58 protein-coding genes, 2 tRNA genes, 1 other RNA gene and 1 pseudogene are annotated in these 54401 nt (G+C 69.1%); 29 read left to right on the forward strand and 33 right to left on the reverse strand.

What is annotated here, in order from left to right; all coding sequences use genetic code 11:
• Positions 1 to 118: 118 nt before the first annotated feature.
• Positions 119 to 1021 carry a dihydropteroate synthase gene (gene folP / locus AB0B91_RS51405; protein ID WP_358337834.1) on the reverse strand — a complete coding sequence of 301 codons (903 nt, stop codon included), beginning with the start codon at positions 1019 to 1021 and terminating at the stop codon, positions 119 to 121.
• A 244-nt stretch (positions 1022 to 1265) separates the two neighbouring features.
• On the reverse strand, positions 1266 to 1619 hold the full coding sequence (locus AB0B91_RS51410) for a hypothetical protein (protein WP_358337837.1): 354 nt from the start codon (positions 1617 to 1619) through the stop codon (positions 1266 to 1268).
• Positions 1620 to 1855: 236 nt separating this feature from the next.
• On the opposite strand from AB0B91_RS51410, the pseudogene AB0B91_RS51415 reads away from it, so the two are divergent.
• A pseudogene (locus AB0B91_RS51415) lies at positions 1856 to 2323 on the forward strand (DUF5753 domain-containing protein); the annotation flags it as partial.
• A gap of 19 nt (positions 2324 to 2342) precedes the next feature.
• Entirely contained in the window at positions 2343 to 2573 is a 231-nt protein-coding gene (locus tag AB0B91_RS51420; protein WP_358337840.1) for a DUF397 domain-containing protein, read from the forward strand.
• A gap of 290 nt (positions 2574 to 2863) precedes the next feature.
• Here AB0B91_RS51420 and AB0B91_RS51425 read toward each other — a convergent pair whose 3' ends face one another.
• Complete coding sequence (locus AB0B91_RS51425) at positions 2864 to 3463, reverse strand: TetR family transcriptional regulator C-terminal domain-containing protein (RefSeq protein ID WP_358337843.1); 600 nt, start codon at positions 3461 to 3463, stop codon at positions 2864 to 2866.
• A gap of 48 nt (positions 3464 to 3511) precedes the next feature.
• On the opposite strand from AB0B91_RS51425, the gene AB0B91_RS51430 reads away from it, so the two are divergent.
• On the forward strand, positions 3512 to 4483 hold the full coding sequence (locus AB0B91_RS51430) for a GNAT family protein (RefSeq protein WP_358337846.1): 972 nt from the start codon (positions 3512 to 3514) through the stop codon (positions 4481 to 4483).
• A gap of 94 nt (positions 4484 to 4577) precedes the next feature.
• On the opposite strand, the gene AB0B91_RS51435 is transcribed toward AB0B91_RS51430, so the two are convergent.
• From AB0B91_RS51435 to AB0B91_RS51450, 4 genes are all read right to left on the reverse strand, one after another.
• On the reverse strand, positions 4578 to 5558 hold the full coding sequence (locus AB0B91_RS51435; protein WP_358337849.1) for an LLM class flavin-dependent oxidoreductase: 981 nt from the start codon (positions 5556 to 5558) through the stop codon (positions 4578 to 4580).
• 144 nt (positions 5559 to 5702) lie between these two features.
• The gene (locus tag AB0B91_RS51440) at positions 5703 to 6239 is read right to left on the reverse strand and encodes a hypothetical protein (RefSeq protein ID WP_358337852.1); all 537 of its coding nucleotides are present in this window, start codon (positions 6237 to 6239) and stop codon (positions 5703 to 5705) included.
• Positions 6236 to 11275, reverse strand: coding sequence for an amidoligase family protein (locus AB0B91_RS51445; protein WP_358337855.1), 5040 nt, complete (start codon positions 11273 to 11275; stop codon positions 6236 to 6238). Before AB0B91_RS51445 ends, AB0B91_RS51440 begins: the two co-directional genes overlap by 4 nt.
• Positions 11276 to 11294: 19 nt before the next feature.
• On the reverse strand, positions 11295 to 11681 hold the full coding sequence (locus tag AB0B91_RS51450; protein ID WP_358337858.1) for a YbaB/EbfC family nucleoid-associated protein: 387 nt from the start codon (positions 11679 to 11681) through the stop codon (positions 11295 to 11297).
• A gap of 79 nt (positions 11682 to 11760) precedes the next feature.
• On the opposite strand from AB0B91_RS51450, the gene AB0B91_RS51455 reads away from it, so the two are divergent.
• Entirely contained in the window at positions 11761 to 12066 is a 306-nt protein-coding gene (locus AB0B91_RS51455; protein WP_358337861.1) for a hypothetical protein, read from the forward strand.
• A gap of 20 nt (positions 12067 to 12086) precedes the next feature.
• Here AB0B91_RS51455 and AB0B91_RS51460 read toward each other — a convergent pair whose 3' ends face one another.
• Positions 12087 to 12758 carry a ribonuclease HII gene (locus tag AB0B91_RS51460; protein WP_358337864.1) on the reverse strand — a complete coding sequence of 224 codons (672 nt, stop codon included), beginning with the start codon at positions 12756 to 12758 and terminating at the stop codon, positions 12087 to 12089.
• A 12-nt stretch (positions 12759 to 12770) separates the two neighbouring features.
• Positions 12771 to 13706, reverse strand: a complete 936-nt coding sequence (locus AB0B91_RS51465; protein ID WP_358337867.1) for a LysR family transcriptional regulator — start codon at positions 13704 to 13706, stop codon at positions 12771 to 12773.
• 79 nt (positions 13707 to 13785) lie between these two features.
• Between AB0B91_RS51465 and AB0B91_RS51470 the strand changes: the two genes are divergently transcribed.
• The 3 genes from AB0B91_RS51470 (at position 13786) to AB0B91_RS51480 (ending at position 19122) form a co-directional block, all read left to right on the forward strand.
• Positions 13786 to 15072: a pyridoxal phosphate-dependent aminotransferase gene (locus AB0B91_RS51470; protein ID WP_358337870.1), complete on the forward strand. Its 1287-nt coding sequence runs from the start codon at positions 13786 to 13788 to the stop codon at positions 15070 to 15072.
• A 141-nt stretch (positions 15073 to 15213) separates the two neighbouring features.
• Positions 15214 to 15858 (forward strand): GNAT family protein, encoded by a 645-nt coding sequence (locus AB0B91_RS51475; protein ID WP_358337873.1) that lies wholly within the window; start codon positions 15214 to 15216, stop codon positions 15856 to 15858.
• A 246-nt stretch (positions 15859 to 16104) separates the two neighbouring features.
• Positions 16105 to 19122, forward strand: a complete 3018-nt coding sequence (locus AB0B91_RS51480; RefSeq protein ID WP_358337876.1) for a BTAD domain-containing putative transcriptional regulator — start codon at positions 16105 to 16107, stop codon at positions 19120 to 19122.
• A 283-nt stretch (positions 19123 to 19405) separates the two neighbouring features.
• On the opposite strand, the gene AB0B91_RS51485 is transcribed toward AB0B91_RS51480, so the two are convergent.
• Positions 19406 to 20815, reverse strand: coding sequence for a class I SAM-dependent methyltransferase (locus AB0B91_RS51485; RefSeq protein ID WP_358337879.1), 1410 nt, complete (start codon positions 20813 to 20815; stop codon positions 19406 to 19408).
• A 137-nt stretch (positions 20816 to 20952) separates the two neighbouring features.
• Between AB0B91_RS51485 and AB0B91_RS51490 the strand changes: the two genes are divergently transcribed.
• Positions 20953 to 21297 carry a hypothetical protein gene (locus AB0B91_RS51490; protein WP_358337882.1) on the forward strand — a complete coding sequence of 115 codons (345 nt, stop codon included), beginning with the start codon at positions 20953 to 20955 and terminating at the stop codon, positions 21295 to 21297.
• On the opposite strand, the gene AB0B91_RS51495 is transcribed toward AB0B91_RS51490, so the two are convergent.
• Together AB0B91_RS51495 and AB0B91_RS51500 are read right to left on the reverse strand one after the other, a co-directional pair.
• Positions 21251 to 21841 carry a TetR/AcrR family transcriptional regulator gene (locus tag AB0B91_RS51495; protein WP_358337885.1) on the reverse strand — a complete coding sequence of 197 codons (591 nt, stop codon included), beginning with the start codon at positions 21839 to 21841 and terminating at the stop codon, positions 21251 to 21253. The two genes, AB0B91_RS51490 and AB0B91_RS51495, sit on opposite strands and share 47 nt — an antisense overlap.
• A complete protein-coding gene (locus tag AB0B91_RS51500) occupies positions 21838 to 22350 on the reverse strand; it encodes a GNAT family N-acetyltransferase (protein WP_358337888.1) in 513 nt (170 codons plus the stop codon). The genes AB0B91_RS51495 and AB0B91_RS51500 overlap by 4 nt, the downstream gene beginning before the upstream one ends.
• 60 nt (positions 22351 to 22410) lie before the next feature.
• Between AB0B91_RS51500 and AB0B91_RS51505 the strand changes: the two genes are divergently transcribed.
• Entirely contained in the window at positions 22411 to 22875 is a 465-nt protein-coding gene (locus AB0B91_RS51505; protein WP_358337890.1) for a helix-turn-helix domain-containing protein, read from the forward strand.
• Between the two features lie 4 nt (positions 22876 to 22879).
• Here AB0B91_RS51505 and AB0B91_RS51510 read toward each other — a convergent pair whose 3' ends face one another.
• Positions 22880 to 23527 carry a VC0807 family protein gene (locus AB0B91_RS51510; RefSeq protein WP_358337893.1) on the reverse strand — a complete coding sequence of 216 codons (648 nt, stop codon included), beginning with the start codon at positions 23525 to 23527 and terminating at the stop codon, positions 22880 to 22882.
• 165 nt (positions 23528 to 23692) lie between these two features.
• On the opposite strand from AB0B91_RS51510, the gene AB0B91_RS51515 reads away from it, so the two are divergent.
• The 3 genes from AB0B91_RS51515 (at position 23693) to AB0B91_RS51525 (ending at position 26597) form a co-directional block, all read left to right on the forward strand.
• The gene (locus AB0B91_RS51515; protein WP_358337896.1) at positions 23693 to 24478 is read left to right on the forward strand and encodes an SURF1 family protein; all 786 of its coding nucleotides are present in this window, start codon (positions 23693 to 23695) and stop codon (positions 24476 to 24478) included.
• Between the two features lie 10 nt (positions 24479 to 24488).
• Complete coding sequence (locus AB0B91_RS51520; protein ID WP_358337899.1) at positions 24489 to 25238, forward strand: tyrosine-protein phosphatase; 750 nt, start codon at positions 24489 to 24491, stop codon at positions 25236 to 25238.
• A gap of 162 nt (positions 25239 to 25400) precedes the next feature.
• Positions 25401 to 26597, forward strand: coding sequence for an amidohydrolase family protein (locus tag AB0B91_RS51525; RefSeq protein WP_358337901.1), 1197 nt, complete (start codon positions 25401 to 25403; stop codon positions 26595 to 26597).
• On the opposite strand, the gene AB0B91_RS51530 is transcribed toward AB0B91_RS51525, so the two are convergent.
• The 4 genes from AB0B91_RS51530 to AB0B91_RS51545 form a co-directional block, all read right to left on the reverse strand.
• A complete protein-coding gene (locus tag AB0B91_RS51530) occupies positions 26594 to 26950 on the reverse strand; it encodes a YkvA family protein (RefSeq protein ID WP_358337904.1) in 357 nt (118 codons plus the stop codon). The genes AB0B91_RS51525 and AB0B91_RS51530 overlap by 4 nt on opposite strands.
• A 65-nt stretch (positions 26951 to 27015) precedes the next feature.
• Positions 27016 to 28434 carry an amidase gene (locus AB0B91_RS51535; RefSeq protein ID WP_358337906.1) on the reverse strand — a complete coding sequence of 473 codons (1419 nt, stop codon included), beginning with the start codon at positions 28432 to 28434 and terminating at the stop codon, positions 27016 to 27018.
• A 14-nt stretch (positions 28435 to 28448) separates the two neighbouring features.
• A complete protein-coding gene (locus AB0B91_RS51540) occupies positions 28449 to 29405 on the reverse strand; it encodes an LLM class F420-dependent oxidoreductase (protein WP_358338337.1) in 957 nt (318 codons plus the stop codon).
• A gap of 100 nt (positions 29406 to 29505) precedes the next feature.
• Positions 29506 to 30174 carry a TetR family transcriptional regulator gene (locus AB0B91_RS51545; RefSeq protein ID WP_358337908.1) on the reverse strand — a complete coding sequence of 223 codons (669 nt, stop codon included), beginning with the start codon at positions 30172 to 30174 and terminating at the stop codon, positions 29506 to 29508.
• A 500-nt stretch (positions 30175 to 30674) separates the two neighbouring features.
• Here AB0B91_RS51545 and AB0B91_RS51550 point away from each other — a divergent pair, with 500 nt between their 5' ends.
• Positions 30675 to 31559 carry a hypothetical protein gene (locus tag AB0B91_RS51550; protein WP_358337911.1) on the forward strand — a complete coding sequence of 295 codons (885 nt, stop codon included), beginning with the start codon at positions 30675 to 30677 and terminating at the stop codon, positions 31557 to 31559.
• Between the two features lie 283 nt (positions 31560 to 31842).
• On the opposite strand, the gene AB0B91_RS51555 is transcribed toward AB0B91_RS51550, so the two are convergent.
• The 5 genes from AB0B91_RS51555 to AB0B91_RS51575 all read right to left on the reverse strand — a co-directional run bounded on the left by AB0B91_RS51555 (position 31843) and on the right by AB0B91_RS51575 (position 35733).
• Positions 31843 to 32901, reverse strand: a complete 1059-nt coding sequence (locus AB0B91_RS51555) for an aspartate-semialdehyde dehydrogenase (protein ID WP_358337914.1) — start codon at positions 32899 to 32901, stop codon at positions 31843 to 31845.
• A complete protein-coding gene (locus tag AB0B91_RS51560; protein WP_358337917.1) occupies positions 32898 to 34172 on the reverse strand; it encodes an aspartate kinase in 1275 nt (424 codons plus the stop codon). Before AB0B91_RS51560 ends, AB0B91_RS51555 begins: the two co-directional genes overlap by 4 nt.
• An 84-nt stretch (positions 34173 to 34256) precedes the next feature.
• Positions 34257 to 34787: a DUF5063 domain-containing protein gene (locus AB0B91_RS51565; RefSeq protein ID WP_219535007.1), complete on the reverse strand. Its 531-nt coding sequence runs from the start codon at positions 34785 to 34787 to the stop codon at positions 34257 to 34259.
• The gene (gene recR, locus AB0B91_RS51570; RefSeq protein ID WP_358337920.1) at positions 34780 to 35379 is read right to left on the reverse strand and encodes a recombination mediator RecR; all 600 of its coding nucleotides are present in this window, start codon (positions 35377 to 35379) and stop codon (positions 34780 to 34782) included. Before recR ends, AB0B91_RS51565 begins: the two co-directional genes overlap by 8 nt.
• Positions 35380 to 35382: 3 nt before the next feature.
• Positions 35383 to 35733, reverse strand: coding sequence for a YbaB/EbfC family nucleoid-associated protein (locus AB0B91_RS51575; RefSeq protein WP_214635096.1), 351 nt, complete (start codon positions 35731 to 35733; stop codon positions 35383 to 35385).
• A gap of 573 nt (positions 35734 to 36306) precedes the next feature.
• Between AB0B91_RS51575 and AB0B91_RS51580 the strand changes: the two genes are divergently transcribed.
• Complete coding sequence (locus tag AB0B91_RS51580) at positions 36307 to 37446, forward strand: GAF domain-containing protein (protein WP_358337923.1); 1140 nt, start codon at positions 36307 to 36309, stop codon at positions 37444 to 37446.
• 284 nt (positions 37447 to 37730) lie between these two features.
• Here the strand turns inward: AB0B91_RS51580 and AB0B91_RS51585 are convergent, their stop codons facing one another.
• Both AB0B91_RS51585 and ffs read right to left on the reverse strand, forming a co-directional pair.
• Complete coding sequence (locus AB0B91_RS51585; RefSeq protein WP_358337926.1) at positions 37731 to 40505, reverse strand: DNA polymerase III subunit gamma and tau; 2775 nt, start codon at positions 40503 to 40505, stop codon at positions 37731 to 37733.
• A 31-nt stretch (positions 40506 to 40536) separates the two neighbouring features.
• An RNA gene (gene ffs, locus AB0B91_RS51590) (signal recognition particle sRNA small type) lies at positions 40537 to 40632 on the reverse strand.
• A 105-nt stretch (positions 40633 to 40737) separates the two neighbouring features.
• Between ffs and AB0B91_RS51595 the strand changes: the two genes are divergently transcribed.
• The 3 genes from AB0B91_RS51595 (at position 40738) to AB0B91_RS51605 (ending at position 41989) form a co-directional block, all read left to right on the forward strand.
• A tRNA-Ser gene (locus AB0B91_RS51595) sits at positions 40738 to 40825 on the forward strand.
• Between the two features lie 610 nt (positions 40826 to 41435).
• Positions 41436 to 41669, forward strand: coding sequence for a DUF6289 family protein (locus AB0B91_RS51600; RefSeq protein WP_358337929.1), 234 nt, complete (start codon positions 41436 to 41438; stop codon positions 41667 to 41669).
• Positions 41670 to 41743: 74 nt separating this feature from the next.
• A complete protein-coding gene (locus tag AB0B91_RS51605; protein ID WP_358337932.1) occupies positions 41744 to 41989 on the forward strand; it encodes a DUF6289 family protein in 246 nt (81 codons plus the stop codon).
• A gap of 45 nt (positions 41990 to 42034) precedes the next feature.
• Here AB0B91_RS51605 and AB0B91_RS51610 read toward each other — a convergent pair whose 3' ends face one another.
• Together AB0B91_RS51610 and AB0B91_RS51615 are read right to left on the reverse strand one after the other, a co-directional pair.
• Positions 42035 to 42286, reverse strand: a complete 252-nt coding sequence (locus tag AB0B91_RS51610) for a hypothetical protein (protein WP_358337935.1) — start codon at positions 42284 to 42286, stop codon at positions 42035 to 42037.
• A 256-nt stretch (positions 42287 to 42542) separates the two neighbouring features.
• On the reverse strand, positions 42543 to 42707 hold the full coding sequence (locus tag AB0B91_RS51615; protein ID WP_358337938.1) for a hypothetical protein: 165 nt from the start codon (positions 42705 to 42707) through the stop codon (positions 42543 to 42545).
• Between the two features lie 28 nt (positions 42708 to 42735).
• On the opposite strand from AB0B91_RS51615, the gene AB0B91_RS51620 reads away from it, so the two are divergent.
• From AB0B91_RS51620 to AB0B91_RS51640, 5 genes are all read left to right on the forward strand, one after another.
• The gene (locus AB0B91_RS51620; RefSeq protein ID WP_358337941.1) at positions 42736 to 43269 is read left to right on the forward strand and encodes a hypothetical protein; all 534 of its coding nucleotides are present in this window, start codon (positions 42736 to 42738) and stop codon (positions 43267 to 43269) included.
• 18 nt (positions 43270 to 43287) lie between these two features.
• Complete coding sequence (locus AB0B91_RS51625; RefSeq protein ID WP_358337944.1) at positions 43288 to 43953, forward strand: hypothetical protein; 666 nt, start codon at positions 43288 to 43290, stop codon at positions 43951 to 43953.
• Positions 43954 to 44118: 165 nt separating this feature from the next.
• Positions 44119 to 44571 carry a hypothetical protein gene (locus tag AB0B91_RS51630; RefSeq protein ID WP_358337947.1) on the forward strand — a complete coding sequence of 151 codons (453 nt, stop codon included), beginning with the start codon at positions 44119 to 44121 and terminating at the stop codon, positions 44569 to 44571.
• 10 nt (positions 44572 to 44581) lie between these two features.
• Positions 44582 to 45181 (forward strand): cell wall protein, encoded by a 600-nt coding sequence (locus tag AB0B91_RS51635; RefSeq protein WP_358337950.1) that lies wholly within the window; start codon positions 44582 to 44584, stop codon positions 45179 to 45181.
• Positions 45182 to 45190: 9 nt separating this feature from the next.
• A complete protein-coding gene (locus AB0B91_RS51640) occupies positions 45191 to 45949 on the forward strand; it encodes a MauE/DoxX family redox-associated membrane protein (protein ID WP_358337953.1) in 759 nt (252 codons plus the stop codon).
• Here AB0B91_RS51640 and AB0B91_RS51645 read toward each other — a convergent pair whose 3' ends face one another.
• From AB0B91_RS51645 to AB0B91_RS51655, 3 genes are all read right to left on the reverse strand, one after another.
• Positions 45950 to 46855 carry a CU044_5270 family protein gene (locus tag AB0B91_RS51645; RefSeq protein WP_358337956.1) on the reverse strand — a complete coding sequence of 302 codons (906 nt, stop codon included), beginning with the start codon at positions 46853 to 46855 and terminating at the stop codon, positions 45950 to 45952. It lies immediately after the preceding gene.
• Positions 46852 to 47475, reverse strand: coding sequence for an RNA polymerase sigma factor (locus AB0B91_RS51650; RefSeq protein WP_358337959.1), 624 nt, complete (start codon positions 47473 to 47475; stop codon positions 46852 to 46854). The genes AB0B91_RS51645 and AB0B91_RS51650 overlap by 4 nt, the downstream gene beginning before the upstream one ends.
• Before the next feature lie 98 nt (positions 47476 to 47573).
• A complete protein-coding gene (locus AB0B91_RS51655) occupies positions 47574 to 48203 on the reverse strand; it encodes a LysE family translocator (protein ID WP_358337962.1) in 630 nt (209 codons plus the stop codon).
• A gap of 142 nt (positions 48204 to 48345) precedes the next feature.
• On the opposite strand from AB0B91_RS51655, the gene AB0B91_RS51660 reads away from it, so the two are divergent.
• From AB0B91_RS51660 to AB0B91_RS51680, 5 genes are read left to right on the forward strand one after another with little or no spacing between them, the layout of a single operon-like run.
• On the forward strand, positions 48346 to 49188 hold the full coding sequence (locus AB0B91_RS51660) for a neutral zinc metallopeptidase (protein ID WP_358337965.1): 843 nt from the start codon (positions 48346 to 48348) through the stop codon (positions 49186 to 49188).
• A 48-nt stretch (positions 49189 to 49236) separates the two neighbouring features.
• The gene (locus AB0B91_RS51665; RefSeq protein WP_219535026.1) at positions 49237 to 49533 is read left to right on the forward strand and encodes a type II toxin-antitoxin system VapB family antitoxin; all 297 of its coding nucleotides are present in this window, start codon (positions 49237 to 49239) and stop codon (positions 49531 to 49533) included.
• A gap of 36 nt (positions 49534 to 49569) precedes the next feature.
• Positions 49570 to 50019 (forward strand): VOC family protein, encoded by a 450-nt coding sequence (locus AB0B91_RS51670; RefSeq protein WP_358337969.1) that lies wholly within the window; start codon positions 49570 to 49572, stop codon positions 50017 to 50019.
• A gap of 11 nt (positions 50020 to 50030) precedes the next feature.
• On the forward strand, positions 50031 to 50444 hold the full coding sequence (locus AB0B91_RS51675) for a TIGR03668 family PPOX class F420-dependent oxidoreductase (RefSeq protein ID WP_358337972.1): 414 nt from the start codon (positions 50031 to 50033) through the stop codon (positions 50442 to 50444).
• A 13-nt stretch (positions 50445 to 50457) separates the two neighbouring features.
• The gene (locus AB0B91_RS51680; protein WP_358337975.1) at positions 50458 to 51483 is read left to right on the forward strand and encodes an ABC transporter substrate-binding protein; all 1026 of its coding nucleotides are present in this window, start codon (positions 50458 to 50460) and stop codon (positions 51481 to 51483) included.
• Positions 51484 to 51514: 31 nt separating this feature from the next.
• Here AB0B91_RS51680 and AB0B91_RS51685 read toward each other — a convergent pair.
• From AB0B91_RS51685 to AB0B91_RS51700, 4 genes are all read right to left on the reverse strand, one after another.
• Positions 51515 to 51604: transfer RNA gene (locus AB0B91_RS51685), tRNA-Ser, on the reverse strand.
• A 10-nt stretch (positions 51605 to 51614) separates the two neighbouring features.
• Positions 51615 to 52070, reverse strand: coding sequence for a tRNA adenosine(34) deaminase TadA (gene tadA / locus AB0B91_RS51690; RefSeq protein WP_358337978.1), 456 nt, complete (start codon positions 52068 to 52070; stop codon positions 51615 to 51617).
• Positions 52067 to 52543, reverse strand: coding sequence for a tRNA adenosine deaminase-associated protein (locus AB0B91_RS51695; protein ID WP_214635192.1), 477 nt, complete (start codon positions 52541 to 52543; stop codon positions 52067 to 52069). Before AB0B91_RS51695 ends, tadA begins: the two co-directional genes overlap by 4 nt.
• A 16-nt stretch (positions 52544 to 52559) precedes the next feature.
• Complete coding sequence (locus AB0B91_RS51700; protein ID WP_358337981.1) at positions 52560 to 53069, reverse strand: tRNA adenosine deaminase-associated protein; 510 nt, start codon at positions 53067 to 53069, stop codon at positions 52560 to 52562.
• Positions 53070 to 53209: 140 nt separating this feature from the next.
• On the opposite strand from AB0B91_RS51700, the gene upp reads away from it, so the two are divergent.
• A complete protein-coding gene (gene upp / locus AB0B91_RS51705) occupies positions 53210 to 53848 on the forward strand; it encodes a uracil phosphoribosyltransferase (RefSeq protein WP_219535038.1) in 639 nt (212 codons plus the stop codon).
• Positions 53849 to 53975: 127 nt separating this feature from the next.
• Positions 53976 to 54200, forward strand: a complete 225-nt coding sequence (locus tag AB0B91_RS51710) for a hypothetical protein (protein ID WP_358337984.1) — start codon at positions 53976 to 53978, stop codon at positions 54198 to 54200.
• The last annotated feature ends 201 nt before the right edge of the window (positions 54201 to 54401 follow it).

The raw sequence follows: 54401 nt of genomic DNA on the forward strand, positions 1-54401 counted from the left end.
CCCCGCCCGTTTCCAGACGAAGCCGCCAGCCTGCTACCGGGCCTCCTGGCAGCTACCCGGACCGGACTCCCACCGGCAAGCGACGACGAGCTTACGAACAACAAGATCAGCCGCTACGTCACGGCTTCACCTCCGTTCTGCTGGGCGCACGAAAGATCGAAGTTAGCAGCGCTTCTACGTTTCTCATCGCGGCAACGTTTGCTTCCACGTCATGTACGCGCACAATGCGCGCACCCTGATATACGCACATCGTGTTAGCCGCGATTGTGCCCTCTTTTAGCTCCGCTGCTCCCCGCTCAACGTTCAGCGACTCTCTGATGAAATGCTTGTTGCTCACCGCCACCACGGTGGGAAACCCTATTGCCGTTATTTCTGCGAGTTTCCTGGTCAGCTCCAGCGAGTCGCTGGTGTTCTTGTTCAAGTCGTGACCAGGGTCGATGAAAATCTTTTCCGGCTGCACGCCGCAGTCCAACGCGTACGCCACGCGCTCACGCAGAAACGCCGCCACTTCCGCCGTCACATCCTCATAGCTAGGACGGGACACCGCACTATGCGGCCCCGCCAAGCTATGCGAGATCACCACACTCATGCCCGACTCAGCCACGAACTCCGCTATTCCCGGACTCCGCAACCCGTTGGTGTCATTCAGTACATCTGCCCCCGCTGTCCGTGCCGCACGTGCGACCTCGACCAAGTGCGTGTCTACCGAGATCACCGCATCCGTGATCTCACGAATACTGCTGATCACAGGTGTGATCCGCTCTATCTCCTCTTGTGCCGTAAGAGGCGGTTGATCAGCGCGGAAAGACCTACCTCCGATGTCAATCCACTCCGCTCCCTCTCCTAAAGCACGCTCCGCCGTCGCCACCGCATCGCCAAGTTCGATCGATGTCCGCGGATCCAAACCTGAATTGGGCGTACGATTCACGATCGCCATGACCACTACATGCTTGGAAAAATCAAACTCCCGCCTGCCGACCATCCGCTGCGGTGCGATCAATTCCGGGTAATACACTTTCACGGCTTTCCTTCTTTATTTTCTCTGGTCTCGATCTTTGCAAAGGCTAGCCCGCTGCCGCCAATGAAGACAACGAGTCAGCCGCCTGGAGGCCTTCTATCTCGGCTACGACTCCGCTGCGTGGCACACGTGGCAGCAGGAAGACGGCACGTGGAAACCCGAGACCTGGAAGTCCGGCTCGCCGAGCCGACATCAGGCTTACCAGGACAACCTTCGCGTCGTGGACGGGAGGAGGAACACCCACTGGCTAGACGTCGTCCGAGTGGATGAGCCTCCCCGAAGCGAACAGCGCATTTTCTGGCCTCCATCCCTGGCAGTAGTTCGGGTCGTCGACGAACTGCAGCGTCAGGGACCGAACATGCAGGCACGGCCATGCTTCGACGTTGATATCGCTGCCGAACCCTCCTTGGGGCATCTGCGAGCAGGCGCAGCACCCCGTGAACCACAGTCCTCGCTGCTCCACACGGCCGCCGCCCGAGAAGATATATGGGGCGCACATTCGCCGGGGCTCATGGACGACGAGTCGCTCAAACCCCGCCTCATCCAGCCGCTTCAGCAGAAAATCTAGCAGTTCCTCCACGAACGACTCAAAGCGCGCCACTTCGGCATCATCCCATCAGATCCACGGTGGCGGCCAACGATCTTGACCCGCGCCTAACAGCAGTTCAGCGCTTCGGCAAGGAGCTCGCCCGCGTTCGCAAAGAGGTTGCCATGACACAAGTCCGGCTGGGCAAACGCCTATGCCGCAATATCACCTCTCCCACCGGTCCCGACTGGTACATCCGTTGGACAGAGGAAATCGAGCCCTACGCACGTGTGCTATGAAGTTGGGACCCTCTCCAGATTCCCGGCATCCTCCAGACAGAGGCATACGCGCGAGCCGTCTTTCGCGGTGGCCTATTCGTTTCTGAGCAAGACATACAAGACAAGGTTGATGCCCGTATGCGGCGTAGGGGCATCCTCCTACGAGACAAGTCGCCCACCTTGCTCGTGATCCTGGACGAGTGGGTGCTTCGTCGCCCCATCGATGGCGCCAGGGTTATGGAGGAGCAGCTTGATTACCTGCTCACCGCTGCGGAACTCCCCAACGTGACGATACAGATCGTCCCCTATGACACCACTTGCACGACAGGCCTGATGTCCGCATTCATGATTGCCGAGCTTTCCGACACCCCGACCACTGTCTCAGTAGACTCCGCGGCAAAGGCGGAAGTCTCTGCAGATCATAAACTCGTTACTCTGACCTGGGACATCTATGACAAACTACGCACAGAGGCGCTCCGCCCCGGTCCGTCTCTAAAATAATCAAGAAAGCGCGGCACCAATGGAAGCAGCAGACCTGAGCGACATTGACTTGTCCGGGGCCGTCTGGCGGAAGAGTTCCCGGTCCGGCTCAAACGGCGGCCAGTGCGTCGAGGTCGCAAGCAACATCCCCGGAATCGTCGCTGTCCGCGACAGCAAGGACCGTGGTGGCCCCGCACTCACCTTCACACCCGGTGAATGGAGAGCCTTCTTTTGCGGCGTCAAAGACGGCGAATTCGACCAGCTGGGCTGACTGCCCCCGGTAGCGCGCCTCTCATCTTCCGCTCCCGATTGGCTGGCCCGCTACCGCGCGACCCGGCCCAGAGCCGAACGCAAGCGCGCATCTGATGGAGCGACGGCACGGCGGACGCCGCGCCGTGTCCGGGGCACGATCAAAATCGACGCTGGCTTCTCCCTGCCGGCAGCTGCTCTGCCCGTGCCGGCCCGTTGTGCGCGGTCGAGGCCGGCTACGTACAGGTCCTGGTCGCAAGTTGCCCATCTGTCCGTGAACATGAGGCCGAAGTGATCCGCGACACATGCGGCTTACAGATCCCCCGCTGTGGTGGCGAGCGTGGCCAGGTAGCCGTCGAGGAGGCGGATCTGCCGCTGAGGCGGGAATTCCTCCGCGTCGAACAGCGCCTGCACGATGAGGCCGAGCGCGAAGGACTGGATCGCCACCGCGAGATCGTCCGGATCCGACGGCGGCAGCTCCCCCAGGCGCTGCGCCGCCTCCACATGGTGGCGGATCCGTTCGCGTGATCGCGCATAGCGGGCCGCGTGCCCGGCCGCGAGGTCCGGGTCCGCCATCGCGGCGTCCCACGAGCCGACCCAGATCCGATTGTCCGCGGCTGTCTGCCTCGTCAGCGGAAGGATATCCATCAGCACCGCGCGCAGGGCGGCGAGCCCTTCGGGCGCGGTACGTCTCGGCCGTGCCGCACGGTGCTCGTCCAGCAACGTCAACGCATGCGCGACCAGGTCCTTCTTGCTCGGAAAGTAGTGCGTGAGCAGTCCGGTCGTCGCGCCCATCTCGGCGGCGACCGCGCGCAGGGTCAGGCCGCCGAACCCGTACGTGGCCAGCACATGCCACACGGCCGCTGACACGTCGCGGCGGCGGGCGTCGTGATCTCCCTTGTGGCGTGGCATGCCGACAGGATACGTTCGCAAAACATCCGTTATGTGAATGGGGGTTCCATGTTCGCCACCCCGCTGCGTGGCAAAGCCGAGCTGCGTGCGCTCGAGCCGCATCATGCCCAAGAGTTCTTCGCCCACCTGGACCGTGCCCGCACGCACATCGCCCCCTGGGTGGGCACGAGCTTCGTCGCGGGCGATCTCGACGCCGCGCGGGTGGTGCTCCAGCGCTACGCCGACGGCCAGGCCGCCGACCGGCAGCGCCTGTACGGCATCTGGCTCGACGGCACCCTCGTCGGCGGCACCATGTTCGTCACCTTCGACCCCGCCCTCGGGGTATGCGAGATCGGCTGCTGGCTCGAGCCCGCAGCGGAGGGGCACGGTCTGATCACCCAGGCGGTCCGTACGATGATCGACTGGGCTTTCGGGGTACGTGGGTTGAGCCGCGCCGAGTGGCGCACCTTGTCCGGCAACGTGCGCAGCATCAACGTGGCCAAGAGACTGGGTATGAGCCTCGACGGCACGTTGCGGCAATCCGTCCCGGGCGCCGACGGGCTCCGGCACGACAAGCAGGTCTGGTCCGTGCTCGCCACCGAATGGCCGCAATCCGTCCAACCGGATAGAAGGGGCACCAACGTCGAGCCCGAGCTCGACCAGCTGATGCGCGCCTTCCTCAGCGCGTTCACCAACACCGGCGGGCGTCGGCCGAACCTCGACGTCATCCGTGAGGTGTTCATTCCAGAAGGAACGATCATCAAGAACGTCGGGGCCGAGCCCGTGATCTACGACCTCGAGGCGTTCATCGAGCCTCGGGAGAAGATGCTGACCGACGGGACGTTGACCGAGTTCTCCGAATGGGAGGTGGCCGAGCGGACCGAGATCTTCGGGGCGATCGCGCACCGGTTCAGCGAGTACGGCAAGTCCGGTTTCCTCAACGGAGAGTGGTTCGAGGGCTTCGGCCGCAAGACCACCCAGTTCGTACGGATGCCCTCCGGCTGGAGGATGAGCTCGATGGCCTGGGATGACGTGCCATGACCTGCTGCGTTTATGACGGACGCGACAGCGGCCTGCCGCCATCCACCCAGAACGGCCATCGGCTCGCCTTTGACCGGCCCCGGCCATCTTCCGCTCAGCCGGTGATCTGCGGCAACACCTCTGCCCCCAGGCGATGGATGTTCTCCAAGGTGCGCCGGTGGTCGCCCATCCCCTCGACCATCAGGATGAGGTGCTGAATTCCCGTCGCTTCAGAGGTGCGCATGATGGACTCCACGCATCGATCCGGCGAGCCGACCGGGTGGACGCGTGTCAGGAAATCTACGTATGCCGAAATATCCCGTGATGGCGGTTCTCTGTTGTCTATCGGTACATAGCCGGCAAGGCCGGGCCGTAGCCAGCGAGGCAGGGACTCCGTTAAATCGCTTCTGGCTTGGGCGGTGGAGTTCGCCACATGGGCGACGGCCGCCGCCATGTGAGTTTGGGTGGCGCCCCCGTAAGACTCGTACATGGCGATCATCGACTTCTTCTGCTCGTCGTCGATGTGCATCCCGAGCAGCATCGGCAGGTCACGTTTCGCGGCCAGTGCCACGGTCGGCGGTGAGGTGCAGGCCAGGACCGGGCGTAGCCGGGCCGGTGGGACCAGCGGGACTTCGCGGAAGCTGAAGAACTCCCCCGCCGCCGACACCCGCTCCCCCGAGAGCGCGGCCAACAGCACGTCCAGCGACTCCTCGAAGCCTCGCTCGAAGCGCGCCAACCCGGTGCCGAACACCTCCAGGTCCACCCACGGGCCGCCCCTCCCGATGCCCAGCGTGAACCGGCCACCCGACAGGTGGTGCAGCATGGCCGCCTGCTCGGCCAGCGCGACCGGATGCTGGGTGGACAGGACGCTGACGGCGGTGCCGAGACCGATGTGAGTGGTCCGGCCTACCGCCACGGCCGCCAGTGTGGTGGCCGAAGGGCAGACGCCGTACGACATGAAATGGTGCTCGGCGATCCAGGCATCGGCGAACCCGGCCGCCTCGGCCGCCACGATGAGGTCGAGGGCGTTCTCCAGCACCTGCTCTGATCTCTGGTCCGGAAATCGGGCCACGATAAGAAATATCCCGATTCGCACCCCACCGATGATGACTCACCAAGCGGGACTAATCGAAGAGGCTCGCCTGACCCTCGCCCACCGCCGGATCCCGGTGCCGTTTGAGGTGCCGCCAGCAAGCCCAGAGCGCAGGCGAATCCCTCTGATCTCAACTCCGTACAGGCGCTAGGGGGAGTCCTGGAGCATCGCGACCCGGATCGTCCCGGCGGCGTGCAGGCTGGTCAGGAGCGTCCAGTCGTCCGCCGGGTCCAGCCATACCTGAAGCCCCTCGGGGCCGCGCGGCCGGGGCAGCGACCCGGCCGGCTCGTAGAACGACGTGACCAGCACCAGCGGCACGGGCGCGGCCCACTCCTCCGGAGCCGGCGGCACGTGCCTGCCGCTCAGCAGCACGGCCCGCTCCTCGGGCGTGCACTCCTCCAGCGGCCCGGCCGCGGCCAGCTCCGCCTGCGCCCTGACCTGGGCGTCCAGCGCGATCCGCGCGCGCGCCTCGCGTCGCTCCTCCGGAGTGCCGAGCGCGTCGTAGCCGGGCCTGAGCGCGCCGACCAGCGCGTCCGGCTCGTCCGCGTACGCCCGCGAGCCGCCGCCGGAGAAGATCATCTCGTACCGGTACAACGAGCCGTCGCCCTTGACAGGCATGGCGGGCGGCCGGTCCGCCGCCGAGGTGTTGCGGATGACGACCGCCGCGCGGTTCGCTTCACTCATCGCCACCAGGGATCTTTCGGCTTCTCGTTCCATCGGGTGATCGCGAACAGGGCCGTGAGCTGCGCCTTGTCGGCCGCCCGGTGGTAGAGGTGGTCGGCCAGCTCCAGATAGGACGAGTAGTCCAGGCGCCTGCGGTGCTCAGTATGGTTGCCGGCGACATCCTTGACGTCGTGGTTGAGCGGGAACTGGTCGTCGCCGAGCCGCAGCGCCAGCCCCACCGTTCCCAGCGCCAGTTTGATCTGCGTCTGGATGACGCCGGGGTCCAACGAGCCGTCGGGGAGGCGGACCTCCGTGTGGTCCGTCCGGCCGCCCTCGACCGATTGCACGTTGATCACGGATTCGCGCTCGAATTGCGAGCTCACCAGCTCGTCCAGTGTGACGTACCCGGCGGAGTCCAACATGTTGGGCTTACAGTAGACGAGCCCCCGGTGGTGGCCCTGCTCTGGGTTCGTCATCAGCCGTAGGAACGTGTCGAAGTAGTTTCTGTTCACCAGCCTCAGCAGCCGCTGGTAGAAGGCGGGGATATGGTCGAACACGGAAGTGTCCACGTGGATGTGGCCCCCCGTGCTCCCCGTCGCCACGCCGCCGTGCGACTTGATGATCTCGCACACGAGCTGGATGCTTTCCCACGTGCGCGGCGTGTCGTACAGCGGCGGTGAGACGAGCTCTCCGGCGACCGATACGTCCTGTTCCAGCCGCCAGCCGTTGTCGCCCTCGTAGTAGCCGCCGTCGTGGCCGGTGTGGTAGGGGTGTGTCCACGGATCCCGAGTCAGCCCCGCGTCGTACAGGTCGCGGGCGATGGCCTGGTTGATCGCGTCCTGGTGCGGCTTGAGCGACTCGGGCAGGTCGTACTCGATCTCCCGGCCGAACTTGAGCCCGGTCCCGGGCGCGGCCAGTCCGCCGGTGGCGTCCTCGGTCAGGTAGGGCACGACCGGCTCGCCGCGCTCCGCCCGCGCGAACGCCTCCGCGAGGTCGCGGTCGAACGCCTCGGGGTTCCACCGATAGGAGACCTCCGGCTCGCGGGGCCGGCCGTCCCAGGCGCGGGCGCGGGCCTCCAGCGCACGAGCGTGCTCCGCCTCCAGGTCGGAGACGAGGTCGCGGGCCCTCACCGTCGACGCGCCGGATGCGGCAGCGTCACGGGCGGCCGCCTGGCGGAGCTGGTCTGTGAGCGCCTCCTCCGCCAGGCGCATCAAGGTCGGCGTGCAGTGGTACGGCTCCGCCGCCGGCGCCCGGTAATAGGAGTTCAGCCGGTGGGCGAGGTCGGCCCGGTCGGCGGCGCCGGCCGGGTCCAGCCCGCGCTCCTCTGCCCCCCTGAACACGTGGGCCAGCCGCTCGACCGAGTGCTCCAGGCCGAGGTCGCCCGCCAGCTTCCGCAGGGGATCGAGGACCCACGCCGGGGCGTCGCCCTGCGAGCCCACGATCCGGTCCATGCACGCCAGTGCATTCGTTGCGGGCTCGCCGAGCCTGGTCCCGTACCGGTCGGACACCCGCAGCCTTGCCCAGGTGTCCGGAGTGGTGTCCATGTATCCCCGCAGCGCCTCCACCAGCGCCGCCCGGTCAGGAGCGCCTACCGGGTCGAAGCCGAGCCGCTGCGCGCGCTCGGCCACGTGAACGAGACGACCGATCCGGTCACCGAGGCCCAGTTCGCGCGACAGTCCGAGCAGAGGGTCCAACGGGGGACGCGGCGCACCGTCGCCGACGATGACGCGGTCCATCCGGCCCAGGAGCGCGGCCTTCGCCGGGTCCAGGCACGCGGCGGGGAATCGCTCGTCCATGACACGCACGTCCCAGCCGTCCATGTCGCGTTCGCGGTGCCGCGTGAGGCTCTCCACGAGCTCCGCGTGGGTCGCCGGCCGTTCCGGGAGGGCACCGTGCGTGTCCACCTCCACGAGCATCTCGGAGAACGTCCGGAGCGCGTGCGAGAATCCCGCCTCGGCCGCCAGGTTACGCAGCCGACCATCGGGCCCGACCGAGCGGAGCGCCCGGTCGGTACGGCTCATCGCCCGCGCGGCCGGGTCGCCGAGCCCGGCGATGGCGTACTCGTCCGCGATCCGCAGCCCGTCCCACAGCTCGGAGTCGATCTCCCGGGCCCGCTCCAGCTCGCGCACCAGGTCGTGCCGCCCTGCCACGCCCTGGACGTCCACGCCCCTCGCCTCGGCGTCCAGGAACAGGCGCCCTACGTGATCAAGCGAGTGGAGCCCGAGGTCCAGCTCGAACGTGAGGCTGCGAAGCTGGTTGACCCTGATCTCGCGGGTGGTGCCGTTGGTGGTGCCGATCGCCAGGTCCATCCGGCCGAACGCCCGCGCGATCGGGAGAGAGGGGCGCGCGAGCTCCCCGTTGGCGAGCCACAGGCCGGGAAAAAGCATGGGGTCCGTCTGCCGGTACAGCTCCAGCCGATCGACCAGGTCCGACCTGTCCGTTGCCCCTGCGGGATCGAACCCTTGCCGCTGCGCCTCGTCGAAGACGCGTACCAGCCCGTCGAAGGCGCCAGGCAGGCCCACGGTACGCGACAGCTTGTGGACGCTGGTGACCATGTCTCTCATGGTGGGGTCATGCATGGTGGCGGTCACGGTGTGGGCCATCGTCCCCAAGGTATGGGCGAACGCCTCGTCCGGCACCTCGATCCGCAGCCTGCCCGCGACGCGGCGGCCCAAGGAGGTCACGTCGGGATCCAGGGGCGGCGGGGGTGTGCCGTCCCGGTTGATGAGCTGGTCGATGCGGCCCCTGCCCGTGCCGTCGCCGTCTGCGTGGTGAGCTCCGGCGGGCGCGCCCTCGCGCGGTGCGGGGGCCCCGTCATGGGCGTCGGAGGCGCGGGCCGGAGGCGTGGTGCGCTGGCCGCCCGCAGCGGAGTGGGGCTCGGTGTGCCGGTCACCGGCTGGCGGCGTGGTGCGCTGGTCGCCGGTGCGGGCGGGTGGGGCCTCGCGGACGCCTCCGGGCGGGGTGTCGCGGGCGCCGCCTCCGGGAGCGGTCTCCCCGCTGGCACCGGGGCGGGGAGCGGGCGGTGCCGTGCCGATGGGGACGACAGGCCCGTCCTGGGCCTGGCCGGTCCGGGGGCCGACCGCGCCGTGCCTGTCACCGGTACGTCCGGGGACGCCCTCCTGCCCGTCGCCCACCCGTCCGGCGGCGCGGTCGGCGTTTTCGGGCTGCGCCCTGTGGCCGGCGTCCTGGGGCTGCGTCCTGTGGTGGGCGTCCGGGGATTGCGCCCTGTGGTCGGCGTCCTGCTGTGAGTCCGCCTGGTAGGGGAGGCCGTCCTGCGCGTCCGGGCCAGGCGGTGGCGGGGTGGGCGGCACGTACGGCGTGCGGAGCGGGAGGTCGTAGAGGGGCAGCGGGTGCCCTGGCGTGGCGTTCGACGCGCCGGATACGTGGCCCAGCACGCCCGCCTGGCCGTGCGTCACCGCCGCGGGCGCCGCACGGCCGCCGTTCACGACCGCGCCCTCGGCCGAGCCGTCCCCCGCATGGACTATGTGGCCGCTCACCGGACCGGGGAGCAGGTGACCCGCCCCGTCCGCCACACCGGACACCTGGTGGACCGCCTGGCCAGGCGCCGGGTGTGCCGTCTGGCCCGTTGCCGCACCGGACACCTGGTGGACCGCCAGTCCGTCTGCTGGACCGAGCGCCGGGCGAGCGACCCGGCCGATCGCCTGGGCGTCCCCGGCCGGACGCGCGTCCCTCGGGCCGATCCGCTGCTCCGGCCCGCCCGGAGCCTGGGGTCTCTCACCGCTCAGCACCACCTGGGTCGGCTCGACGACCCGCCGCGGCTCGGAGCCGTCCGCGGTTCTGACCCCTGCGGCCTCTCCGCCCGGGCCGCGCCCCTGACTGTGCGTCAGATCGTGCTCCGGGCCGGCGGGGTGCCCGCCGGGGAGCGGGTCCGGACCGGCGGGGTGCCGGGCGGAGGACAGGTCCGTGCCGGTGGACCGCCCGCCCGCGACCGGCTCGGCGCCGTGCACCAGGTCCGGCGTGTCGCCGGCCCCCAGTAATGCGATGTGGCCCGACGGAGGAGGGGCGGGCGGGGGATGACCGGACAGGGAAGGAGCAGACGGGGAATGGCCCGACGGGACCGGCCCGGCCGTGAGCTCGCCGGCTGGCATGGGCATGTAGTGGGTCCGGGCGCTCTGCGGGATGTCGAGGCCTCCGGCCGCGCCCGCCACGAAGGAGTAGAACAGGTGCGCCGGGTCGAGCTGGTCGCTGAGGGCCAGCCCGGGTATCGATCCCACGGTGCCCGACACGCCGCCGACCAGCGCCCGCCCGTAGACGCTCTGCGCCATGGCCGCGATCTGGTCGCGCACCCCCAGCTCGGCCCGCGACACGATGAACACCAGCTCCCGGGTGGCCAGGCGCGACAGCCCGAAGTCGACCCCGGTGAACACCAGGCCGGTCAGCGCCCCGTTGCCCAGGGACAGCAGCAACGAGTCGAGGTCGAGCTTGTCCCGGTTGCCGAAGAGGAGCTGCGCCGTCTGCACGGCCAGGTCCAGGCCGCCCATCACCGCGGCGAAGCCCAGCATGTTCATCAGCAGCCGCCACTTGAGCGCCTGGATCGACATCCGGGTCATCAGCGTGCGCACCTGGATCAGCTTCAGCACCGACGGCCCGTACAGGTACACCCACACCAGCAGCCGGGCGATGGCCAGCGCGAGCAGCGCCAGCGCCGCGTACTGCATCCATTGGGTGTGCTCCATGTCCTCCGCGTGGTCGCGCAGCCGCCGGGCCTCCTGGCGGATGGCCTCTTCCACCCACTTCAGCAGCGCGTCACCCTCCAGGTTCGCCAGCTGAGGCGCCGTCTGCCCGTCACCGGCGAGCAGCTTCAGGACCCGCTGGAACGCGTCCTTGGCGGCGCCGTCCCACTCCGAGCCCTTCAGGTAGCGCAGCACCGGCTCGGCGTCCTCGACGCGGATGGCGGCCAGCTCGTCGGCCAGCGCCTCCAGCGCCTCGGCCTCCCGCACCAGCGCGTCCGGAACGGCCTCCGGGAACGCGCCGGCCGTCAGCGGCAACGCCAGATGCCTGACCAGCTCGGGGACCAACCCCAGATCCAACCCCATCAGCCGGCTTCCCGGACCGTCACGCGCCCGGCCCGCGCCGGTCGGCGCCTGGTAGGAACGACTCGAAGCTCGTGCCCTCGCCGAACAGATCCTCGAACGGGACGTCCTCGGCGACCATCGGCCCGGCCAGGGTCCTGAGCTCCGCGGAGACCTTGTGAGTGGCGATGGCGGCCTGCTCGACGACGCACGCTGCCAGCTCGGTGGGCGTCCGCTCGCGGTACACGCGGGGATCGAGGTCGACGGCCCGCAGCTCACCCCGGGGTCCGACGGTGACGGTGACCATCCCGTCGTCGGACTGCGCGGAGCCCGTCAGGTCGCGCACCTTGCGGTGCATCTCCTTGACCTGTTCGGTCTGCCGATCGACTTCCTGGACGAGTTGTCGGAGCAAATCCCATGAATCACTCATCGTCGCATCAACCCCACGAAGCCATCAGGACGCTCGCATACTATCGATCAAGTCGGTGAGTCAGGGAGGGTGCGGCCGGATGGAACTCGACGGCGCCAGCTACAGCGCTAGCCGGATCAAAGGGCTGGCGGGGGCGATGAGCGATCTCGCGGACAGACTGCGGGGCGTGGAAGACCGGTACGAGACGCACAAGGAGGCGGCCCGCAAGGCGCTCGGCGACGACGACTACGCGCGCGCGTACTGGCAGGCGAACGGGCAGCGGCTGGAAGCGATCGGCACCGCCCTCAAGCTCCTCACCCAGGCCGCCCAGCGTGAGGAGGAGCGCCTCGGCAGCGCCGCCGCCACCTACCGCTCCACCAACGACGCCAACGACGCCAACGGCTGAGCGTCCCGGCCGATCGCCGGCTAACCGAAGAGGGTCGCCTGGCCCTCACCCACCGCCGGATCCCGGTGCCGTTTGAGGTGCCGCCAGCGCGGCAGGTCGTCCAGGTAGGACCACGACAACCGATGGTGCTCCGTGGGCCCCAGGCGGGCCAGCGCCTCCTGGTGGACCGGTGACGGATAGCCGGCGTTGTCCGCGAAGCCGTACTCCGCGCAGCCGATCGTCCCCATGTAGGCGTCGCGCCGTACCTTGGCCAGGACCGAGGCGGCCGCCACCGAGATGCTGGCCGAGTCGCCCTTGACCTCAAGGCGTACCGGCCACGGAGCGCCGATGTAGTCGTGCGAGCCGTCGAGGATCAGCGCGTCGGGCCGCAGCGGGAGGGCGGCCAGGGCGCGGCGGGCGGCGCGGCGCAGGGCCTCCGTCATGCCGAGCTCGTCGACCTCGGTGTGGGTGGCGTCGCCGAAGCCGATGCCGACCGCCCACGACTCCAGCGCGGCGGCCACCGTCCCGCGCTTGACGGCCGACAGCTGCTTGGAGTCCGTCAGGCCGGCCGGCGGATCCGACAGGTCGGTGATGACGGCGCACACCGTCACGGGGCCGGCCCAGGCGCCCCGGCCCACTTCGTCGAGGCCCGCGACCGTGGTCGTGCTGCGCTGGGCGAGCAGCAGGTGCTCGATGTCGTACGAGGGCGCCATGGGCACCAGACGTTATCGCTCCGCGAGGCGTACCGGATCCAGATCGGCGGCGAGATAGCGCGCCGCGACGTGGATGGCCCGCAGGGTCACCGACACCGAAGGGCGATGGACGCTGGAGCCACGCGCGACGGCCAGCACCTCGCGGCCCACCGGGTTGCCGGCGAACTGGCGGACCGCGATGCCGCGGACGCCGGCGGCCAGCGCGAGCGCGGGCACGGCGGCGATCCCGATGCCCTTGGCGACCAGGGACAGGATCGTGCCCAGCCCCTCGAACTCCCACGGCGTCGGCCTGGTGCCGCCCACGTCCACGAAGAGCCGGTCGACCGCGAGGCGCGACGGCTCACCGTCCGGGGTGGCCATCCACGGCTCGTCACGCAGCTCGCGCAGGTCCAGGGGCACCTCGGGGTCGGCCAACCGGTGCTTGCGCGGCACCACCAGCACCAGCGGGTCGTACAGCAGCGGGAACACCCGCAGGCTGTCGTTGTCGCCGACCCGCCCGTACCAGTCGTCCACGAGCGCGATGTCGACCTCGCCCGACTGCACCTCCCGCATGCCCCGACCCGAACGGCTCTGCCCGAGCCTGAGCGTCAGCTCGGTGTAACGACGCAGCGAGCGGGCGAGCGCGGGCGCGAACGCGACCGCGGCCGTGGGGAAGGCGGTCAGCACCACCCGGCCGGACGGCGAGGCCGCGTGGGCCGAAAGGTCGGATTCGGCCTCCTCGACCATGGACAGGATGCGCTCGGCGTGGGTCACCAGGCGGCGGCCCGCGTCGGTCAGCTCGGCGCTGCGCGCGGTCCGGTCGATCAGCGCGGTTCCGGTCTCACGTTCGAGGGCGACCAACTGCTGGGACACGGCCGAGGGACTGTACCCGAGCGACTCGGCGGTCGCCGCAATGCTGCCCCGACGGGCAAACTCGCAGATCAACACCAAACGCCGTAATTCGAGCATCGGACTTCCTTACGCCTACCCACAAAAAGCCTCGCTTGTGCTGATGCCTTCATCAAACCACGCTGGGAACGTGACAACCATGACGGTTACCCTCTCCGCCACGCTGGCGGCCAACGAAGAGATCGACCGAAGACGACGCGCCGGGCAACGGGTGCTGCACCTCGCCTTCGGTGAGGCCGGCCTGCCCGTCCACCCGGCGCTGCGCGACAAGCTGGTCGCCGCATCCGAACGCAACGGCTACGGGCCGGTCGCGGGAGCGGCCGACCTGCGGAGCGCGGCGGCGGGCTACTGGACACGACGGGGACTTCCCACCGACCCCGAACTGATCGTCTGCGGACCCGGCAGCAAGTCCCTGCTGTACGGCGTGCTGCTGGCCATCGGCGGCGACATCGTCCTGCCCATGCCCAGCTGGGTCAGCTACGCCGCGCAGGCCGACCTGGTCGGCGCCCGCCCGATCCTGGTTCCGCCCCCGGCGGGACAGGGCGGCGTACCTGATCCGGAGCTGGTGACCTCGGCCGTGCTGCACGCTCGCGCCCAGGGCAGGACCGTCAGCTCGGTGCTCGTGACGCTGCCCGACAACCCGACCGGGCGCCTCGCCTCGTCGGAGACCATCCAGCGACTGGTGGAGGTCGCCCGCGAGCTCGACCTGTACATCATCTCCGACGAGATCTACCGGGACCTGCTGCACGACCCGCTGCTCCCGTTCACCTCGCCCGCCGACCTGGCGCCCGAGCGCACGGTCGTCACCACCGGGCTCAGCAAGAGCCTGGCGCTGGGCGGCTGGCGGATCGGCGTGGCCAGGCTGCCCGACGAGGCGTACGGCATGCGCGCCCGGCTGCTCGCGGTGGCGAGCGAGATCTGGTCCGCCCCGGCCGCCCCCGTGCAGGAGGCCGCCGCCTACGCCTTCACCGACCCGCCCGAGCTGGTCGAGCGCATCGTGCGGAGCCGGAGGCTGCACGGAACGCTCGCCCACGCGGTGCGGGACAGGTTCGTGGGGATCGGCGCCTCGGTGCCCACTCCCCAGGGCGGGTTCTATCTCTATCCGGACCTGAGCCACCTGCGGCTCGGCGGTTCGGCCGAGATCACCCGCGTCCTGCTCGACGACCACGGCATCGGCGTGCTGCCCGGCCACGCGTTCGGCGACGATCCCAGCGCCGCGCGGGTGCGGGTCGCGGTGAGCCTGCTCTACGGCGACACGTCGGAGGAGCGCCTGGCCGCGCTGAACAGCCAAGATCCACTCCAACTCCCGTGGATCGCGGCCAATCTCGACCTGCTGTCGATGGGCTTGACGGAGCTCTCGCTGCGACGGCTGAGCCCGGTGCGTGAACTGCACCCGGCGCTCGTGCCGACGCCATGTCACAGTTAGGCGAAACTTTGTCCACGGGCCGGTGCGGTGACCCCGCAATCGGCCCGCTGAGCTGCATAAACACCCGGGTTGCAACAAGCTGCAAAGAATGCTGGACGAGAGCTGTTCTCCGGCATACCAAGCAGCCTCCATCATGTGCTCATGCCCGCTCTTGTCACCCTGTCCGGGCGCCTCGTGCGCCTGGAACCTCTCAGCCTCGCGGTGATCGACGACCTCGTCGCCGCGGCGAGTGAAGACCGCTCCACGTATGCCTTCACCCGTGTCCCGGCCAGCCGGGACGAGATGGTCTCCTATGTGGAGGCCGCGCTGGCTGAGCAGGCGGAGGGCCGCACGCTGCCCTTCGCCGTCCGGTGGCTACACACCGACCGAGTCGTCGGTGCCACCCGTCTTATGCACCTGGAGTACTGGCAGGGCCCCATGCCCTGGCCGCCGGGTACGCGGGGCGCGGTGGGCGAGGTCCCGTCCGTGGCCGACATCGGATACACCTGGCTGGGCGCGTCCGCCCAGGGCACGGGTGCGAACCGGGAGAGCAAGTTCCTGATGCTCTCGCACGCCTTCGAGACGTGGAACGTCCACCGCATCACGCTCAAGTCAGACGTCCGCAACAACAGGTCGCTGGCCGCCATAGCCGCCTTGGGCGCGCATTTCGACGGGATACGCCGGGCGGAATGCAGGGGCGCCGATGACACCGTCCGAGATACGGCGTTCTACTCGATCCTGAACTCTGAATGGCCCGGGATTCGAGAACGTCTGGCCCAGAGGCTCGGCCTCGCCGAAGCAGCATAAGCACCGTCCGCCAAGGCCCCGCCGTACGGCGGGGCCTGTGTCTTGCGTATATATGCCAGGGTCATGGCCGCCCCCGTGTAATTGGGGCCATGTCGCTGCTGACTCTCAGGATCCATCGCCCGACTCAACACTCGATTAACGACCGATCAACGCTTCGGTTAACGAATGGGCGGATGCCTATGTGTTGGGCAAGGATGGACCTATCATTTGGTAACAAATCTTTCCATTGCGTTGGAGACAGGCGACATGGCTGGTCAGAGCTTCGAAGGCGAGCTGAGGTTCGCCGTGCTCGGTCCCGTCCGCGCGTGGCGCGATGGCAAGGAAGTCGACCTGGGCACTCCACTGCAGCGTTCCATTCTCGCCATGCTGCTCCTGCGGGAGGGTCGTGCGGTGACTCCGACCGAGATGATCGACGCGGTCTGGGGTGAGGAAGCGCCGCCGCGCGCCCTCGGCGCCCTGCGTACGTACGTCTCCCGGCTGCGCACCGTCCTGGAGCCCGGCAGGGCCGCCCGCTCGCGACCCGAGCTGCTGACCTCCGTCGGCCGCGGGTACGCGCTGCGACTGCCCGAAGGATCCCTTGACCTGACCCGGTTCGAGCGCGTCACCCACGAGGCCGAGGCCGCGCGCCGGGCCGGCAAGCCACGTGAGGCCGCCCAGGCTCTGCGGGCCGCGCTGTCGCTGTTCGAGGGCGAGCCGCTGGCCGGAGCCGTCGGGCCGTACGCCGAGCATCAGCGCGACCGGCTGGTCGAGCGCCGGATCAGCGTGGTCGAGACGCTCATGGACCTGGACCTGGAGCTGGGCGAGCACGCCGCGGTCGTCTCCGAGCTGATCGCGCTGACCGCCGAGCACCCGCTGCGTGAGCGCCTGCGCGCCCAGCTCATGCTGGCCTACTACCGATGCGGCCGGCAGGGCGACGCGCTGGCCGTCTTCACCGAGACGCGCGAGGCGCTGATCGAGGAGCTGGGCATCGAGCCCGGCCCCGAGCTGACCACGCTGCACCAGCGCATCCTGGCCGCCGACCCCACGCTGACCGTCGCCGAGGTGGCCGAGGAGGAGGGGCCGCGGGAAGAGGAGGAGCCGACGCTCCACCTGCCGCGTCCCGCACAGCTGCCCGCCGCCGTGAACGACTTCACCGGGCGTATGGAGATCGCCGGGCGGCTGCGTACGCTGCTGGCCTCGCAGTCGGCCGCCGAGGGCGTGCCGGTGGCCGCGATCTGCGGGATCGGCGGGGTGGGCAAGACCACCCTGGCCGTGCACGTGGCGCACGCCGCCGGCGACCTGTTCCCCGACGGCCAGCTCTACGCCGACCTGCGCGGCTACACCGACGAGGCGACCGGCCCCGAATCGGCCCTGGGCGCCTTCCTGCGCGCGCTGGGCGTCCCGTCCGACGTCATCCCCGAGCGCCTGGCCGAGCGGTCGGCGCTCTTCCGGTCGCTGCTCGCCGAGCGGCGCATCCTCGTGCTGCTCGACAACGCCCACGACGCCGAGCAGGTCAGCCCGCTGCTGCCGGGCTCGCCGGGCTGCGCGGCCATCGTCACCAGCCGCCACAAGCTGGCCGACCTGCCCTCTGCCCGGCTGTTCGACCTGGATGTGATGGAGCCGGACGAGGCGCTGACGCTGTTCGCCTCGGTGGCCGGGGCCGCGCGGGTGGCGGCCGAGCGTGACGCCGCCATGGACGTGGTCGCCGCCTGCGGGTTCCTGCCGCTGGCCGTACGGATCGTGGCGGCCAGGCTGGCCGCGCGGCCCTCGTGGACGGTCGCCTCGCTGGTGCCCCGGCTGGCCGACGAGCAGCGCCGCCTGGATGAGATGCGCGTGGGCAACCTCGCGGTCGAGGCCACGTTCGCGCTCGGCTACGGGCATCTGGACACCGCCCAGTCCCGCGCGTTCCGGCTGCTGTCGCTGCCCAACGGGCCCGACATCTCGGTCGGAGCGGCGGCGGCCGTGCTGTCGGCGAGCGTGTTCGACACCGAGGACCTGCTGGAGTCGCTGGTCGACGCCAGCCTGCTGGAGGCGCCCGCGCCGGGCCGCTACCGCTTCCACGACCTGCTCAAGCTGTTCGCCCGCCGGACGCTGGAGAAGACCGAACGGCCGCAGGCCCGCACGATGGCGCTGCGCCGGCTGCTCGGGTTCTACCTGGCCTCCGCCCAGTCGGCGCACCGGCTGGCCTACGAGGGCAGCATGATCGCGGACAACCTCCAGGTGGACGGCAGCGGGCTGTCGTTCAACTCCGTCGGCGAGGCCGTCGCCTGGCTGGTCGCCGAGGGCGACTCGCTGTTCGCCGCGATCAACCAGGCCGCCGCCACCGCCCGCGCCCCGGAGCCGCTGCTGCCCGCCGGCGACCTGTTGGTGGCCATGGAGCCGCTGCTGGAGTCCGGCACCCACACCCGCGAGTTCGACCAGGGCACGCGGGCCGTGCTGGCCACCGCCAAGCGCATCGGCGACACCGGCAGCGAGCTGCGCGCCCGCTACGTGCTCGGCCGCGTGCTGTTCGCCAGCAACCGGCTCAGGCAGGCCGAGGAGCAGTTCAGGATCGTGCACGAGCTGTCGGTCGAGCGCGGGGAGAAGGTCGTCACCGGTGAGGTGATGAACGCGCTGGCCGTCGTCGTGGGCCGGCAGCGCCGCCACGCCGAGGCGCTGACGTGGTTCGACTCGGCCATGCGCTGGTACCGCGAGAACGGCGTACCGGCCGGCGAGGCGCTCGTGCTCAGCTACTCGGCCCGCGACCACCTCGGCCTCGGCCGACCTGAGGACGCGATCGCCGCGGCGGAGAAGGGCCTGGCCATCTTCACCGAGATCGGCAGCGGCGCCGGCACCGCCCGCGCCCGCTACCACCTGGGCATCGTCCTGTCCCGGGTGGGCCGCATCGCCGAGGCCGTCCACCACCACGCCGAGTGCCTGGCCTTCTTCCGCGCCAGCAAGCAGCGCGTGTGGGAGCAGCGGGTCTGCTCGCGGCTCGCCGAGACGTTCATCGCCGCGGGGCGCTACCCCGATGCCGTACGGCATGCCGAGCAGGCCCTGGTGGTGTCGAGGGAGATCGGCCATCCCTATGGCGAGGCACTCTCACTGATGGTGCTCGGAGAGGCGCTCAAGGGCATGGGCAGCGCCACGAGGAGCCTGGACTGCCTACGGCAGGCCTTCGAGATCTTCTCGATGCTCGGCGCTCCTGAGGCGGAGGACCTCAGGGCCCGCCTCGGCGACACCCCGGTCGTCGATCCCGCTGTCGGTGATGCTGATCCCGTTGTCGAGCCCGTCGTCGAGCTCTGAGTACAGCTCGTCGTCCAGACGTGTCATCCACACATGGTTGATCAAGGCTGTCCCTTTGGGAGTCACGGAGCCCCCGTGATCCATACAGTGCCGCGATTGCTAGCCCGGCCGGTCATCTGACCGTCACGCGTCGCTAGGGGGCCCGGTTTTCCGGATGCTCCGCGTAACGGCTAGCCGCCTCACATCGACGACCGGCCGGACCCGACACGAGCCTCGAACCCCCCGGGCTCGTGTCTTGGTGAGAAGCCTCCACCCGGGCGGTCAACATCCGATCAACGGGCGATCAAAGCAGGAAATAACCCTCGGCGATCAGCGGCCGGATGGCGTCGGGGTGCAGGATCTCGCCGTCGCCGACCAGCTCGGCGATGACGTTGAGCAGCGGGCCGAGCGCGAGGTCGCCGTCGCAGACGCCCGCCAGGGCCGCCTCGACGGTGCCGACCTCCCTGCTGCGGCGCAGGCCGTCCGTCTGGCGCAGCACGATGCGCATGGGGTCTTCCGCGCCGGGCAGGCCGACGCGCTCGTCCAGCAGGCCCGCCACGGTCCGCAGGTGCGCCGAGTCGAGGAAGCGCACCCGGTGGGCGGTCGCGATGGAGTCGAGCACGCCGTCGACGTAGTCGCCGACGGGCAGCGTGACCTGATGGGTGAGCTGCTCCACGCGGACCACCGGGTCCAGGGTGCCCGCGTTGCGCATGGTGATCCAGCCGAAGCCGATGCCCCGCACCTTGTGCTCCTCGAACCAGGCCAGCCAGCGGTCGTAGTGCGCGGTGTAGCCGGGGGTGCCCTGCACGGCGGCGTCTCTCAGCCACAGCTCGACATATTCGGCCGGGTCCTGCACGTCCCGCTGGACCACCCAGGCGTCGCAGCCGGTCTCGCCGAGCCAGCCGCCGACGCGGTCGCGCCAGTCCTCGTCCTCGACGTGCAGCCAGTTGGCCAGGAAGTGGGCCTGGCCGCCCGGATTGAGGAAGCGGGGCGTCTGCCGTACGAGGTCGCGGCAGAACGCGTCGCCGTCGGCGCCCGTTTCGCGATAGGTCAGCTCGCCGCCGGGTGAGATGACGAACGGCGGGTTGGAGACGACGAGGTCGAACAGCTCCCCCTCGACCGGCTCGAACAGAGAGCCGGCGCGGGCGTCCACGCCGTCGATCCCGGACAGCCGCCAGCTCAGCCGGGCCAGCTCCAACGCGCGCGGGTTGAGGTCGGTGGCCACGATCTCATCGACGCGGTCCGCCAGGTGCAGCACCTGCACGCCGCAGCCCGTACCGAGGTCGAGGGCCCGATGGACCGGGCGGCGGGTGACGAGCTGGGCCAGGTTGGCCGAGGCGCCGCCCGCCCCCACCACGTGGTCGGGGCGCAGGGCCGGACCTCCGGGCCGCACCTTGCGGTCGGAGACGACGTAGCCGCCGGTCTCCCAGGGCTGGAGATGCACGGTGGCCCGTACGCGGTCACTGTCGGCGGCGACCAGGCCCGATGCGCAGGCGTCTTCGAGAACCGTGGCCGGGAACCGCGCGGCCGGGACGTCGGCACCGAGCCACCAGAGCCGGATCAGGGCGGCCAGCGGGTCGTCGTCGGCCGTGGCGCGCAGAGCCGGGACCAGCTCCTCGCGGGACAGGGCCGAGGCCGCCATGGCCCCCAGCCGGTCGCGGACGCCGTCAATCGTGTAGCCGGTCTCGAGGAGGTGATCGCGCAGTCGTTCCACGAGGCCATCCTTTCACCGCAGAATCCCGCGCATGATCCGATACCTACAGTAATCATACTGTTACCGAAACATCCAAGCCGTTTGCAAGCGGCGAACGATACCTCTAAGGAGACCCACGTTCGAAGAGGAGCGGATCCATGCAGATCCCTTGCCTGGCCTGCGAGTCCCGTTTCTGGCCCGACGACTACTTCCGCGCCTGCTCCGACTACAACCGCGGGCTCGACCTCGTCTCGTGGACCTGCCCCAACTGCGGCAACCGCGACGACCTGCGCGTGCTGCCAGGAGAGCTGGGATTCGGCTACCCCTGCCGGGGCCGGTTCGACGTGCACGCCCGGGTGCGCGTGCCGGGACTGCGCAGGCAGCGTGGCGACCTGCGGCTCGACATCTCGCTCGACGCTGCCTGCTGGCGGGTGCCGTCCCGGATCAGGGCGGTCTCTAGCGCTGGCGCAGGCTCTGCCAGGCGGCCTCACCGAGGCCTTTGATCTCTTCCTCCGTCGGCGTGTGGGCGCCGGCGAACCACAGCCGGCACATCTCCTGCGCCGGTCCGAGCCACAGCACGTAGCACATGGTCGGGTGCACGACCTGGAGCTGGCCGTTCTTCATATGCGGCCGCCACCAGTCGGACACCTGACGGAAGAAGGCCCGCCTGGCCTCCGCCACCTCGGCGCCGCCCGGCTCGGTCTTCCGCGGCGGGCGCTCGCTGACCAGCAGCCTCGCCCGCTCCGGGTGCTCGCCGGCCCAGCGCATGTGGAGGGCGACAACGGCCTCGATGCCGTCGCGGGCCTCCTGGTGGTTGACCAGTTCGGTGAGGAAGGCCGCCTGGTAGGCGGCGAGGATCTCGGCGTACAGGACGCCGAATACGTGTTCCTTGCTGGCGAAGTGGTGGTAGAAGCTGCCGACGCTTACACCGCTCTCCTCGCGGAGGCTGGCCAGCGTGGTGGCCGACACCCCGTCCTGGCTGAATCGGCGCAGGGCACCTTCGATGATGCGGGTGCGCCCGTCGCGTCCGTTCTTGGCACTCTTCACACTGTCAATGGTGTAGCACCAGAACCTTGTTCCGCAAATACCCCCGCCTGTTGGATCATAGCGGTCACCGCGACCGACCCGGAAGTCACCTTCATCTGGGCGTCGGGCCAGAGCCTGCGGATCATCCGGAGCACCCGCCTGTTCTCGCCCAGCACGTCCATGCCGACCGTCTTCGCCCCCCGCACCGCGGCCCTGAACAGCAGCGTGTTGATCAGGTGCGGCCCGAGCCCCTTGCCCTGCCACTCGTCGGCGACCACGACGGCGATCTCGATGTCCGTTGCACCGCCCCGGTAGCTCATGGCGTGGCCGATGATCTCGCCCTCCAGGGTGGCGACCAGGGCGTCCCTGCGCTCGTCCACGGCGATGAGCACACGCACCAGGCTGGCGGCCGGGGTGCTGAGCCCGGTGAAGAACCGCAGGCTCTGGGTGTGCAGCGACAACCGGGTGAGGAAGCGCCGGATCCGCTCGTCGTCGTCGGGCCGGGCGGGCCGGATCTGAGTTCCGAACATAGACTCAGCTTCCTCTTCTTCGCCTGGGTCTGTCAATTGAACTCAGGTATGATGTGACGCATGAAGTTGGCTTTCCAGGTGAACAACTGCTCCATCGAGCGCACCCTGGACATCGTTGGCGAGAAGTGGACCTTCCTCGTGCTGCGCGAGGCGTTCCGCGGCGTACGCAGGTTCGCCGACATGCAGGTGGCCACCGGCGCGCCGCGGCAGGTGCTCAGCGCGCGGCTGACGCGGCTGGTCGACGAGGGCTTGCTGCGCAAGGAGCCCTATCGCGAGCCCGGCCAGCGCCAGCGCGACGAATACCGGCTCACCGAGAAGGGGCTCGACCTCTATCCCCTGCTCGTGGCGCTCATGCAGTGGGGCGACAAATACCTGGCCGACGACGGCCCACCCGTGGTGCTGACCCACCGCGACTGCGGCGGGCTCATCGAGCAGCACTTCCGCTGCGCCGAGGGCCACGAGGTCGCGGGGCCCCGCGAGGTGACGGCCCTGCCCGGCTCGGGCGCCGAACTGAAGACCGCGTAGCCCCTCAGGCGTCGCGCTGGAGGGCGCGCAGGCAGAGCCGGAAGTCGATCAGCGTCAGAAGCGCCGCCCCCGACAGCAGCACCGCGACGGCCGTGGTGCGCACGATCAGGTACGTCTGGATCGTCTGGCTGAGCAGCAGCCAGAGGCTGAGCGAGGCGTTGCCGAGCTGCGCGCATCCCCACACGAGCGACTGCCTGGCGAAGAAGCGCCGCATCACCGGCCGCTCGATCACGTGCTCCGGCAGCGGCACGAGATCCTCCGCCACCCGCTGCGCCAGCGGCCTGCGTACCCGGGCCGTCGCCAGGAACCCGGCACTGGCGCAGAAGACGCCCAGGGTCGGCTGCAGGAAGAAGATCACCGCGCTCCCGGACAGCAGGGCCAGCACCGCCCTGACGGTGACCGTGCCCGCGGCCAGCAGCACCGCCCCCGGCACCGCCCGGCGCCTGGCCAGCCGCCAGACCACCCCCGCGTACACCCAGGCCACGGCCACCACGATCCCGCCGGTGATCCCGGAAATGATCATCCCGACGTAGAAGACGGCGACGGGCAGGATCATGCCCTCGAGCACGCGGGGCACGGCATGGCGCACCATACGGCCGAACCGGGGCAGCTCGAACGCGGGCGCATCGGACGGCGCGGCAAGCACGGTCATATGGCTTTTGAGGCGCTCTCTGGAGAGGGGAGCTCAGGGGACGAATCCCGACCGTACGCGATGAAGTGGCTTTCGGTAAGAGTTTCGACCAGATTGCGATTAGGTCACTTTCCGGCGGACCGAGCCAGGTGAAGGAGCATCGGCCTGGGTGCCTAGGCTTGAGGGGTGTACCGGTTCCTGCTCACGCCCCGCTGGATCGCGCTCCACATCGTGGTGCTGCTGGTGATCCCGGCCTTCGTGTTTCTGGGCCGGTGGCAGTTCGGACGGTTCGAGGAGCGCTCCGCCAACAGCACACAGGTCACCGCGAACCTGGCGGCCGATCCCGTGCCCGTCGAGAGCCTGGTGAGCCAGGGGCTGAAGGAGTCGGACCGGTTCAGAGCGGTCACGGCGTCGGGGAGCTATGACGCGGCTCACGCGCTGGTGGTGCGCAGACGGCCCCAGGAGGGCCAGCTGGGCTTCTACGTGCTGACCCCGCTGGTCACCGGTCCTGGCAAGGCCGTGCTCGTCAACCGGGGATGGGTGAAGGCCGGGGCCACCGCCGACGCGCCCCCCGAGGTACCTCCGCCGCCGACAGGTCAGGTAACTGTCACCGGAAGGCTACGTCTCAGCGAGACCGAGGAGACGGCCGGGATCAAGGACCGCGCCGGTCTGCCGGCCGGCCAGGTGTTGCTCATCGACACCGGAAAAATAGGCAAGGCGCTCCCGTACCAGCTCGTGGGCGGTTATGTGGACCTGATGAAGCAGCAGCCGGAGTCGGCGGCCGCGCCCGTGCCGGTGCCCGCGCCCGACGTGGGCGCCGGAGGCGGCCTCAACCTCGCGTACGGCGTGCAGTGGTGGCTGTTCATCGGCGTGGCCGTAGGCGGCTGGTTCCTGCTCATCCGGCGCGAAGTGGCTGACAGGAAGGCCGAGGAGGACGCGCCGGTCCAGGAAGTCCGCGCGCCCAGCACTTAAGGTAGATCGGGTGATCCGCCACATTGAGTTCGCCAATATCCACAATTTCCGTGACGTAGGTGGGTATCCCGCGAGGGACGGGCGGACCGTCCGGTGGCAGCGGCTTTATCGGGCCGACTCTCTTGGCTGGCTGGCGGGAGACGATCTCGTCACGTTCCAGACCCTCAATGTGCGGACCGTCATCGACCTGCGCCACCCCTTCGAGGTGGAGAAGAACGGCCGGGTGCCCGAGTCCGACGGGCTCGACTACCGCAACCTGCCCATCGAGGGCCGCCGCTGGGACCTCACCGCCTACGACGACCGGCTGGACGTCGCGCGCTACCTCGCCGACCGCTACCTCGAAGTGACCGAGGACGGCGTGCGCAACCTCCGCACCGCCATCGAGACGATCTCCCGGTCCGGCAGCGCGCCCGTCGTCGTGCACTGCGCGGCGGGCAAGGACCGCACCGGCCTGCTCACCGCGCTCATCCTGAGCCTCGTGGGCGTGGCCGACGAGGACATCATCGACGACTACGCGCTGACGGGCCTGGCCACCGAGCGTTTCATCGCGAGCTGGCAGCGCAGGAATCCGAACGTCGCCCGGTGGCCCGGTTTCGGAGCGGCGCCGGCCGAGGCGATGCGGTTGTTCCTCGCCGATCTGGCCGCCCGGCACGGCTCGGTCGGGAAGTACTGCACCGATATCCTGCAGGTCGGAGCGGGGACCATCGTAGAACTCCAGAAGAGTCTTCTCTCCGGGACTGATCCGATCTCCGCAGGGTAGGCGGCATCGGGGTTCGCAGGGCAGCAGCCTCGCAAAGCGGACCTCATGGCCCGGGGTCGCCACATCCCCCTCCCGGCGATCCCGGGTCCTCGGGCCGAGTGGATACCCAACGGAGACGTCGCAGCTTGTTCGACGTTATGCGGCCGTCGTACGGTTACCTGCGTGACTACGCCGCTGCTACCCGACCCGGATCCGAGGCGGCGCGACTATGTGATCATCTCCGCCGACGATCACCTGATCGAGCCGCCAGACCTCTTCGAGGGCCGGCTCGCGGAGAAATACGCCGAGGTCGCGCCCAAGGTCGTGGAGACGGAGGGCGGTCACCAAGTCTGGCGGTACGCGGGCGCCACATACCCGTGCGCCGGCCTGGATGTGGGCGCCGGCCTGCCACGCGAGCAGTGGACGCTCGATCCGGTCAGGTTCGAGCACATGCGTCCCGGTTGCCACGACATCGAGGCCCGCATCGACGACATGGACCTGGCCGGCATCTGGGCGGCGCTCTGCTTCCCCGGCATGCTGGCCGGCCAGGCGGGCATGCCGTTCGCCAGGACCCGCGACCAGGAGCTCGGCCTGGCCCTGGTCAAGGCGTGGAACGACTGGCACATCGACGTCTGGGCGGGCACCTACCCCGAGCGCATGATCGGCCTGCAACTGCCCTGGCTGCCCGACCCCGACCTCGCCGCCAAGGAGATCAGGGCCAACGCGGCCCGTGGCTTCAAGGCCGTGATCTTCCCCGAGTTCCCGACCCGCCTGCGGCTGCCGTCGATCCACAGCGGCCACTGGGACCCGTTCTTCGCCGCGTGCGAGGAGACCGGGACCGTCGTCTGCCTGCACACCGGGGGCTCCAGCTGGTCGCCGGTGCCCTCGCCCGACACGCCCATCGAGGCGATCACCACGCTGATGCCGACCAGCGCGATGTTCGCCTGCGCCGACTGGCTCTGGTCGGGGCTCCCGCTGCGCTTCCCCAACCTGCGCATCCTCATCGTCGAGGGCGGCGTGGCCTGGCTGCCGATGCTGGCCGCGCGGGCCGACTACGCGCTCGACCACCCCGTGGCGGGCGAGGCGCAGTGGGACGGCGGCCTCAAGCCCAGCGAGGTGCTGCGCCGCAACTTCTACTTCGGCACCCTCAACGACCAGGCCCTGTCGGGAGTGCGCCTGGCGGTCGGGCTCGACCACGTGCTGCAGGAGAGCGGCTACCCGCACTCCGACTCGACCTGGCCCGACACCCAGCAGGCGGTGGCCCAGAACCTCGGCACGCTCCCGCCCGCCGACATCGCCAGGGTCGCCTACGGCAACGCGGCCCGGCTGTTCGGCCACCCGCTGCCGTCACGTGCCTGGCTCCGGATGGAGGAGATCTAACCGTCGAGCTTGCCCTGGACCCTTCCCTGGATGACCTCGCGCTCCCAGTCCACGTAGCGCCCGCTCTCGCCGAGCAGCGAGGAGAGCAGCCAGAGGAAGACCCCGAAGTCGTCCACGACTCCGATGAGCACGAGGAAGTCCGGCACCAGGTCGATCGGCGAGATCATGTAGACCACGCCGAACCCCATCAGGGCCAGCTTGCTCTTGCCCATGCCCGCGTACTGACCGCGCATCACGGCGCCGATCATCCGCGGGATCGCTCGTAACCTGACCATCAAGCCCGGCGTGCCGGGCTTGCTCACTTCGCGATACGTACGCCAGGCCGCTGCAGCCCGTCCTGCCTTAGCCATCATGTCGCTCTCCATACCCTGGCCTCTCACGACATAACGCGTCATCGTGGGGGCCGAGTTCCCGGAGATCAGCGTACGGCTGCATGCTCGAACGGCCGGGCGGCCTCGATCTGCGCCGCGACCCTGACCAACAGGTCCTCCCGTCCGGCCGCGGCCACCAGCTGGACGCCCACCGGCAGGCCCGAAGCGGTCCTGTGCAGCGGCAGCGAGATCGAGGGCTGGCCCGTGGCGTTGACCGGCGCGGTGTAGGCGACGGCGTGCGCGGTCCTGCCGAACGCGGTGCTGAGGTCGTCCGGCGGGATCCACCCGAGCGGGAACGGCTCGACGCCGAGAGACGGCATCAGCAGCAGGTCGTACCCCGCACTCCACCACGCGGCCATCCGCCGGCGGAAGCCGTCGATCCACTGGGTGGCCAGGATGTGGTCGGCGGCGCTGTGCCCGCGCCCGGCGCCGACCATGGCGGCGTTGCGCGGCTCCAGCTCGTCCAGCTCGACCGGCTTGCCGCGCCAGACGCCGACGTTCTCGATCTCCGCGGCCAGGTTGTCCGACACGATCGCGCCGAAGCGGGCGGGGAAGCCATGGTCACCGAGCGCCTCGGGCCAGCCGGGGGCCACGTCGTGGCCGAGCGCCTCCAGCAGGGCGGCGGCCACGTCGACCGCCTCGGTCAGCTCGGGCGGCGCCGGCACGTCGCCTCTGGGGTGCGTGGAGACGAAGCCGACGCGCAGCCGTCCCGGATCCTCGCCCACCTCCTCGGCGAGCGGCCTCGGCAGGCGTGGGGCGTCGTAGGGGTCACCCTGCACGTAGCCGGACACGAGGTCGAGCGCCGCCGCGGTGTCGCGCACGCTCCTGCTGACGAATCCCTGGCACGAGAAGCCGCTCCAGCCCTCTCCGGCTGCCGGTCCCACACTGGAGCGCCCGCGCGTCGGTTTGAGCCCCACCAGCCCGCACAGGGACGCGGGGATGCGGATCGAGCCGCCGCCGTCGCTGGCCGTGGCGAGCGCGACCATCCCGGCCGCGACCGCCGCCGCCGACCCGCCGCTCGATCCGCCCGCGGAGTAGTCCGGGTCGTACGGGTTCCGCGTGGGCCCGAACGCGACGGGCTCGGTGGTGATCGTGCTGCCGAACTCGGGAGTGTTGGTACGCCCCAGCACCACGAACCCCGCGGCCCGCAACCTGGCCGTGCCGTGCCCGTCCTCCTTGACCACGACGCCGTCGAGCGTCCGCGAACCCGCGCTGTACGGCTCGCCCGCCTGGGGCCAGCCCAGGTCCTTCAGCAGGATCGGCACGCCGCGGAACGGCGCGCCGGCGGGGATGGCGTCGAGCTCGGCCAGTGCCCGCTCGAACCGCCGGCTGACCACCGCGTTGAGTTCGCCGTCGTGCGCCTCGATCTTGGCGATCGCCGCCTCGACCAGCTCGCGCGGGGACACCCGCCCGTCGCGGACGGCCCTGGCTTGCTCCGTCGCGTCCCACCTCAGTACGTCGTCCACCGCATCCTCCTGGGTCAGGCCGTGGGGGCCAGGTCGCGGACAGCCTGCGTGATGGTCACCTCGCCGCCCGGGATGGGCGCGAGCACGGGTGTGTCGAGGCCGTTGTCCACGTACTCCTGGATCCTGGCCCGGCAGGTCGCCGCGTCGCCGTGGATGACCAGCGCGTCGACCACCTCGTCCGGGATCGACTTCAGCGCGGCCTGCCGGTCGCCGGCCGCCCACGCCTCGTGCATCGGCCGCAGCACCTCGCCCCGGCCGAGCCAGTCGTGGAAGGCGGCGTAGGCCGGCACGGTGAGGTAGGCGGCGAGCATCCAGCGGGCCAGCGCGCGTACCTTGTCGGTGTCCTCGCTCACGCAGACGAACAGGCGGGCGATCAGCTCGGTGTCGCCGATCTCGGCCCGTACCTTCCGCACGTCGTCGGGCGAGAGCCAGTTGGTGATCGCGCCGTCCGCCTCCTCGGCGGCCAGGCGCAGCATCCGGGGCCGCAGCGCCGCCAGCACGACCTTCGGCGGGATCTTCGGCGCCCGCTCCAGCTTGAACCCCTTGATCTCGAACGTCTCGTACCGCTCCGACACCTTCTCGCCCGTCAGCGCCGCCTTGAGGAAGCGCAGGGTGTCGCGGGTACGCGCGTACGGCTTGGCGAACTCGACCGCGTTCCACCGCTCCACGATCGCCGGGGAGGAGGAGCCGATGCCGAGCACGAACCGGCCGGGCGCCAGGTCGGCCAGCGTGGCGGCCTGCATCGCGAGCAGCGCCGGGCCGCGCGTGAACACCGGCACGATCGCGCTGCCGAGCCGGATCCCCGGCGCCCACTGCGCGGCCATGGCCAGCGGCACGAACCCGTCGACACCGTTGACCTCGGCCGACCACGCGTCGGTGTAGCCCAAGCCGGGCAGCTCCGCGATCAGCTCCTGCGAGTCCGCCAGTGAACGGTCGTTGAACGGGATCGTCATGCCCCAGTTCTGAGTCATCGCGGCCTCCAGCTTGCCGGGCGGTTCAGGCTTCAACAGGGCGACCATACCAACCGGGCGGTATGTCGTCTCTGCCCTGCCGTTCCGGACTGCGCCCCCGTCAGGCGCGCAGCTCGTGGACCGCCGCGATGAAGTCCTTCGTGATCCCCCGCAGCCCCGGCAGGTGCGACAGGCCGACGAGCCGGTCCACCAGCGGCACCGTCACGTCGATCAGGCGATGGGTACGGACACAGCCGGGAGAGGTGTCGTGCACCCAGAACAGCACCATGCCCATCGACAGCAGCCACAGCAGCTCCGGCAGCTCTTCGCGCAGCTCGGAGTTCATGCGGTCACGCGCCCCCTCGACCACCTGCCGGTAGATCGCGATCCCCGCCTCACGGGCCGGCGAGGACTGGGCGCTGAACGGGCTCAGCGGGTTCGTGGGCTCGGCGGCGTGCTTGAAGAACTTCACCGCGAACTCGTGATACGGCTCCGAGACCCGCACCCACTCCCGCAACACCCCACTCAGCCTGGCGGCGAACGACGACTCCGTGGCCAGCAGGTCACGGCAGGCCGCCTCGTGCTCGGCCTGGGCGCGGTCGTAGTACGCCTGTATCAACGCCTCCTTGCTCTCGAAGTAGTAGTAGGCGTTACCGACGGATACACCGGCCTCGGCCGCGATGGCCCGCATCGTCGTCGCATCGAAGCCGCGCTCCCGGAACAGCCGCAAAGCCGTCTCGACGATGACTTCCCGGGTGCTCTCCGATCCTCGGTTTCGGGCTTCGGACACGTTCGTCACTTTACGTGGTAGTAGTGCGTTAGGTCAGGAAGGATCACGGTGATCCCCACCTCACGGCAAAAATGCCGGTGCGACAGGGGTTAGCTCGTGCGAACCATGGGATTGATGTTTCTGGCGGAAGGGCTATTCCGCGAAAAGGCATCGACATGTGGATACGTGGAACAGTACGGCTACTAGCGGTCGTATTCCTCAACATTGAGATCTCCATAATCGCGCTGGCGTCGGCCGCTTCCGCCGCATCGCAAGCTCCCGACCGGGGGCAGCGGCAGACACCATCACCGATCACTCGGTCCTACCACATCGGGGGGACGATCGAGGCGCGCCGCTGGCACCCTTCGGGGGATCCGGCCGATTTCGGCCCGAATCCCGCCCGGAACGACGGGGGCCTCTCCGCCCACGGCCAGAAGCCCATCGGACGCGACCCTGACAGGTCCGCGCCCGGCCGGGCGACGGTCGGCCGGGCGACGGCCGGCCGCGAGTCGGAGCCGACCGTGAGCGACCCGGTGCCGATCGCGTTCGGCCCCGTCACGGACAAGGACGGCCCGAAGACGGCCGTGAACGCGCCGGAGACGGTCGTGAATGCACCGGAGACGGCTGTGAGCACGCCGGAGACGCTCGTACGCGGCCCGGAGGCGGCCGTTCGCCACCGGGACATGACGAACCCGCCGACGGAGTCACAGAGCCTCGCACTCGTCGCCCAGCGACCCGACGCACCGGCCGAGCCGCTCACAGCCGCGGCGAAGCCCTCCGTGCGCTACGCCGGCATCGCCGCCAGGCTAAAACTCGACCCAGAAACCATGCGAAAACCCGGAAAAACCACGCGAAAGACCGATACGACTACCCCTCGAAAGACCGACACGGCCACCCAGCGAAAGCCGGTCACGGCCACCACGCGGAAGCTCGGCACCGTCGGCAAGCCTCTGCGGACCGCCCAGAAGACCGCCGGGGTGGACCTCACCCGCGTCAAGCCGAGGGCCGCGACCGTGCACCTGTCTCACGCGCTCGCCGCCGACTGGCTCCGGGACGAGGGCCTGCGGACGAAGTCCTCGGGCCACTGCACGAACCGGAACCTGTTCCACTGCACCTCCCTGGAAGAGGTCCGCACCTCGACCATCACACGGATGATCGAGCTCAAGCGCCAGAGCGGCTGCCCCATCATGGTCACCGGCGGTACGGAAACGGGCCACGCCCCGGGCCGCTACAGCCACAGCAAGGGCTACAAGCTCGACATCACGCACAACTCATGCATCGACCGATACATCACCAAAAAGAACGAAAAATCTGGCACCCGCGGCGACGGCGCCGCCCTCTACCGCTCGCCCTCGGGCACGGTCTTCGCCGACGAGATAGACCACTGGGACATCCTGTTCCGGTGACAGGGCCGACGGCCTCAGCCGCTTACCAGGTGGCCAACGAACCGGCCACGACACCGGCCGGCGTCCGCGGCGTAACGGCGGCGCGTCCGCCCACCTGGTAAGCGTCTCCCTGGACAGACGTCCGCCCACGTCGGCGGATGGCGGCCCACCGTGCCTGCCGTAAAAAAGACTGGTTCTCAAGAACAGAGCCCGCACAAACCCGCCCGTAGCGGGAAAAGCAGCGACGCGTCGCACGGGAACGTGCGACGCGCCGCATACAGAGCTCTGGACAGCTACAGCTCGGCTACAGCTCGGAAGCCACCAGCTCGGCGATCTCGGCGGCGTTCAGGGCCGCCCCCTTGCGCAGGTTGTCGCCGCAGACGAACAGATCCAGCGTGTTCGGGAAGTCCACCGCCTGCCGGACCCGCCCGACGTACGTCGGGTCGGTGCCCACGACATCCACCGGCGTCGGGTACACCCCGTTGGCCGGGTCGTCCATCAGCACCACCGTCGGCGCCGCCTCCAGCACCCGGTGCGCGTCCGCCACCGTGATCTCACGCTCGAACCGCGCGTGCACCGCCAGCGAATGCGTGGTGATCACCGGCACCCGGACGCAGGTCGCCGAGACCTTCAGGTCGGGGATGCCGAGGATCTTGCGCGACTCGTTGCGCAGCTTGAGCTCCTCGGACGCCCAGCCACCCTCCTTGTACGAGCCCGCCCACGGCACCACGTTGAACGCGATCGGCGCAGGGAACGGCGACTCCTCGGGCAGCCTGTTGGCCAGCACCTTGCGCACGTCACCCGCGACCTGGCCGATCGACCGGTCACCGGCGAGCGCCTCGACCTCGTCGTACAGCCGCGCCGAACCCGCCACGCCCGCGCCGGAGACGGCCTGGTAGGAGGCGACGACGAGCTCCGTGAGCGTGTATTCGGCGTGCAGCGCGCCCATGGCCGCCATCATCGACAGCGTGGTGCAGTTGGGCGTCGAGATGATGTTGCGCGGCCGCAGGCGGGCGTCGAGCGGGTTGACCTCCGGCACGACCAGCGGGACGTCGGGCTCCATCCGGAACGTGCCCGACTTGTCGATCGCGATGGCGCCACGCTCGGCCGCGATCGGCACCCACACGGCCGACACCTCGTCGGGCACGTCGAAGATGGCGATGTCGATGCCGTCGAACACCTCAGGCGCCAGCGCCTGCACGACGACATCCTCGCCGCGCACCTTGAGCAGCTTGCCCGCCGAGCGCGGAGAGGCGACGAGGCGTACTTCGCCCCAGATGTCGGCGCGGTTGGTGACCAGGTCGCGCATGACGGTGCCGACGGCCCCGGTCGCGCCGATCAACGCCAGATTGGGCCTGCTCATCGTCCTGAACCTCCGTACACCACTGCTGAGACCTGGTCCGCGTCGAGATCGAAGGCTCGGTGGGCGGCCGCCACGGCCGTGTCGACACCGTCCTGCTCGACGATCACCGAGATGCGGATCTCCGAGGTGGAGATCATCTCGATGTTGACCCCCGCGTCGGCGAGGGCCGCGAAGAACGTCGCCGTGACGCCCGGGTGCGAGCGCATGCCCGCCCCGATCAGCGACACCTTCCCGATCTGGTCGTCGAAGAGCAGCGACTCGTAGGCGATGTCGCCCTGGATCCTCTTCAACGCCGTCAGCGCCGTCGAGCTGTCGGTCGTGGGCAGCGTGAAGGAGATGTCGGTGCGACCCGTGGCCGCGGCCGAGACGTTCTGCACGATCATGTCAATGTTGATCCCGGCGTCCGCCAGAGTTTTGAAGATCGCGGCAGCCTCGCCGACCTTGTCGGGCACCCCGACAACGGTGATCTTGGCCTCGCTCCGGTCGTGCGCGACGCCGGAGATGATCGGCTGCTCCATCTCGGTTCCTTCGGTGTAAGGATCGGAAACGACCCAGGTGCCTTCTTTGGTGCTGAACGAACTGCGTACGTGGATCGGCACATGGAAGCGCCGAGCGTACTCGACGCAGCGCAGATGCAGGATCTTCGCACCGCAGGCGGCCATCTCCATCATCTCGTCATAGGAGATCTTGGGGATCTGCTGTGCCGCGCGCACGATGCGGGGGTCGGCGGTGAAGATGCCGTCGACGTCGGTGTAGATCTCGCAGACATCCGCGGCCAGCGCGGCGGCCAGCGCCACGGCGGTCGTGTCGGACCCGCCGCGGCCCAGTGTGGTGATGTCCTTGGTGTCCTGCGAGACGCCCTGGAACCCGGCCACGATCGCGATGTGCCCCCGGTCCAGCGCCTCACGGATGCGGCTCGGCGTCACGTCGATGATGCGCGCCTTGCCGTGCGTGGAGTCGGTGATCACACCCGCCTGCGAGCCGGTGAACGAGCGGGCCTCGTGCCCCAGGTTGGCGATCGCCATCGCCAGCAGAGCCATCGAGATGCGCTCGCCGGAGGTCAGCAGCATGTCGAGCTCGCGGCCCGGAGGCAGCGGCGACACCTGCTCCGCCAGGTCGAGCAGTTCGTCCGTCGTGTCGCCCATCGCGGAAACGATCACAACAACGTCGTTGCCGGCTTTTTTCGTCGCCACGATCCGCTGCGCGACCCGCTTGATGCAGGACGCGTCGGCGACGGATGAACCACCGTACTTTTGCACAACGAGCGCCACGAGAGTCTCCCGGTTCGGACTGTGAGCTGCCAGTCTACTGGGGGCCTCTCATGGGCCGAATGGTTCATACCACTATGTGGATGATCACACCGTCGTGGTTTCCTCCGCCACGTCGAGCCGCGAGTGGGCCGCCAGCGCCTGAAGTGCGCGCATGGCCGCGCCCGCGTGGTTGCCCCAAGTGTTGAAGTAGGAGTATTGCCACCACCACAACGCCTCATGCGGCCGCCCCGCCTGGAAGTGGCGCAGACCGTGAATGAGGTCGGCCGCGACCGCCGTCAGGTCATCGGAGAGCCGGTACGGCGTGACACCCGTATCCTTGTAAGGGTCGAACACCTCGGCATAGTCGTCGACCGCCTCCAGCAACTCCGACAACGCGGTACGCACGCCGTCGATGTCGGGATCCGCGCTCAGCGGCGGTTCGTAGTTGCCCGAGAGGATCACATCCTCGTTGGCGCCGAGCTTGGCGCCCGCCAGGCTCACCTGCGCCACTTCGACCAGCAACAGCGACCAGATGGCGTCACCGCCCTCGCCGCTGGCGACCCTGGTCAGGCCATCCACATAGTTCTGCGCGTGGCCGGCTATCTCCTCCGCCAGCGCGCTCCACTGGTCAGACATCCAGCAGCCTCCGTCCTTCGAATGCGCGGCCCAAGGTCACCTCGTCGGCGTACTCGAGGTCACCGCCCACAGGCAGACCGCTGGCCAGTCGTGTCACTTTCAGACCCATCGGCTTGACCAGACGGGCAAGGTAGGTAGCCGTCGCCTCCCCCTCGAGATTGGGGTCCGTGGCGAGGATGAGCTCCGTGACCCGGCCGTCGGCCAGGCGCGTCATGAGCTCACGGATGCGCAGATCGTCGGGGCCGATGCCGTCGATCGGGCTGATCGCGCCGCCGAGCACGTGATAGGTCCCGCGGAACTCGCGCGTCTTCTCGATCGCGACGACGTCCTTCGACTCCTCGACCACGCAGATCACATGAGTGTCCCGGCGCGAGTCGCGGCAGATGCGGCACTCCTCCTCGGCGGCCACGTTGCCGCACACCCGGCAGAACCTGACCTTCTCCTTGACCTCAAGCAGCGCGTGGGCCAGCCGCTTCACATCGGCCGGGTCGGCCGCCAGCAGGTGGAACGCGATCCGCTGCGCGCTCTTGGGACCGACGCCGGGCAGCATGCCGAGCTCGTCGATCAGGTTCTGGACGACCCCCTCGTACATGGCCTAGAACCCTGGCAACTGTCCGAGACCGCCGCCGCCGAGTCCCTGGGCCAGCGGGCCCAGTTTCTCCTGCTGCAGGTCGGCCGCCGCGCGCACCGCGTCACGGACCGCGGCGATCACCAGATCGGCGATCGTGTCGGCCGTGTCCTGCGGGTCATCGGCGTCGATCACGCTTGGGTCGATCTTCAGTTCGAGCAGCTCTCCCGAGCCGTTGACAACGGCCGTGACCATGCCGCCGCCGGCCGAGCCCTCGATCTGCGCGTCGTTGAGCTCCTGCTGGGCGCTCACAAGCTGCTGCTGCATGAGCTGTGCCTGCTCCAGCAGCTGCTGCAGGTTGACATCCCCTGGGTTCACCGTCGTGCGCTCCTCGTGGCTCCGCGTTCTTGACTGCCACGAGCCTACGGTGTTTGGGCCTCGTCATGTACTGGAGGGATGCCCGTGTTTCGCCTTGGCCGGATCCCGGCCCCCCTCCAGTGTCCGAGACCCGGCCAACACGCCGGCCGGAGCGGCCGCACCACGCCGACGCGTTGCCGCACGCTAGCCGCGACAACGTTGCACACACGTTGCGTTGATTCAATCACCCTTTGCAATCCCCCTTTGCAATCCCACCGAACCGGTTGCGCCCGCCAACCTCGAAGCGGATGCTCACCGTAAGTGATTGACTACTTGGAGTGTCTGATGCGTCGCACCCATCCAGACGCGTACTCCCGCCGGTCTCGCGGGACGCACGAAGCAGCGGTTACGCGGAAGGCCGCGCCCGAGGAAGCGCGCGAACTACCCCCTGCCTCCTGGCAGCGGTCCCCGGACGCGGGGAGCGCCCCCCCTCGCGAGATCTCCGACAACCACGAAACACCCGAGTCACACCCGTTGCAGCCCCTGCTCCCCTTACTCGCCCACATAGCCGATGAATCCGCCCATATCGTGGTCGTGACCGACACCAACGGCAGGGTCCTGGGACGTGACGGCAAGCCAGACGCGACCCACGCCCCCGACCAGACCGGCACCACCGGCACCACTGGGAGCACCGGGAGTATGGCCACCGCACCGGCCACCCGCCCACCGGTGCGGGTCTACCCGGACGAACAACTCATGCGCATGCTGCACGTCCAGTCATGCAGCGCCGCCCCGATCATCGACCCCGACACCGACCAGGTACTCGGCTGCGTCGACATCACCGATCCGGCGCGCTCTCCCCACCCGGCCGCGGTCGCGCTGGTCTGCGCCACCGCCAAGCTCGCCGAGACCCAACTCGCCCTGCGCATGCACGAACGCGACGAGCGCCTGCGCCGCCGCTACGAGGCGCTGGGCGGCCGCCCCGGCATCCTGCTCTCACCGACGGGCCGCGTCATCTCCGGAGACCCCCTGGGCACACTCGGCGAACGAGTCCCGCTACCCGCCCCCGGCGAGCGCATGATCCTCCGAGACGGCCGGTTCGTCCTCCTTGAACCCTTCTCCGACGGCTACCTCCTGCGCACCGCGCCCCCGCCATCCACCCCCGCCCCCACCCGCCTCCGTCTCCACGGCTTCCTCGGCGAAGACTCACCGACGGCCCTGGTGGGCGAGCGCCACCTGCCCCTCTCCCTCCGGCACACGGAGATCCTCGCCCTCCTGGCACTCCACCCCAGCGGCCTCACCGCCGAACAACTCTCTTTCCACCTCTACGGCGACGACGGCAACCCGGGGACGATCCGAGTCGAGATCCACCGCCTCCGCGCCGAACTCGGCGACACGATCGGCGCCCGCCCGTACCGCCTGACCGCGCCCATCGAAGCCGACTTCCTGGAGCTCAGACACCTCCTGGCCAGCTCGGACCCCACGTCACTGTCACGCGCCTACACCGGCCCCCTGCTGCCCCGCTCAGAATCCCCCGAGATCCGCCGCGAACGTGACGAACTCGAGGTCCAGGTACGTACCTGCCTGCTACTGCGCGGCTCACCCGACGACCTGTGGGCGTACGCGCAGACGTCCGAAGGCCGAGAAGACTTCGAAGTCCTGCAACGCCTCGCCACCGCCCTCCCCGCCACCGACCACCGCGCCGCCGCCGCCCGCGCCCGCCTCCGCGCCTGACCCTGCCCACCCGCCTCCCAGATCGACTCCTCGCACGACCAAGTACGGGACGCTCCCTTGTCAGCTTCTCGCACGGCCAGGGACGCTCCTGCCGTCAGCTCCTCGTACGGCCCCGCGCGGGAAGACCCTCGCCCACCAGCTCTTCACCCGGCCCGGCGCGGCGCGGGGACGCTCCTGCCCTCAGGCCCTCGCACAGCCCAGCATGGGAAGACGTTCGCCCGTCAGCTCTTCGCCCGGCCAGCGCGGAAGGCGCCCCTTGAATCGGTGCCGCCTATCAGGTGTGGTCAGATTTCGCCGATCACCTGGGCGCCGAGCTGGCTCTGGAGGAGTGCCATGCCGGACAGCTCGTTCACGTCCGCGTCGGCGTCGTTCAGCGGGTCGACCTCGTCGGCCTCCGGGCCTTTCCGGCGTTCCGGGACCGCGTCCGGCCAGGCAGCGGAGCCTCCCTGACGGGGCGCGGGGGCTCTGGGTCCCGCTTGGGCGGCTGCCATCGCGGCCGACCGTGCGGCAGCCAGACCGGCCCCGGGCGAGCCACCCCCGGCCGGAGGGGTTCCTCCGGGAGCGCCCGAGCCGGCGCGTCCCTGAGGGCGGGCCCCGGAAGTCGCTTGAGTGGGGTCCGGGGTGGGCGGAGAGCCGGGGCTCGGGTCGTCAGGGGCGTCCGGCCAGGACTCGTCCGTCGTCTGGCGGCCACCGCCCTGGGCCGCCTGGTCGGCGGGTCCGGGGGGTTGGCTCGCCTCCTGGGAGCCGGAATCGTCGTCCGACGAGCCATGCGAACGAGTACGGCCGTGCCCCGACGAAGGCTGCCCACCCTGGGCGGTGGTCTGCGGGGCCGCACCGGAGCCTGGCTGGTTGTACCGGGAAGCGCCCGACGAATCCTGCTGGCCTGGGTGTGAGCCCGGCTGAGGACCCGAGTGAGAACCCGGCTGGGGGCCGGACTGGGGACCGGACTGGGGACCGGACTGGGGACCGGACTGGGGACCGGACTGGGGACCTGAGTGCGAGCCCGGCTGAGGACCTGAGGGAGAGCCCGGCCGCGGGCCGCCGAAGCCCTGAGGGACCGGGGAACCGCCCACGACCGCCTCGACCCGCCAGGTGCCGCCGAACACGTCGCCCAGCGCGCTGGCCACCACGGCGTCCTTGCCGCCACCGGTGAAGTTCTTCATCGCGCCGACCTGGCCGAAGCCGAGCGTGACCAGGTTGCCCTCGATGCCGACCACCTGGGCGTTGGTGCTCACGTTGGCCCAGACGACGATGCTGCGCTGCTTGAGCGCGGCCAGCACGGCGGGCCACTGCTGCTGAACCGCCCCAGCACCACCCGCCGCGGCCCCGCCGCTCTGAGCCGACGAGCCTTGAGCCTGGGACCCCTGACCGTAGGACGATTGCCCTGGAGCCGGCTGCCCCTGAGACGCGACGGCTTGCGACGACGGCGCCTGCGACCCAACGCCATGCGACGCCGCACCCTGAGCCCCGTCGGCTGACTGCGCGGGCCGACCGGGACGTGCCGGCTCCGGCCAGTCGTCGGCACTGCCCGCCTGGGAACCCGCGCTCGTGGAAGCACTCCCGGCCGAACCACCCGCTCCCGGACCGTCGGCCTGCACGCCTGCCCCAGCCTGCGGCCCACCGGCAGGCGCAACACTCCCCGCCTGCGAGGCACCGCCGGCGTACGCGGCACTCCCCGCGTGTGCGGCATCACCGGCGTACGCGGCGTTGCCCGCCTGCGGACCGCCACTACCAGGATGCCCGGCACCACCAACCTGCGCGGCGCCGGCCGCGTAGGAGCCCCCGGCCACGTGAGAAGCGCCACCCTGCGCGGACGCAGCCCCCGGTTGCGGCATGGACGGCGGACCGGAGTCCGCCGCCGTGCGGACCGTGCCCGCGGCCCGGGCGGCCATCTGGGCGACGGCGCCGCCACGTTCGAGGCGTTCGAGGCGGGCGAGCAGGGCGTCCTCGCCCTGCGAAGCACCGGGCAGCAGGACGCGAGCGCACATCAACTCGAGCAGGAGCCGCGGCGAGGTCGCGCCGCGCATCTCGGTGAGGCCGGTGTTGAAGATCTCGGCGGCCCGCGTGAGCTCGGCCGGCCCCATCGAGGCCGCCTGCTGGACGAGGCGATCCAGCTCGTCGGCCGGGCGGTCGAGCAGGCCGCTCGTGACCGCCTCGGGGACGTTCGCCAGGATCACCAGGTCGCGGAAGCGTTCGAGCAGGTCGGCGGCGAACCGCCGGGGATCGTGGCCACCCTCGATCACCCGGTTGACGGTGTGGAAGACCTGCGCCCCGTCACGGGTGGCGAACGCGCCGACGACCTCGTCGAGCAGGTCACCGTCGGTGTAGCCGAGCAGCGAGACGGCCTTGGCGTAGGTGATGCCGTCTTCCTCGGCCCCCGCGAGCAGCTGATCGAGGATGGACAGCGAGTCACGCGCGGATCCGGCGCCGGCGCGTACGACGAGCGGCAGGGCGGTCGGCTCGAACGGCACGTCCTCCGCGAGGAGAATCTCTTCGAGCAGCGCACGCAGCGTCGCGGGCGGCATCAGCCGGAATGGATAGTGGTGGGTACGCGACTTGATGGTGCCGATGACCTTTTCCGGCTCGGTAGTCGCGAAAATGAACTTCAGGTGCGGCGGAGGCTCCTCGACGAGCTTGAGCAGCGCGTTGAAACCCTCTCGGGTCACCATGTGCGCCTCGTCGATGATGTAGATCTTGTAGCGCGCGGAGACGGGCGCGAAGAAGGCTCGTTCGCGCAGGTCACGCGCGTCGTCCACACCACCGTGGGAGGCGGCGTCGATCTCGATGACGTCGAGGTGGCCCGGCCCGGTGGGGGCGAGCGCGACACACGACTCGCAGACACCGCACGGATCAGGGGTGGGCCCCTTCTCGCAGTTGAGCGAACGCGCCAGGATGCGGGCGCTGGAGGTCTTGCCGCAGCCGCGCGGCCCGCTGAAGAGGTATGCGTGGTTGATACGGCCCGTACGCAGTGCCTGCCGGAGCGGATCTGTGACGTGCTCCTGACCCTTGACCTCAGCGAAGGTCCCAGGTCGGTACCTGCGATAAAGCGCAAGGCTCATGCGACCATCCCGCCTGCGAGGGGGCTCCCAACGAAGAGACCCCCCGCACACCCGCCAGAGCCCGCTTATCCTTGCTGCCTTCCGGCCCTGGGGAGGTTCACAGGATGACGCCGCGCGAGGGGTCCTTGGACAGTCTAGCCACATCCGGCAGTGCTCGCTGCAGCTGAACCGAGGCCTCGCCACACGTAAATCGTGGTCTCGGCACGTACCGGAGTCCGGTAAGCTACTTGGCGGAGGATTCGCCTAGTGGCCGAGGGCGCACGCTTGGAAAGCGTGTAAGGGGCAACCCTTCAGGAGTTCAAATCTCCTATCCTCCGCCAGTCCAGAAGGGGTGTGCCGTGATCACGGCACACCCCTTCTGGCGTTCGGACCTCAATTGACGCCCGTCTGGGCACGCCGAGCCTCGCGCAGGGCCGCCAGACCTCCCCGCCTGATCCGCGCGACCCCGGCCGCGGGCCAGAGCCTGACACAGGTGCCGAGCCTTGGTCCGGCCGCGCACAGCTCAACGAGCGAGATTTCCGCCCCGCATTCCGCCGCGAATTTCGGCATGAATATCTATGCAACCCCTGTATCCCTGCCGTATATCTCCGGAAAATTTTCTGCACGCGATGACCGGCTGGCGACCTTACCCGATCCGTAGATCAAAAACCGGCTTGAGGTGCGTCCGAATTATCGGGACAGCGCAGGTACGGCTGGCCCGAACAGCGGACATAACGCCAGGCGAGCACGCCGATACGCATCATCAATGATCCGATAATAACAACACGCCATAACGCGTTCCGCGAATGCACCAGTCTTTCTACAGATCGTCATACATGTTAGTAAGTATTGCGTTTCATGCGGACGGGACAGATCATTTTGATCATGGGTTGGGTCGCCTCCTGCCAGGAGGGGAGTCCCACACCGTTTCGTGCTCAGGAAGGACGAGTCATGATCCGTCGCGCACTGGTCGCCACAGCCGTGGCCGCCACTGCCCTCGTCGCCCTCCCCACCGCCCCCGCGCAGGCCCAAGCCTGCCCGATCAACTACCACTGCATCACCACGTACTACTCCGACTCCGCCCACACCACCGAGATCGGCCTGAGGGACGAAGCCTGCGACGGCACGTTGTACGTCTGGGGCACGCGCAGCATCTATGTGGACCTCTACTGGAGCCCCTGCTGAGCGGAACCCGGGCAGTTCTTCCCCACCGATCTGCTGAAGCTCCACGTCGTCTTCGTGCTCAGAAAGGACCGTTCATGATCCGTCGCGCACTGGCCGCCACAGTCCTGGCCGCCGCCGCGCTCGCTGTCGTACCGGCCACCGCGCAAGCCGGCACGCAGGGTTTCAGGTGCCCGGCAGGCTACATGTGCAACACCGCGTACTACTCCGACGCCACTCACAACAACGTGGTTGGAGCCAAGACAGAATTCTGCGACGGTGAGGTCTCGACCTGGGGCATCGTCACCCGCTACAGCGTCTGGACCTCGTCCGTCTGCGGCTGAGCGAAGGCATCCGGCGGGGTGGCGCACCGGCGCCCCCGCCGGATTTCACATCGCGACGTCGATCGCGGCGTCGATCTCCCGGGACACCTGCTCGATCCGTTCCTGCACGAACTCCGCGTCGAGCGCCTTGGGCAGTGCCGCGAGCTTCGCGTCGACCTCGTCCATGATCGCCTGGGCCTGGCGTTCGGCGTCCCGCTGAGCGCTCAGGATCGCCTCGCCGACTTCCCGGGCGAGAGCCTCGGCGTCCAGTCGCTTGCTACGCGGCGCGAGAACGAGGTCCCGTACTCTTCCTGCCATCGGCCACCGCACGGACCAGCCCTTCGGCCCCCTCACCCGCACCGGTGATCCGCCCGAGCCGGGCATGAGCGTCACGTAGACCGCGGATAGCGTCCTCCGCCCGCGGCAGCAGGTGGTCCAGGTATTCACGGTCTTCCTGCATGGACGACGGTCGCACGCGGCCCCCACAATCACGTCTGGTGCGGAAAGCCTTCCAGCCGTGGCCTGGCGGGAGCGAGCATTTACAAGTTCCTCGAAATGTCCGCCAGGCTGACAGTCACTGCGCGTTCGCGGAATGCGTCCAGGCCGGGGTGCGCACGCTGTCCGCCCATGGCGCCGTGCTCGACACCACGGGAAGCGGCTTGGGGGACACGGCCGCCACGATGAGAAACGCCGACGCCGCGAGCGTCATCCCGGCGACAGGGATCACGGCATAGGTCACGCCGCCCCTCATCGAGGAACTGGCCCAGTTGATCGGCGTCAACGTCCTCGACGTCGATCCCGACAAGGTGGTGACGGACGCGAGAGCCGTGGGCGACACCGTCCCGAACCTGACCACACTGTCCGAGAACGCCGACTCCACCATGGGGCGGGCGACCGACGGCTACGAAGGACGATCAGCGACGGCGCTGGCGGAGAACTGGCAGCGCAACGGCGGCGGGCTGCATCGAGGAACTCGGCGGAAGGGCGGTCAGCCCACGAGGCGGCCTCGGCAGCCCCGCGCTGGCCGGGCCGGGCGGCCGGTTGAGCCCGTACGAGAACGGACCGCCTTACGCACGAATATAAGTTGGGGCAAGAAGGACAGCACCGGCAAATTTCACGGCAACGTGCCCGACAGCACAGCCGGGATGACGGAAAGCGAGAAGCGGAGGGTGAAAAAGACCTGGAGGACAGCGTCAAGGCAAGAGAGGAAGAAGAAGCCTGGCTCGGCTTCTCCGACGCCGGTCACCAGGAAAGAATGCGCCGAGAACGGGAAGCCCTGGAAAAGCTCAAAGACGATCTGAATGATTGGTGAGAGATCCATGGACAGGCAGCCAGGGGACGACCTGATAGAACGCATTCGTACGCACCCCGGCAACGACGCCGTCGTCGGCCCCGCGGCCAATGACCTGCTGGACGAGCTGTACGCGGGCTATCCCGTCGAGAACCTCGGCAGACTCCTACACAGCGACGACAACGCGTCCGTGAGGACGGGAGCCTGGCTGCTCTCGGAGCTGGGCGAGCGCGCCGCCCCCATGATGACGGAAATTCCGGCACTCCTCGGCCACCCACTCCTCTATGTAAGATTCTTCGCCGTCGAGGTCGTGGTGACGAACGCCACCGACGGACCGGTGATCGCGCGAACCCTGAACCTGAGCCAGGACCCTGAACCTGCCGTGCGCTGGAAAGTACTCCGTTTCCTGGCCGTCGCGACGGTCGATCAACTGGCGGCAGGAGTGCCACATCTACCGCCGGGCCACATCAGAACTCTGACGGAATGGCTGATCAGCCAGGAATCCGAGCAGGCGGCCCCCCGCGAGATCATCGAGCGGCTCGAAGCCGACGACCTGACCACGCGCCTGTTCGCGGCAGCGGCGGCGGCCCGCCTGTCCGGAAGGGGCGGCGAGGACTCGACGCTTCTGGAGCGCGCCGCCGACACGGAGACCGAAGAGATCCGCTCGTTCGCCCTGGAGCGACTGAGGCGGTAGCAGGGGCAAACAGCCCGCCTCGGCTGCTCGCCGATGCCTGCCCGCCGTACCGGTGGAGGCATTTGGGCATTGACGAAAAATTCTTACATGTTTTGATGGATCAAGTTGGAAAGTTTCACGACCTCATCGGGGGACCGTCCGGAGCCAACCCCAAGGAGGACGCGCATGGCGCGCAGCCAGCCCACTGACCCCCCACCCATCGACTTACTCGCCGCCGTCCGAGGAGAGGTCTCCTGGTTCTGCTGCGGCACAGCCTGGGGACCATGCAGCACCACCGGCAAGGGAGCCTGTGGCACCTGCAACTCGGGAAGCCTCCAGCACGCCTGGCCCAACACCTCCGACGCCTGCTGGGCGATCACCCACCCCGACACCTGCGGCTTCAACCTCTCCCGGCGGACCTGCGGGTTCCAGCACAAGATCACGGGACTGTGCAGCGGTTCCAGCGTCGTCACCGCCATCGCCGACTGCGGTCCGCAGACGGACCTGTTCTGCGGTGAGAAGAGCTGTTGCGGCGCGACCTGCGCCGGCGACCGCATCATCGACCTCACCCCGGCCGCCTACAGCAAGATCGCCAGCCTCTCCACCGGCCTGCGACCGTGCGAGATCTCGACGCCCTAGGGAGCTGACGATGACCAGCAGACGGCAAATGCTCAAGTCCGCCCTGCTCGGTGGCGGTGCCAGCGTGGTCGCCGCGACCGCGCTGGGTTCGCTCGGCCCTGAGGCGGCGTTCGCCTCGGCCAAGGTGCAGGAGGTCGAGCCCGGCGCCCCCGACCCCAACTTCGCCGAGGGCCGGATCCGCTCCATCAAGGACAACACGCTCCTCGTCCTGGGCTCGAACATGGTGTTCCACAACATCAGGGTCGTGGACGGCACGAGCCTCTGGAAGCTGGGGCCGGTCCCCTTCGACCAGGCCAAGCCGGGTGACGGCCTGTACGCCCGGGGCGTGCGGATGCCCGACGGAGTGCTCGCCGCCGAGGCGGTGTGGCTCAACATCGTCAACATCAAAGGCCACATCAAGAACATCACCAGCGACAAGCTCCACCTCGACCACAACGGCCAAGAGGTCCTCTGCCACGTCGTACCCGGCAAGTCGGTCGCCATCCATTCCGAGTCACCGGCGTCCTCGGACCTCTCGATGCTGCGGGTGAGCCAGCACGTACAGATCCTGGGCGCGTGGCGGCCGGACACGAACGAGGTCGACATCGCCACCGTCTTCTCCCCTCACTAGGAGCGACAGATGCACGGGATCGCCGCGCTTCAGCCGTACGTGATCGCCCTCTTCCTCGTCTGGGCGGCCCTGATGAAACTGTTCAGCCGTCGAATGCGGGCGGAAGCCGGGCGGACCGCACTGGCCCGGCTGGTCGGCTCGGCGCGCGCGGTCCCCACGCTCCGGCTCGTCGGCGTGGTGGAGCTCGCGGTGGCGGCCGCACTGCTGCTGCCTCCGGTCTCCCCTGAGGAGGGCGCGGCCGCCGCCGTGCTCTCCACAGGATTCCTCGCCTATCTCACCTATTCGTACGCGACCGCGCCCACCGCGTCCTGCGGCTGCCTGGGCGCGCACTCCCATCCCGTGAACTGGCGCGCCTTCGCCCGCGCGGGGCTCCTGTGCGTCGCGGGCGTCGCGGCGATCTGGGCGCGGCCGTACCCGCTGGATCCCCCGCTCATGACGCTGGGCCTGGCGGAGATCATCGCCCTGCTCGGCCTGTCGGCTGAGCTGGACCGCTACTGGCTGCGCCCGCTGCGCCAACTGCTCGTCCAGCTCCGCCGGCCGCTCGCCGTACGTTCGCCGGAGGAGATCCCGCTGGAGGTCTCGCTGCACCTGCTCTACCTCAGCCCCGCCTACTGCTCGGCGTCCGCGCAGCTCACCTCGGACGTCCAGGACGTGTGGGACGAGGACGGCCTGCGCTTCGTGGTGTACGGGGCGCGCGAGCGGACGGCCGTCTTCGCCATCCCCCTGTCCGGAGTCGACCCCTCGGCCGTCCGCGTCGCGCTCACCTGATCAGGGCGTCTGGCCGGGCTGGTCGACGATCCCGGAGCCCAGTACGGACATGGAGGCGGTCTCGCCGTCCTGCTCGACCTTTATCCCCATGTAGTGATAGTCCTCCGGGTCGAGGATGTACGTGCCTTTGCCTGCCGCGCCCAGATCCAGGACGACGCCGATGCCCTGGCGACCGTCACCGTCCGAGACGTTCTCCTGGACGGTGACGTTCGGGATCTTCGCCAGGGCCCGGTACATCGCCGCCGCCTTCTCCGGCGGGATCACGGGCCCGAACTTCAGATACCACCCGATCGCCCCGAAGGCGTTGACGTCCGGGAGCGTGCCTTCCGGACAGTTGGGCTGGCAGATGGACAGGGGAGTCCGCTCCTCCTTGAGCCCGCGGAAGTGCGCGAGCAGCTGGTCGGGATCGGTCGGCAGAGCCGCCACTTCCTGTGCGGTCTTGCCCGGGTTCGTCGGCCCCTTCTCTCCGTTCCCGAGCCTCAGCTTGCCCCTCGTCCGTACGGCCTCCTTCTGCCCGTCCATCCGGCTCCAGTGCTCGAAGCCAGGGAGGCCACCACCACCAGGCATGTGCTGGGACTCTTTGATGTAGAACCACTGGTCGGAGCGGATCTCGACGGCCTTGGTACGCGCGGCGACGAGGGCCGCGTTCTCCAGCAGGCCGACCGGGTCGGCCGGCCGTACCTTGACCGGCCGCTCGGCTCCGCCGAGTTGGCTCACGACCACCGCGGCGGCGGCCACACCACACGCGACCAGGGCCAGGCCCCAGCGCGGGCGGAGCGCCGGCCGCTTTCGCGGTACCGGGGAGCCGCCCCGGATCTCGGCGAGCAGCCGGCGTTCCTCCGCCCGCACGTCGGGCCGCGCCGGGACCTCGTCGCGCAGCCTGTTGAGGAGTTCGAGCTCGTTCAACGGTTCATTCCTTCGTCCGCGTCGGTTGGGTCGATGCCACCGAGCACCCGCCGTAGCTTGCTTCGAGCCCGATTGACCCGCGAACGCACCGTCCCCACCGGAACGCCCAGCGCGTGAGCAGCCTGCTCGTACGTGAGCTCCGCCCACGTCACCAGCAGCAACGCGTCACGGTGCCCCCGAGGAAGCCCGGCCAGAGCGCTGGCCAGACGGCGTCGCGCACCGTCCGCGGCCACCCGCTGGTCGACCTCGTCGGTGAACGATTCGGTCACCGAGTCCGCCCCTGTGCGGCTCAGAGCCCGATACTGGCTGATCTCGTGACGCCGGTGCCGCCCGATGAGGTTCGTGGCGATGCCGTACAGCCATGGCCGCGCGTCGTCGCGGGTCAGGTCGTACGTCTCCCGGTGCTGGAAGGCCCGCGCGAACGTCTCCGCGACGATGTCCTCGGCCGGATCCGGGCCCAATCGCCTGATGACATAGCGCTTGAGCGCCGGGGCGTGGCGGGTGAACAACGTGGTGAAGTGTTCGGGCTCATGCCGGGATCGGGCGATCACCGCGGCATCGTCGGCCGTCTCCACGGCCGCGGGCCAGGGCGGTGCGTCCGTCCGGCTCTCGTGTCGCATCTCGTGCCTCTCGGGTGTCTGTCATGACACGAGTAATTACCGCCGAGAGGCCGCGCGGTTCCCGAAATTTCGCCCCGACCCGATCAGAGGCGTCGTGCCTATGCCGGTACGAGGGCCTTGGAGCGATCGGCGACCAGGTGGACGGCGATGCCGGCGAGCACGGTGCCCATGAAGTAGCGCTGGATCCGCAGCCAGAGCGGGCGGCGGGCCAGGAAGGCCGCCAGCGTGCCCGCCGACACGGCGATCAGGGCGTTGACCAGGGTTCCGATGAAGATCTGGACCGACCCGAGCGCGAGGCTCTGCAGCAGCACGTGTCCCATGGCGGGGTCGATGAACTGCGGCAGCAGCGAGAGGTACAGGATCGCGATCTTCGGGTTCAGCAGGCAGGTGAGCAGGCCCATGGCGAAGAGCTTGCGCGGCGGCTCGATCTCGAGCTCGCGCGGCTCGAAGGCGGAGGTGCCGCCGGGCTTGACGGCGTTCCAGGCCAGCCAGAGCAGGTAGGCGGCGCCGGCCAGCTTGAGCACGGTGTAGGCGGCCGGCACGTACGCGAAGATCGCCGTCAGGCCCAGGCAAGTGGCCGTCAGATAGACGGTGAAGCCGAGCGCCACCCCGATGAGGGAGATCAGGCCGGCCCGGCGGCCCTGGGTGATGGAGCGTGACACCAGGTAGATCATGTTCGGCCCCGGGGTGAGGACCATACCCAGCGACACCAGTGCGATTCCCAGCATTCCGCCCGTCATATGGGCACATTAGCGGACATTCTCTCCGCGGTCTTCGTGCGGCAGGCGGCGCGACGGGCTCACCGGTGGCATCTAAGGGCCCCATTCGGGAAGCTGTCATCCGAGCAGCACCCGAGAAGGGACCTCAGCGATGGACTTCAGGGACGACGCCAACCTCGATGCCTCACAGGTGGAGGACGTTGGCGGCAGTGGCGGCGGTGGTGGCGGCGGCGGGTTCCCGGGCGGCGTGGTCATCGGCGGGGGCGGGATCGTCAGCCTGATCGTGCTCGTCCTGGTCTTCGTCCTGAACAACCTAGGCGGCGGTGACAACAGCCAGCCCGCCCAGCGGCAGCCGTCCTCGAATCTGTCGCAACAGTGCCGGACCGGCAAGGACGCCGACCAGTCGGAGAAGTGCCGGGTCGTGGGTGTGGTCAACAGCATCCAGGACTACTGGAAGACGCAGATTTCCGACTATCGCCCCTCGAAGACGGTCCTTTACTCCGGCAGCCTGCGTACCCCCTGCGGCGCGGCCAGCTCAGCGGTCGGTCCCTTCTATTGCCCCGGCGACCAGCGCGTCTACCTCGACCTGAGCTTCTTCAACCAGTTGCAGAGCCAGTTCGGCGCCAAAGGCGGGCCCTTTGCGCAGGCGTATGTGATCGCCCACGAGTACGGCCACCACGTCCAGGACCTGCTGGGCGCGCTCTCCGAAGGCAACTCGGTGGCGACGGAACTGCAGGCCGACTGCTACGCGGGGGTGTGGGCCAAGCACGCGGTCGACACCGGCTTCTACGACAAGCCGTTCACCACGTCGGAGTTCGCCGAGGCGCTCGACGCGGCGGCGGCGGTCGGCGACGACCGGATCCAGCAGCGCACCCAGGGCAGGATCGACCCGGAGTCGTTCACGCACGGCAGCTCGGAGCAACGCGTCAACGCGCTGAATCGCGGTTACAAGACCGGCGACCCAGCCCAATGCGCGCAATCTGATCTTCTATAACAGCCCCGAACAACACGAGTAATCGGATTCTCTCCTAAAATCGTTGGGGTGATCTTTAAGCTCGTCGGTGACGGACGCCCTTATCCCGACCATGGTCTGACCCCCAGAGAATGGGCGCAGATCCCCCCACGGCAGGTCCGGCTCGACTCGTTGATCACCACGAAGGCCATGCTGGACCTGCATTCCCTGCTCGCCGCCGACTCCACGTTCTACGGCGACCTCTTCCCGCACGTGGTGCAGTGGCAGGGCGAGCTCTATCTGGAGGACGGGTTGCACCGGGCTCTCCGGGCGGCCCTGCACCAGAGATCGATCCTGCACGCCAGGGTCCTGGAGATGCCCAGCTGAGAAAGAAATGTCAGCCTTCTCGGGCAGGATGCCTCCATGGTCTTTTTTCAGCTGGTGATCGACTGCGCCGACCCTGATCGGCTGGCGCGCTTCTGGGCCGACGGCTTGGGTTACGAGCTGGAGGAGCCGCCGGGCCACTTCGACACCTGGCGAGACTACTGGCAGAGCATCGGCGTGCCCGAAGAGGAGCTCGGCGACGGAGACTGTGCCGACAGCATCGTCGACCCGGAGGGCGCGGGCCCGCGGATCTGGTTCCAGCAGGTCCCAGAGGGCAAGGTGGTGAAAAACCGCTTTCACCTCGACATCAAGGTGGGCGGCAAGCGGGAGGAGGTTCCGCTGGCGACCCGCAGAGCCCGCGTCGACGCCGAAGTGGAGCGGCTGGTCCGCGCGGGCGCCTCCGTCGTGCGCGTGCTCTCGGAGCCCGGGATGGACCATTACGCGGTGGCCATGACGGATCCGGAGGGCAACGAGTTCGACGTCGTCTGAGAGTTGGTTCGATGGACGAGGCCACGGCCCGATCGAAGTTCCTGGCGGCACGCAGCGCCACGCTGGCCACCGTGGACGGACAAGGGGTGCCGCACCTGGTGCCCATCGTCTTCGCCGTCGAGGACGACGTGATCGTGTTCGCCGTGGATCACAAACCGAAGCGCGCCACCGACCTCCGCAGGCTCCGCAACATCGCCGCCAACGACCACGTGTGCGTCCTGGCCGACCACTACTCCGACGACTGGCGGCACCTGTGGTGGGCCCGAGCCGATGGCACCGCGGCGATCGCCGAAGACGACACCACCCGCCGGCACTGGCTCGACCGGCTGGCCGAACGCTACGAACAGTACGCGGAGCGGCGACCTGAGGGCCCGGTGGTGGTGATCACCGTCGAGCGGTGGAGCGGCTGGGCCCACAACGAGTAAGCGAGGGGACAGCGTGGCAGCGCCATACGGGAACCGGCTTCGTCTCGGCGCCTGCCTGTCGCTGTCCGGCGAGTACGCGCGCTTCGGCGGCCAGGCCCGGCTCGCCCTGGACATCTGGCGATCCACGGCCGACGCGGTCGACCTCCTCATCGAGGACGACGGCAGCGACCCCGAGCGGGTGGAGACCCTCCTCCCCAGGTTGGCGGCGGAGTGCGACCTCCTGCTCGGCCCCTACTCCACGCTGCTCACGCGAAGAGCGGGCACCATCGCCGCGGCCATGGACCGCCTGATCTGGAACCACGGCGGAGCAGGCGACGACGTCGAGACAGCTCACCCCGGTCACGTGGTCTCCGTGCTCACGCCCGCGAGCCGCTACGCGGACCCCTTCATCCGGCACCTCGCCGCCCGGCGTGACCCACACCCGCTCCGGATCCTTCAGGGCAAGGGCAGCTTCGGCCGACAGGTGGCCGACGGAGCCGAGCACATGGCGCATTCCCTCAACATCCGCACCGCCCGCCTCGGGCCGACCGACATCCGCACGTTGCCGTCGCCGGAGGCGTGGAGCCTGTTCTGCGCCGGCTCCTTCGAGGAAGACGTGGAAACGGTCACGTCGGCCAGATCACTACCGACGCCTCCGCAGACCGTCTGCGCAGTAGCCGCGGGCGTCCGCGACTTCGGCGCGGCCATCGGCGACCCTGTGGGCGTCTACGGCGTCGGGCAGTGGTTCCCCGGCGGAGGCGACCGCGTCGAGCTGTCCATGACCGAGGACGACTTCCTGACCGCGTACCGGGAGCGCGCCGGTTCGCTCCCGGACTATCCGGCCGCGCAAGCCGTCGCCGCCGCGGCCATCGCGACACATTGCGCCCGCCAAGCCGGCAGTACGGCACGTGAGGCGCTCTGGTCCGCCGCCACGTCGTTGGAGACCACCACCCTGTTCGGGGCCTTCAAGGTGGATCCCCGCACCGGAGCTCAAGTCGGACACCGGGTGGCCCTCATCAGGTGGGACACCGAAGGTCCAGCCATAACAAAAGGCCTCTGACCCGATCAAACAGGTCAGAGGCCCAAATATGTGGCGGTGGTGGTGGGATTTGAACCCACGGATGAGTTGCCCCATCACACGCTTTCGAGGCGTGCGCCCTCGGCCACTAGGCGACACCACCGTCGACGAGCTTACCGGATCCGCCGAGTGCCGAAGAACCCCTTTAGTACGGCAGCGCACTCCTCACCCAGCACCCCCATGACGACCTCGGGCCGGTGGTTGAGCCTGCGGTCCCGGACCACGTCCCACAGTGACCCCACGGCCCCGCCCTTCTCGTCGACGGCCCCGTACACGACGCGATCGACCCGGGCCAGCACCGCGGCGCCCGCGCACATCGTGCACGGCTCCAGCGTGACCACCAGCGTGCAGCCCTCCAGCCGCCACCGTCCGAGCGCCCGGGCGGCCTGCCGCAGGGCCACGACCTCCGCGTGGGCGGTCGGATCGGAGGAAGCCTCGCGGGAGTTGCCGGCGGAGGCGAGCACCTCGCCCAGCGGGCCGAGGACGACCGCGCCGACGGGGACCTCGCCGCGGGCGCCGGCCGCGACGGCCTCGGCCAGGGCCAGGCGCATCGCGTCGGCGTGGTTCACCGCAACCGGTCGAGCTCGTCGGCGAAGGACAGCCGCTCGGCGATCACGGAGAGGATGTCGGCGGGCAGCACGCCCTCTTCCATGCTCAGCTCCAGCAGCTCCTCCGAGCTCACGCCCAGGTCGCTGAGGAGTTCGAAGTCGCCGGCCGGCTTGACGCCCAGCCCGTTGCTCTCCTTGTCGGGGGCCACCCCGGCGAACTCCGCGAACAGCTCGCCGAGCGTGTCAGAAAGGATCGCGTGCGCGTCGGAGAGGAACACCCGCGGCTCCTCGTCACCGCGGTAGCGGACGATGGCGAACCACTCGTCCTCCACCTCGACGCAGAGCAGGGCGAGCTCGTCACCGGACAGGCCGAGGGCCTCGGTCACCGCGTCGCCGAAGTCGTCGACGATCTCGGCGTCGCCGAGATCGACCTCGGCGCCGCTCCAGCCGCCGGGGATCTTGACGAAGGCCGCGGAAAAGGTGTTGGACGCCATGTCCATGCTCCAGGGGTCAGCCGAAGACCGATTCGATGGCCCGCTCGAACGGCTCGGAGAAACCGAGCCGCGCGGCGATGCTGGACAGCACGTCCTCCGGGAGGAGTTCGATGTCGCCGGAGAGTATGCCCAGCTCCATCTCGTCGAGTCCCAGGTCCGCGAAGATCGACAGATCGCCTGCGGGGAGCACCGTCTCCTCGTCCTGGAGGATCTCGTCGAGTTCCTCCTCGTCGGGGATCGGCACGTCGAGGTAGTCGAGAACCTGCTCGGCCAGCGGGAAGTCCCAGGACGCGGCGATGTCGGAGAGGAAGACATCGACGCGATCACCGAGAACCCGCAGCGCCACGAAGAACTCGTCCCCCACGGCGACCAGGCCAATCGTGCCACTCTCGCTCGGCTGCTGGCGCAGAGCCTTGATCAGGCCGTGCAGATCGGACGTCAGCGCGACCGGCAGCAGCCCGGCGTCCCAGCATTCATCCTCGCGATAGACCACGATGGCGAAGTCGAGCGCATCTTCTTCTGTCATCGTCCACCCCACGACGTGGCCACTTCGGCCTCCAATCGTTCCAGACCCGACCACCCCCTGTGTGCCGCTCCGACCAAATTGTGATCAAAACCGATGACGCGACGTGCCGGTTCGTTGCACACAAGATAGCGTTGTCCCTTATGGAAACCCTCGTCGTCGACCATCCTCTCGTAGCACACAAGCTCACCACGCTACGTGATGTCCGGACGGACTCGCCGACGTTCCGCCGGCTGGCGGACGAGCTGGTGACCCTGCTGGCGTATGAGGCGACCCGTGATGTCCGGGTCATCGACGTGACCGTGCAGACCCCGGTCGCCGATGCTCACGGGGTACGGATGGCCAAGCCGTCCCCGCTGGTCGTGCCGATCCTGCGGGCGGGTCTCGGCATGCTCGACGGCATGACCAGGCTGCTGCCCACGGCCGAGGTCGGCTTCCTCGGCATGATCCGCAACGAGTCGACACTGCAGGCCGAGACCTACGCCACCCGGCTGCCCGACGACCTTTCCGGGCGCCAGTGCTACGTGGTCGACCCCATGCTGGCCACCGGCGGCACGCTCGCCGCGGCCGTGCGGTTCCTGTTCGACCGTGGGGCCGTCGACGTCACGGCGATCTGCCTGCTCGCGGCGCCCGAGGGGCTGGCGTACATGGACAAGGTGTTCGCCAACTCCGGCAAGCCGATCCGCGTCGTGACCGCCGCCCTCGACGAGCGGCTGAACGAGAACGGTTACATCGTTCCAGGGCTGGGCGACGCGGGAGATCGACTCTACGGAGTTGTCTGACCTGCCACGTTGCGTACTCGCTTCGTTACATACTGTTGTCACGTGGGTATGGAGTGAGAGGAAGGCAACTTCCGCACGCGCGTGGGGGGAGCACGATGAGCGATTTTCCGATTACCGAGGTGTTCTCGTGAGTGAGCACACCGAGTCGGAGTCAAGTCCGTACGCGGACGTGGAGACGGCACTCCGCGAGGAGTTCGCCGGCATCCACTCCGCGGTCACCGTAACGCGCTGCGTCGAGGCGGCGCACTACGGCGCGCTGGAGGTCACGGGCTATGCCCATCCGAGTCTCGTCGAGCGGATCGCGCGCAAGCACCTTCACGTCCTGGCTCTGGTGGCCAGCGAACGTGGCTAAGCAAGATCAAAACTAACCCGCAAAGTTACCTTTACCCCGGCATTGGGGTGGGTAATGTATACGGCGGGTGTAGAAGGTAGTGGTACGGAGGCGACAGTGCAGGTCAAAAAGGTCTTCACATACGGGGGTATCGCTTTTGTGGCGTACTACCTGTTCGCGCGACCAACCGACGCCGCTGAGGCGGTCAGAGGGGCGTTCGAC

The sequence above is a fragment of the Nonomuraea sp. NPDC049141 genome, from assembly GCF_040648415.1.
In the GTDB taxonomy this organism is placed as follows: Bacteria; Actinomycetota; Actinomycetes; order Streptosporangiales; family Streptosporangiaceae; genus Nonomuraea.

What these genes read in the sequence shown, in the direction of transcription:
- AB0B91_RS51420 (WP_358337840.1), top strand. Translation starts at nt 2,343, where the DNA reads ATGGAAGCAGCAGACCTGAGCGACATTGACTTGTCCGGGGCCGTCTGG.
- AB0B91_RS51425 (WP_358337843.1), bottom strand. Translation starts at nt 3,463, where the DNA reads ATGCCACGCCACAAGGGAGATCACGACGCCCGCCGCCGCGACGTGTCA.
- AB0B91_RS51430 (WP_358337846.1), top strand. Translation starts at nt 3,512, where the DNA reads ATGTTCGCCACCCCGCTGCGTGGCAAAGCCGAGCTGCGTGCGCTCGAG.
- AB0B91_RS51440 (WP_358337852.1), bottom strand. Translation starts at nt 6,239, where the DNA reads ATGAGTGAAGCGAACCGCGCGGCGGTCGTCATCCGCAACACCTCGGCG.
- AB0B91_RS51445 (WP_358337855.1), bottom strand. Translation starts at nt 11,275, where the DNA reads ATGGGGTTGGATCTGGGGTTGGTCCCCGAGCTGGTCAGGCATCTGGCG.
- AB0B91_RS51450 (WP_358337858.1), bottom strand. Translation starts at nt 11,681, where the DNA reads ATGAGTGATTCATGGGATTTGCTCCGACAACTCGTCCAGGAAGTCGAT.
- AB0B91_RS51455 (WP_358337861.1), top strand. Translation starts at nt 11,761, where the DNA reads ATGGAACTCGACGGCGCCAGCTACAGCGCTAGCCGGATCAAAGGGCTG.
- AB0B91_RS51460 (WP_358337864.1), bottom strand. Translation starts at nt 12,758, where the DNA reads ATGGCGCCCTCGTACGACATCGAGCACCTGCTGCTCGCCCAGCGCAGC.
- AB0B91_RS51465 (WP_358337867.1), bottom strand. Translation starts at nt 13,706, where the DNA reads ATGCTCGAATTACGGCGTTTGGTGTTGATCTGCGAGTTTGCCCGTCGG.
- AB0B91_RS51470 (WP_358337870.1), top strand. Translation starts at nt 13,786, where the DNA reads ATGACGGTTACCCTCTCCGCCACGCTGGCGGCCAACGAAGAGATCGAC.
- AB0B91_RS51475 (WP_358337873.1), top strand. Translation starts at nt 15,214, where the DNA reads ATGCCCGCTCTTGTCACCCTGTCCGGGCGCCTCGTGCGCCTGGAACCT.
- AB0B91_RS51480 (WP_358337876.1), top strand. Translation starts at nt 16,105, where the DNA reads ATGGCTGGTCAGAGCTTCGAAGGCGAGCTGAGGTTCGCCGTGCTCGGT.
- AB0B91_RS51490 (WP_358337882.1), top strand. Translation starts at nt 20,953, where the DNA reads ATGCAGATCCCTTGCCTGGCCTGCGAGTCCCGTTTCTGGCCCGACGAC.
- AB0B91_RS51500 (WP_358337888.1), bottom strand. Translation starts at nt 22,350, where the DNA reads ATGTTCGGAACTCAGATCCGGCCCGCCCGGCCCGACGACGACGAGCGG.
- AB0B91_RS51505 (WP_358337890.1), top strand. Translation starts at nt 22,411, where the DNA reads ATGAAGTTGGCTTTCCAGGTGAACAACTGCTCCATCGAGCGCACCCTG.
- AB0B91_RS51510 (WP_358337893.1), bottom strand. Translation starts at nt 23,527, where the DNA reads ATGACCGTGCTTGCCGCGCCGTCCGATGCGCCCGCGTTCGAGCTGCCC.
- AB0B91_RS51530 (WP_358337904.1), bottom strand. Translation starts at nt 26,950, where the DNA reads ATGATGGCTAAGGCAGGACGGGCTGCAGCGGCCTGGCGTACGTATCGC.
- AB0B91_RS51540 (WP_358338337.1), bottom strand. Translation starts at nt 29,405, where the DNA reads ATGACTCAGAACTGGGGCATGACGATCCCGTTCAACGACCGTTCACTG.
- AB0B91_RS51555 (WP_358337914.1), bottom strand. Translation starts at nt 32,901, where the DNA reads ATGAGCAGGCCCAATCTGGCGTTGATCGGCGCGACCGGGGCCGTCGGC.
- AB0B91_RS51565 (WP_219535007.1), bottom strand. Translation starts at nt 34,787, where the DNA reads ATGTCTGACCAGTGGAGCGCGCTGGCGGAGGAGATAGCCGGCCACGCG.
- recR (WP_358337920.1), bottom strand. Translation starts at nt 35,379, where the DNA reads ATGTACGAGGGGGTCGTCCAGAACCTGATCGACGAGCTCGGCATGCTG.
- AB0B91_RS51585 (WP_358337926.1), bottom strand. Translation starts at nt 40,505, where the DNA reads ATGAGCCTTGCGCTTTATCGCAGGTACCGACCTGGGACCTTCGCTGAG.
- AB0B91_RS51600 (WP_358337929.1), top strand. Translation starts at nt 41,436, where the DNA reads ATGATCCGTCGCGCACTGGTCGCCACAGCCGTGGCCGCCACTGCCCTC.
- AB0B91_RS51605 (WP_358337932.1), top strand. Translation starts at nt 41,744, where the DNA reads ATGATCCGTCGCGCACTGGCCGCCACAGTCCTGGCCGCCGCCGCGCTC.
- AB0B91_RS51610 (WP_358337935.1), bottom strand. Translation starts at nt 42,286, where the DNA reads ATGGCAGGAAGAGTACGGGACCTCGTTCTCGCGCCGCGTAGCAAGCGA.
- AB0B91_RS51625 (WP_358337944.1), top strand. Translation starts at nt 43,288, where the DNA reads ATGGACAGGCAGCCAGGGGACGACCTGATAGAACGCATTCGTACGCAC.
- AB0B91_RS51630 (WP_358337947.1), top strand. Translation starts at nt 44,119, where the DNA reads ATGGCGCGCAGCCAGCCCACTGACCCCCCACCCATCGACTTACTCGCC.
- AB0B91_RS51635 (WP_358337950.1), top strand. Translation starts at nt 44,582, where the DNA reads ATGACCAGCAGACGGCAAATGCTCAAGTCCGCCCTGCTCGGTGGCGGT.
- AB0B91_RS51640 (WP_358337953.1), top strand. Translation starts at nt 45,191, where the DNA reads ATGCACGGGATCGCCGCGCTTCAGCCGTACGTGATCGCCCTCTTCCTC.
- AB0B91_RS51650 (WP_358337959.1), bottom strand. Translation starts at nt 47,475, where the DNA reads ATGCGACACGAGAGCCGGACGGACGCACCGCCCTGGCCCGCGGCCGTG.
- AB0B91_RS51655 (WP_358337962.1), bottom strand. Translation starts at nt 48,203, where the DNA reads ATGCTGGGAATCGCACTGGTGTCGCTGGGTATGGTCCTCACCCCGGGG.
- AB0B91_RS51660 (WP_358337965.1), top strand. Translation starts at nt 48,346, where the DNA reads ATGGACTTCAGGGACGACGCCAACCTCGATGCCTCACAGGTGGAGGAC.
- AB0B91_RS51670 (WP_358337969.1), top strand. Translation starts at nt 49,570, where the DNA reads ATGGTCTTTTTTCAGCTGGTGATCGACTGCGCCGACCCTGATCGGCTG.
- AB0B91_RS51675 (WP_358337972.1), top strand. Translation starts at nt 50,031, where the DNA reads ATGGACGAGGCCACGGCCCGATCGAAGTTCCTGGCGGCACGCAGCGCC.
- AB0B91_RS51695 (WP_214635192.1), bottom strand. Translation starts at nt 52,543, where the DNA reads ATGGCGTCCAACACCTTTTCCGCGGCCTTCGTCAAGATCCCCGGCGGC.
- AB0B91_RS51700 (WP_358337981.1), bottom strand. Translation starts at nt 53,069, where the DNA reads ATGACAGAAGAAGATGCGCTCGACTTCGCCATCGTGGTCTATCGCGAG.
- upp (WP_219535038.1), top strand. Translation starts at nt 53,210, where the DNA reads ATGGAAACCCTCGTCGTCGACCATCCTCTCGTAGCACACAAGCTCACC.